The sequence below is a fragment of the Achromobacter sp. JD-1 genome, from assembly GCF_038594925.1.
In the GTDB taxonomy this organism is placed as follows: domain Bacteria; phylum Pseudomonadota; class Gammaproteobacteria; order Burkholderiales; family Burkholderiaceae_B; genus Achromobacter; species Achromobacter spanius_C.
In genome coordinates this window covers 113,901-169,538 of the sequence record NZ_JBCGCS010000013.1, presented here as the reverse complement: position 1 = coordinate 169,538, position 55,638 = coordinate 113,901, and the positions used below count along the sequence as shown (strand labels likewise).

Sequence of the window (55,638 nt, the reverse complement as noted above, 5' to 3'; positions counted from 1 at the left end):
CTTCGGCCCTTCCCCCTTTCTTCTTGTTGATAGGTGACTCCGTGCGACGTACCCTTTTGGCCTTGGCCCTTGCAACCCTGCCCGGCTTGGGCGCCGCCGCCGCGCTAAGCTCGGCCATCGGCGCGGTAACGGTGTATCAGGACCGCGCGGTGGTGACCCGTTCCGCCAGCAGCGAGCTTGCGGCCGGCGAACATGAACTGGTTCTTGAAAACCTGCCGGCGTCACTGCAGGAGAATTCCCTTCAGGTGTCGGCCAAGAGTACGGGCCAGGCCGCCTTGCTGGACGTCAAGGTGAGTGACGCCTTCAGAGCCGACGCCAGCAATGAGCGCGTCCGCGCCCTGCAGGAACAGATACGCAAACTGGAAGGCCAATTGGCTGGCCTGGACGACGAGGCCGCCGTGCTGGAGAACCAGCGCGAGCTGGTGCTGATGATGCAGCGCGGCGCCACCGAGCCGTCCAAGGACAGCGCCCGTCTGACGCTGGACGAACTGAAGGCCATCCAGACGCTTAGCGCCGACAGTTTGGGCAAGACTTTGGCGGGGTTGCGCCAGGTTGCCGAACGCAAAGAGGCGTTGGAACGTGAACTGTCCGCGTTGCAAAGCCAGTTGAACGTCGTGCGAACCCAGTTAAGCCGCCGCAGCAAGACCGTCACGTTACGGGTTAATCTGGCGCGCGCCGGCAAGGTGGATCTGGCGGTGTCGTATGCGGTGGGCGGCGCGCGTTGGACGCCGGCCTACGATGCGCGCCTGCGTCCCGCCGACCGCAGCGTCGAGCTGGGTTATTTCGGCGTGGTGCGGCAGAACACAGGCGAAGACTGGAACAACGTGAAGCTGACCTTGTCCACCGCGCGCCCCGCCCTGGGTGGCGGCGCGCCCGCCTTGACGCCGTGGATCATTGACGTGGCCGCGCCCCCGCCGCCGCCACGCCCCGCCGCGGCGCCGGCCCCCATCGCCAGCGAAATGGCAAGAAAGCGCGCGCCGCTGCTGGGCAACCAGGCCTACGCGGACGCCGCCATGGCCGAAGCGATGCCGGAACCCGTCGACGTGCAGACCGCGCAAGTGCAAAACGAAGCCACCAGCGCGTCGTTCCAGATCAAGACCCCCACCACGTTGGCGTCCGACAACACCTCGCAGCGCGTGGCCATCACCACGACCAAGCTGCCCGCCACCTTGCAGTACCAGTCCACGCCCGCGCTGCGCGAAGCGGTGTTCTTGACCGCCCAGGCCAACAACAACACCGAGTTTCCGTTCCTGGCCGGCGCGCTCAATACGTTCCTGGACGACGCCTTCGTGGCAAGCAGTTCGCTCAAGGCCGTAATGCCGGGCGAAAAGCTCGAGCTGGCGATGGGCGCCGACGACGGCATCTCGATCAAGCGCCAGTTGGTCAACCGCTTTACCGAAAGCACGGGGTTTTCCGGCAGCGGCAAGCGCGTGACCTACGAATACAAGATCACGGTGAAGAACAACAAAGCCACCAAGGAACAGGTGGTGTTCAAGGACAGGCTGCCGGTGTCTCGCAACGAGAAGATCGTGGTCAAGCTGCTGTCGCCCGCCGACCGCGACATCAAGCGCGAAGAAGACGGCAAGCTCGCCTGGGAATGGGAGCTGGAGCCGGGTAAGTCCCGCGAAACCGTGCTGAAGTTCTCGGTGGACTATCCGGGCGATATTGAGGTGTCGGGTATTTAAGGGGCTATTGGCAGGCAGCGCGGCTATTGCCAGGCGATGTCCGCCTTGCCAAGCCGCCGCCGCCCGATCAGTGGCGGCGGCGGAAGTCGATAAATGCGTCGGGCTCCAAGGGAATGGATAGGCCATAGCCTTGCGCCACGTCGCAACCCAATTCGCGCAGCAGTTGCAGGTCGCGCTCTTGCTCGACCCCTTCGGCCACCACGCGACGGCCCAGCACGCGGCCCATTTCAATGGCAGCGGCCACCACCGCGCGCGACGCGGCTTCGCGATGCATGTGCACGATGAAATCGCGGTCGATCTTCAATTCGGTAAACGGCATGGCAGAGAACAGCCGCATCGACGCGATACCGGCCCCGAAATCATCCATCGCCAATTCAAAGCCGCGCACCCGCAACAGGTTTAGTACCGAGGACAGCGCCAGCCAATCGTTGACCGGCTCGTCCTCGGTCAGTTCCACCTTCACCAGCCGGGCCGGCAACCCCGCCCGCGCAACCCGCTTCTCCAATACGGCGGGCAGGTCGCGCGAGCAGAGCGTCGAAGACGAGGCGTTGATGGCGATGGGCACGGCGATATCCTCGGCGTGCAGCGTTTGCAGCACTTCCAGCACACGATCCGTCACCCGCAGGAACAACATCCGATCCATGCCCAAACGATGCGCGGCGGGCACGAAATCAGCGGCGGAAATGGATCCCAGTTCGGGATGATCCCAACGGGACAAGGCCTCGGCGGCCACCACCTGCCCGGTGGACAGGCTCATCTGCGGTTGCAGCACGACGCTCATTCCCACGCCCGTGATCAGGGCGCGGCCCAGTTCGGCTTCGATCACTTCGCGGCGGATCGATTGCAGTTGGGGCGTCGCCACGTCCTCCGCCGCCAGGCCCGTCTTGACCGCCTGATGCATGGACGTGCGCGACACCGGCTTGGACAGCGCCTGTGCCGAGGGGCAGCCTGCCTGCAGCGCCAGGCGCACATGCGACTGCAGCAGTTCTTCGCTAAGGCTGCTGATCCAGATGATGGGCGGCATGCTTTTCAGGCGGCCCACGTCAACCAGACGCCGCAATTCATTGGGCAGATGCGTGCCGTCGCCGTCGCTCATGACGATGTCGCTGATCACCAGGTCGTAGAACTGGCGGCCCAGCGCGCTGACGGCTTCCGTGCTGCTGCCCACGCCGGCCACGCGCCGATAGCCCAACGCCAGCAGCATGTTCTGCAGGTAGGCGCGTTCGACCGGATGATCTTCGACCAGAAGAATCCGTCGCGCGGCGCCAACGTCTGTTTTGGGCATTACGGTTCCGTCCTGATGTATAGGGCGCTATTCATAGGGCGGGCCCTTGCGGGCAACCGCTGGTTTTCTGGGGGTTCATGCTACGGCATTCGCGCGCGATCTGTCGTCATGCAGAAAGGGCTACGGCAATTTCCCCGCCGATAGGCGTAGCTTTGAGAACACCTGCCCGCTCTTGCCCCGATCCGTTGTCGATCCGCAACGCCAACGGCTCAGCCAGACGGACGCAACCGCATGGCGGCGGGCCCGCCCCGCCAGTGCGATAATGGCGACCATTCACTCATCTAGCACCTTTTGCGCAACCCCGCGCATTGATGGCACGGAGCCTCCTTTGACCCGCATTGACGACCCCCAGCACGACCGCGAGGTCGGCACGGCCGACTCCACCCAAGACAACACCCGCACCGACGACACCCGCATCAGCGCCGTGCGTCCGTTGATTTCGCCTGCGTTGCTGCAAGACGAGCTACCCGTATCCCCTGCCATCCAGACCCTGGTGGAAAAAAGCCGCGCCGAGATCGCCGACGTGCTGCATGGCCGTGACGACCGCCTGCTGATCGTCGTTGGCCCCTGCTCCATCCACGACCACGGCCAGGCCATGGACTACGCGCGCCAGTTGCGCGCCGCGGTTGACCAGCACAAGCAAGACCTGCTGATCGTCATGCGCGTCTACTTCGAAAAGCCGCGCACCACCGTGGGCTGGAAGGGCTACATCAACGACCCCCGCCTTGACGGCAGCTTCCGCATCAACGAAGGCCTGCGCCGTGCCCGCGAACTGTTGCTGGACATCAGCGGCCTGGGCCTGCCCATCGCCACCGAATTCCTGGACCTGCTCAGCCCGCAATACATCGCCGACCTGATCGCCTGGGGCGCCATCGGCGCGCGCACCACCGAAAGCCCCAGCCACCGCCAACTAAGCTCTGGCCTGAGCTGCCCGCTGGGTTTCAAGAACGGCACCGACGGCGGCGTGCAGATTGCCGCCGACGCCATGGTGGCCGCCAGCGCCAAGCACGCCTTCATGGGCATGACCAAGATGGGCATGGCCGCCATTTTTGAAACGCGCGGCAACCAGGACACGCACGTGATCCTGCGTGGTGGCAAGCAAGGCCCGAACTATGACGCGGCCAGCGTCGACGCCTGTTGCGCCGCCCTGCGCGCCGCCGGCCAGCGTGAGCAGGTCATGATCGACTGCTCGCACGCCAACTCCAACAAGTCGCACCTGCGCCAGATCGATGTGGCCGAAGACATCGCCGCGCAGCTTTCGCGGGGCGACGCCCGCATTACCGGCGTCATGATCGAAAGCCATCTGGAAGAAGGCCGCCAGGACCTGAAGCCCGGGCAGCCCTTGCGCCATGGCGTGTCGATTACCGACGCCTGCCTGGGCTGGACCCAGACGGAACCGGTGCTGGACACGCTGGCGCAAGCGGTGCGTCAGCGCCGCGCAGTTGCCGCCGGCCGCGCCTGAGTCGCCCTTGCCTGAGTCCGCCCCCGCTGTGCAAGCCGCTCAGCGATGCAGCAGGCTTAGCGGCGCAAGGCATACGGCGCCGGATCCATGTCCGGCGCCTGGCCCGTGATCAGGCTGGCCAGCAGCTTTCCGGTCACGGGGCCTAGCGTGAAGCCATGATGCGCGTGGCCAAACGCCATCCATAAGCCGGCGTGGCGTGGCGCGGGTCCGATCACCGGACGCATATCGGGCATGCAGGGGCGGCATCCCATCCAGGGGTCCTTTTCGACCGCCGCGCCTAACGGCAACAGTTGGCTGGCGAGCGCCCGCGTGCGCTGAATCTGAATTGGCGATGGCGGCGCATCGCGCGGCGCGAATTCCGCGCCGGTGGTCAGTCGCACACCCAACGTCATTGGGGTCACGACGAAACCGCTGTCGATGTCCGCCACCGGGTGCGTCAACGTGGCGCCGTCTTCCAGCGCGAAGTGCTGGTGATAGCCGCGCTTGACCGCCATGGGAATGCGGTAACCCAAGGGCCGCAACACATCCGGTGACCAAGGCCCCATCGCCACGACCACGTCGCGGGCGTCGATGCGGCCGTCATCACTCTGCACCTGCCACGCTTGGACGCCGACCGACTTGAGGCTGCGCGCGTCGCCTCGCAGCAGTTGCCCGCCGCGCTGCTGGAACAGCGCCGCATACCCCCGCGTCACCGCGCCAGGATCCGACACGTTGACGGGGTCGAGCCAGTGCACGGCGCCCACCATGCGCTCGGACAGCGACGGCTCAAGCGCCGTCAGCGCCTGCCGATCCAGCACCCGGTAGTTCAGGCCATAGGGCGCCAGCGCCTCGGCTTCCGCCACCGCGCGCGCCAGCCCCGCCTCGGACCGCACGCCATCGATCCAACCGGTGCGGCGAAACAAGGACGAAATGTTCGCGTCTTCTTTCAGCGCGTCGTGCTCGGCCACGCTGCGTTCGATCAGCGGCAGCATCGCTTGGGCCGCGCGCGCCAGCCGCGTGGGTGAAGAATGCCACCAATAGCGCAGCAGCCAGGGCGCAACACGGGGCAAAAAGCGCACGTGATAGCTCACATCCGGCGTGTTGTTGCGTGCGTAGCGCCACAGGCTGCCCCAGTCTCGGGGAAAGGCATAGGGAATGACGCTGGCTCGTTCGATCAGGCCCGCGTTGCCATAGCTGGTTTCCTCGCCGGGGCCACGGCGGTCCAGCAGCACCACGGAACGTCCGCGCGCCAATAAATGCAGCGCCGTGCTGACGCCGACGATGCCCGCACCCAGAACCACAACGTCTGTTTTCATGCGCCGCATTCTGCGCCTGCCCCCCGTGTTCGGCAAGGGCGCGCCAGCGTAGAATCGCCGCTCCCGCGCCTTGCTTGCCCACCCTTGCCCGCCCTCTGGACGACGCCATGCCCATACCGCCCCTGCACCCCGTCACGCTCCATGGCGACATCGTGCGCCTGGAACCCTTGGCCGCGCACCATGCCGATGCGCTGGCGCTGGTGGGCTTACATCCCGAACTCTGGCACTTGCAGCCGGCACCCATCGCAACGGTTGACGACATGCGGCGCTACGTGGCGCACGCGCTTGAAGACGCCAAGGCGGGCGCCTGCCTGCCCTTTGTCATCGTGCAGCAAAGCACCGGGCAGATCATCGGCACCACGCGCTATATGGATATTGCGCTGGCGCACAAGCGGGTGGAAATTGGCGCCACCTGGCTGACGCCCGCCAGCCAACGATCCGGCGCCAACACCGAAGCCAAGTTTCTATTACTTCGGCACGCTTTTGAAACAATTGGTATCATACGCATCGTTTTCAAAACGGAACTGAGCAATACCCAGTCGCGTGCGGCTATTTCGCGCCTTGGCGCGGTCGAGGAAGGCGTGTTTCGCAAGCATCTGATTTCACAATCGGGACGCACGCGGGACATGATTTATTTCGCGATCCTCGACGAGGACTGGCCATCGGTCAAATCACGCTTGCTGGCGCGATTGGCGTGGCCGCGCTAGGGTTTGCGCCGGGTTCCTTGTTCATCGCCGGACAGTGTTGTCCGGGACGCCATTTTCAAGTCAGGTATGGATAGCTCTCCCCTCATTCCCGCCGCTGCCGCCGCTGCACGCCATAGCATTTTCATCTACACCGAAGAACAGCGGGGCAACCAGTTGGTTGAGTCCCCCGTCATCGGCATGCTTTCCGATATTTCGGGCTCGGACAAACTCATCGTGGCGCAAGATCCGCACAGCGGCTTGAAGTTCATCTATCGGGTGGACCACGAAAGCAGCAACCTGGATGCCGCCGCCATCACCGAGCAGGAGCCGGCCACGTTCGACGGCAAGACCCAGGTCCAGATCAACGCCATGGCGTACCGTCTGGGCAGCGCCGAGAGTGCGATGAAATTGCTGCGCGGCAAAAAACAATGGATCCAGGACAAAGGCTCCGTGCTGTCGGTGTTGTTGCAGAACGCGGCCGCTCGCAAGACGCGTTTCGCCTCGGCGCGCATCGAACGCGATCGCATGCGCAAGGTGCCGGCGGGCGTGCCCGTCGAATATCTGCCTACATAAATCGGATGGAGCCAGACGCGTGGGCCTTATCCACAATTTCTGTGGATAAGGCCCACGCCGATGCGCGTCATGCGGCCCTTCCGAGGACGCGGGACGGCCTGCGCAATGTTTGATCAGGCACAAATTGCCGCCGGCCTGGATGGCATCCGGACGGCGTGCTGCACCGCCGCGACATCGATAGTGATATTCTCCGCAGGCATCAACGATACGAAACATTTCTCTCCGTTCCAACGTCTGGCCTGTGCCCGCGCAAGCGAAGGCTTATCTCAAAACCGAACCCGTAGCATGTCAGGAGCGAAAATCGTGGTTGCCCTTGAATCGCGTCGTGAGCAACCGCGGGCGGAGACTGCGTCGTGACGATCATCGTTGTCGATGATCACGGCGACTGGCGCGACACAATCGTCGAGTACATCCAGGACCTGGGCTTGGACAAAGCCATCCTGACGGCCGGCTCGCTGGCCGAACTGGATCAACTGATGCTGTCCGTGACGCCGGGCATCCTGGTGCTGGATGCCATGCTGCCAGATGGCGACGCCCTGACCCGTATCTCGCAGTTGCGCACCCGTTATCCATCGATGGGGATCGTGATGCTGACCGGCCGCCTGCTCAGCGAAGACAAAGTGTCGGGCCTGAGCCTTGGCGCGGACCATTACCTGACCAAGCCCGTCAATCTGGCCGAACTGGGCGCCACCCTGGTGTCGCTGTCCAGGCGCCTGCGCGTCGTGCCGGCAGAGGCCGACGATGCCGGTGGCCACACCTGGCGCTTCGACCCCGCGCGGCGCACGCTGGTGTCGCCCGGGCAGGTGTGCGTGGACATCACCGATACCGAAAGCCGGCTGATCGGCGCGCTGATCCAGGCGGCGCCGCTGCCCTTGTCGCGCGGCCGCCTGGTCGAGGCCCTGGGCGCCAGCGTGGACGCTTACGACACGCATCGGCTGGACGCGCACATGCATCGCCTGCGACGCAAGCTGCGTGCGCAGGCTGCCGGTGATTTGGGCATTCGCACCGTGTATGGTGTTGGCTACGTATGCACCACGCCTGTCCAGGTCGTCAGCAGCGGCAAACCCTGATTTTCTTTCCCCGCCTCTCGTTCCCCCCTTTTTTCCATGCCTCCTGCCATCCGTCCTCGCCGCTCCGTTCTGTACATGCCAGGCGCCAACGCGCGCGCGTTGGACAAGGCCCGCGGGCTGGATGCCGACGCGCTGATCCTGGACCTGGAAGACGCGGTCGCTCCCGACGCCAAGGCGCAGGCTCGCGCGCAAGTCGCCGCGGCCTTGAAGCAAGGCGGCTACGGACACCGCGAGTGCATCGTGCGCATCAATGCGCTGGACACCCCCTGGGGCCAGGACGACGTTGCCGCCATTGCGCAAGCCGGCGGCGATGCCGTGTTGCTGCCCAAGGTGCAATCCGCCGCCCAACTGGACGCGCTGGCCCGCGCGCTGGACGACGCTGGCGCGCCGCCTGACCTGCCGTTGTGGGCCATGGCGGAAACGCCGCTGGGTTTCTTGCGCCTGGACGCCATTGCCGGCGGCCACCCGCGCCTTGCCGTCATCGTGGTGGGCACGTCCGACCTGGTCAAAGACCTGCACGCGCGCCATACGCCCGGCCGTGAAGAAACCCTGCTGGCACGCTCGCTGGCCGTCATGGCCGCGCGCGCCTACGGCCTGGCGGTGCTGGACGGCGTACACCTGGACTTGAACGACGACGCGGGCCATGCCGCCGCCTGCCAACAAGGGCGCGACCAGGGCTTTGACGGCAAGACGCTGATCCATCCCAAGCAGATCGCCGCCGCCAATTCCGCGTTTGCGCCCACCGACAGCGAACTGGCCCTGGCTCGCAAGCGTCTGGACGCCTGGCGCCAGGCACAGGCCGCCGGCCAGGGCGTGGCCGTGGTGGATGGCGCGCTGGTTGAAAACCTGCATGCGCAAGAGGCCGAACGCGTACTGGCCCTGGCCGCCGCCATCTCGGCCGGCACGAGCACTGAATAGGGGCTCGCCCCACCCGAAAAACCGCCTTCGCCTGCGCCAATGCGCGCGGCCCGGTACAATACCGCCCACGATTGGACGACGCCCCTTGCCTGGAGCGTGTCTCTTCACCTTTTCGCGCCGATGTCCGCCTGCTGTGTCATGGCTGAGCGCGCGAACCATCCGGTTCCCTTTTTTGCGCCGCGCCTTGTGGCGGGAGCCTCGCCGCGCGCCTGCCGCGCCACCCCCTGCCCCAAGATTCATGATCCGCTTCCAACAAGTTTCACTCATGCGTGGCGTCAAGCCCTTGCTCGACAAGGTCGACCTGCTCTTGAACCCCGGCGACAAGATCGGCCTGATCGGCGCCAATGGCGCCGGCAAGTCCAGCCTGTTCGGCCTATTGCGCGGCACGCTGCACGCCGACCAGGGCGACCTTGACTACCCGTCAAGCTGGCGCATGGCCTACGTGGCGCAGGAAACCCCCGCGCTGGACCGCCCCGCCATCGAATACGCGATTGACGGCGACGTCACCTTGCGCAAGCTGGAAGCGGAACTGGCGGCGTTGGAAGCCGAACCCGAAAGCGCCGAAAACGGCTTGCGCATGGGCGACATCTACGCCGCGCTGGCCGATGCCGACGCCTACACCGTGCATTCGCGCGCCGAACAATTGCTGACCGGCCTGGGCTTTACGCAAGAGCAGATGCATCTGCCGCTGACCAGCTTTTCCGGCGGCTGGCGCATGCGCCTGAACCTGGCGCAAGCGCTGATGTGCCCGTCCGACCTGCTGCTGCTGGACGAGCCCACCAACCACTTGGACCTGGACGCCATCATCTGGCTGGAAGACTGGCTCAAGCGCTATCCGGGCACGCTCATCGTCATCTCGCACGATCGCGATTTCCTGGACGGCGTGGTCAACGTCATCGTCCATATCGACGAACGCAAGCTCAAGCGCTACTCGGGCAACTACTCCTCGTTCGAACGCCAGCGCGCCGCCCAGTTGGAACTGGCGCAAGGCATGATGGAAAAGCAGATGCGACAGCGTTCGCACCTGCAATCGTTCATTGACCGCTTCAAGGCCCAGGCCAGCAAGGCGCGCCAGGCGCAAAGCCGCATCAAGGCGCTGGCCCGCATGGAAGAAGTGGCGCCGCTGCGCGCCGCCGCCGAGTTCTCGTTTGAATTCCGCGAACCGCTGCGCGCGCCCAACCCCCTGCTGACCATGGACAAGGTCAGCGCCGGTTACCGCGTGGAAGACGAAGACACGCAGGCCGTGTCCGACAAGATCATCGTGTCGGGCATCAATTTTTCGTTGCAAGCCGGCCAGCGCATCGGCCTCCTGGGCATCAACGGCGCGGGCAAGTCCACGTTCATCAAGACCATCGCGGGCGACCTGGCCACGCTGGGCGGCGACACGCAGTTCAACAAGGGCCTGTCCATCGGCTACTTTGCCCAGCACCAGGTGGAAATGCTGCGTCACGACGAATCGCCGTTGTGGCACATGATGAAGCTTGCGCCCACCGTGCGCGAGCAAGAGCTGCGCAACTTCCTGGGCAGCTTCAACTTCAACGGCAACATGGCCACCAGTTCCATCGCGCCTTTCTCCGGCGGCGAAAAAGCGCGCCTGGCGTTGGCGCTGATTGTCTGGCAGCGCCCCAACCTGCTGTTGCTGGATGAACCCACCAACCACCTGGATCTGGAAACGCGCGAGGCGCTGACCACGGCGTTGGCGCAATTCGAAGGCACCTTGATGCTGGTCTCGCACGACCGCCACTTGCTGCGCGCCACCACCGACGAGTTCATCATCGTGGCCGACGGCGTCGTCAAACCGTTCGACGGCGACCTGGACGACTACAAAGACTGGCTCTACAAAACCAAATTGGCCGCCAAAGCCGCCTGACCGCGTTACAATCCCGCGAATTGCAGGCAGGCGCCCTCGGTGCGTCGCTTGCACGGCAACCTTCAACCCCGTCCCGCTGTACGCGGGACGAGTTTTTTCAGCGCTCGTAGATGACGATCAAAGACCAACTATTTCTCGCCAGCCAGTATCTTGCGCCGCATCACCTGGTGTCGCGCTTCTTCGGACACGCCTCCGACTGCCGGGAACCCGCGGTCAAGAATTGGATGATTTCGCGCTTTGTCCGTAAATACGGCGTGGACATGCGCGAAGCCGTGCAAGAAGACCCGTTGGCCTATGACTGCTTCAACGACTTTTTCACCCGCGCACTGAAAGACGACGCGCGCCCGCTGGACGACGAACCCGGTTCGGTGCTCTGTCCGGCCGACGGCGCTATCAGCCAATTGGGCGCCATCGAGCAAGGGCGCATCTTCCAGGCCAAGGGCCACAGCTACGGCCTGGTTGATCTGCTGGGCGGCGACGTGGAACGCGCCAAGCCGTTCCAGGGTGGTGAATTCGCCACCGTCTACCTGTCGCCCAAGGACTACCACCGCGTGCATATGCCGGTGGCCGGCACGCTGCGCGAAATGGTGCACGTGCCGGGCCGTTTGTTTTCGGTGAACCCGCTGACCGCCCGCAATGTGCCGCGCCTGTTCGCGCGCAACGAGCGCGTGGTCTGCATTTTCGACACCGAACTCGGACCCATGGCGGTGGTGCTGGTGGGCGCGATGATCGTCGCGTCGATTGAAACGGTCTGGGCGGGCCTGGTCACACCGTACAAGCGCCGCGTGAAATCGGTACGCTATGACGCCGCGGCGCGCGCGCCTATCCATCTGGAAAAAGGCGCGGAAATGGGCCGCTTCAAGCTGGGCTCGACAGCCATTGTGTTGTTTGGTCCGGACAAGATCCGTTGGGCGGATACGCCGTCTGTGCTGGGTCCCGTTCGCATGGGCGAACTGCTGGCCTTGCCTGTAGCTCAGCCTTGACCCGCGTCTGATGGTGCTTGCACGACGCAAACATCATGCTTCCAAAAAGCGAATAAGCATTTCGCAATCTATTCGCTTTCTTCGATAAAAAAGGGTTGTTAGATTACGGGCTTTTACCGGCCCGCCATGACTTCCAACGCCCTGCCCGCCCCCACGCCTGCCAGCACGCCGACCACCCGCGCCGCCGCCCCCGTGCCGCGCGCGCTTGCCCGCCTGCTTTGTCTGGATGACTTCGAAGCCGCCGCGCGCAAACGCTTGCCCCGGCCGATCTTCGGCTACGTGGCGGGCGCCGCGGAAGACAACCAGTCGCTGCACGACAACCGCCGCGCCTTCGCCCAATACGGCTTTACACCTCGCGTGCTGGTCGACGTGTCACGCCGCACGCAACGCACGGAAATTTTCGGGCAAAGCTACGCCTCGCCGTTCGGTATTGCGCCCATGGGCATCAGCGCCTTGTCGGCGTACCGGGGCGACGTGGTGCTGGCCCGCGCCGCGCGTGAACAAGGCATTCCCGCCATCCTCAGCGGCACATCCTTGATCCCGTTGGAAGACGTTATCCGCGAAGCGCCGGGCACCTGGTTCCAGGCCTATCTGCCGGGCGATCCCGCAAAAATCGACGCCCTGGTTGAGCGTGCTCGACGTGCCGGCTATGAAACCTTGGTGTTGACGGTGGACATCCCCGTGTCCGCCAATCGCGAAAACAATGTGCGCACCGGCTTTTCAACGCCGCTCAAGCCCAGCCTGCGCCTGGCTTGGGACGGCCTGACGCGGCCGCGCTGGCTGGCGGGCACCTTCCTGCGGACCTTGCTGGCCCAGGGCATGCCGCACTTTGAAAATTCGTTCGCCACGCGCGGCGCGCCCATCGTGTCCGCGTCCGTGCTGCGCGACTTCACCGCGCGCGACCACCTTAATTGGGAACACGTGGCGCGCATCCGCCGCCAATGGCCGGGCACCTTGATCATCAAGGGCATCCTGCATCCGCAAGACGCGGCGCTGGCGCGCCAGCACGGCGCCGATGGCGTCATTGTGTCCAACCACGGCGGGCGCCAACTGGATGGCGCTATCTCGCCGCTGCGTGCGCTGCCTGGCGTGGTCGACGCGGCGGGCAGCATGACGGTAATGATGGACAGCGGCGTGCGGCGCGGTGGCGACGTGCTGAAGGCGCTGGCGCTGGGCGCGCGCTTTGTGTTCGTGGGCCGGCCATTCAACTATGCGGCAGCGCTTGGCGGGCAGGCAGGCGTGGCCCACGCCATCAACCTGCTGCGCGCGGAAGTCGACCGCAACATGGCAATGCTGGGCATCAACAACGTGCGAGAAATGAACGCTGGCTTGCTATGGCGTGACGGGCCGGTCGGCCACTGACCGGCCTGTTGCTCAAGCGGACGCGGTCAGGCACGGTGGCGCGGCATAGAATGGCGGTTCCCTTGCCCGGCCTACGTGCCCACTACCCGCCGTGTCCCTACGCCAATCTTCGTTTTTCCTGCGCTTTTTGACACTGGGCGCGCTGGCCCACGTCTATGTCGGCGCGCGCTTGATCCCGGACGCGCAGTTGCCCGCCGCCGGCGCGGCCGCCGCCATCATTGCCCTGCTGCTGTCGTGCATCCTGATTCCAATGGGGATGCTGGCCCGTTCCTCGGTGAACCCGCCCTGGGGCGACCGTATCGCGTGGGTGGGCCTGATCGCGATGGGGCTGTTTTCGTCCCTGTTCGTCTTGACCGTGATCCGAGATGCCGCGCTGCTCGTGACGTGGCTGGTCACGCTGCTGGCCAGCGCCAACCTGCCTTGGCTAGACCTGCGGCGCTACAGCGCGTGGGCGGTTGCCGCGCTGGCATTGGCGGGCACGCTGGTCGGCTTCTACAACGCGCGCAGCCGGGCGCGGGTGGTGGACGTGGACGTGCCTGTTGCGGGCTTGCCGCAAGACCTGGACGGCTTCACCATCGTGCAGATCAGCGACGTCCACGTCGGCCCGACCATCAAGAAGCAATACGTACAGGCCATTGTCGATGCCGTGAATGAACTGCTGCCCGACGTCATCGCCATCACCGGCGACGTGGTCGACGGCAGCGTCGAACACCTGGCCGAGCAAGCCAGCCCGTTGGGGTCACTGCGCGCGCCTTACGGCGTGTACCTGGTGACGGGCAACCATGAATACTATTCAGGCGCCACGCCCTGGATCGCCGAATTCCGCAGGATGGGCCTGCGCGTGCTATTGAACGAGCATGCGGTCATCCACCCGTCGGGCTTGCCGATGGTGGTGGCGGGCGTCACGGATTTCGGCGCCGGCGCGTTTGATCCCCAGCACCGCAGCAACCCCAAGGCCGCGCTGGCGGGCGCGCCGGCCGACGCCTGCGCCAAGATCCTGTTGGCGCATCAACCACGCAGCGCAGCCGCGGCCGCGCCCCTGGGCTACCACCTGCAGTTATCGGGCCATACCCATGGCGGGCAGTTTTTTCCGTGGGGGTTCTTCGTGCGCTTTCAGCAACCCTTCACGGCGGGCCTGCATCGGCTGGGCAAGATGTGGGTCTATACGAGCCGGGGTACCGGGTATTGGGGGCCGCCCAAACGGCTGGGAGCGCCGTCTGAAATCACGCGTCTGCGCCTGCGCACGGCGGCATCGGGGCATCTCTGATGGCACCTTGATGCCACGCTCAATCCGCCTGCTGCGCGGTGTCTGGCAAGGGGCCCCGCTCCAGGTAGCTGGTCAGCGCGATGTCGCTGGTGGTGTTGGTGATGCCGTCAATCTGGTGGATGCGGGCCAGCAGCAGTTCCAGCGCCTGCGTGTCGCGCACCCGCACTTTCAGCAGCATGGCGCTTTTGCCGGTAATGGTGTGGATCTCTTCCACTTCGGTCAGCTCGGCCAGGCCCAGCACCTGTTGCGTGATGGTCCAGTTGGCGGTGTCCACATGCACGAACGCCAGCAAGGGCCGGCCGATGCGCGCGCCATCCAGTCGGGCGGCGATGCCTTTGATCAAGCCATCGCGCTTCAAGCGCTTGACCCGTTCATGCACCGCCGGGGCCGACAGGTTCAGTAATTTACCCAGTTCGGCGTAGCTGGGCGTGGCGTCGTCCGCCAGCAACGTTAATAGTTTTCGGTCGCGATCGTCTAGGTCTGGCATCGGAATCAAGTTCTGCCTTACGGCATTCGGACTTTGATGGAATAAGGAAATATCGGCGTAATCCCTTATTTTATTCCAATAAAATTCGCGGCATGCAGAACCGTAGCAAGCCTATTTCCCGCCCTGCCTCGTCCGTGCCCGCCTTGATGTTTGCCGTCAGCGTCGTCGGGTCCAACGGCTTGGCGCTCAGCCCCATCCTGACCGACGTGGCGCGCTCGTTTTCAACGTCGGCACTGACCATCAGCACCGCCATTTCGGCCTACGGCGCGGCCACTGCCGCAAGCGCCTTCTTCCTGGCCGGGCGCATCGACCGCATTGGCATCCGCCGTTCGCTCTTGGGCGCCATGCTGGTGCTGATCACGGCGCTGGTCCTGTCCGCCACCGCGCCACACTGGATCGTGCTGACCTTGGCGCAGGCCTTGGCGGGCGCCGCGGCGGGCGTCATCCTGCCCGCGGCTTACGGGTCAGCATCGTTGGTAGCCCCTGCTGGGCAAGAGACGCGCACACTGGGGCGCGTGATTGCCGGATGGTCGGTGTCGCTGGTGGCGGGCGTACCCTTGTCCGCGCTGATCTCGGACGCCATCGGCTGGCGCGCCACCTACGGCACGCTGGCCCTGTGCGCCTCGATTGCGCTGCTGGGCCTGCGCAAGCTGCCCGAACGCCGCGCAACGCATCCCGCGCCGCTGCGCCTGTCGCGCTTGCTTGCGCCGCTTTCCTATCGCGACGTGCCCGTGCTGCTGCTGGCATGCCTGGCGTTCTCGGCCGCGTTCTACGGCGTCTACGCCTTCCTGGCCGACCACGTTCGCACGTTGTTGGCGCTAAGCGCCGGCAAGGTGGGCTTTATTGCCTTCGCCTATGGCGCGGGCTTCATGCTGGCGGGGTTTGCCGGCGCCCCCTTGATCGAACGCCTGGGGCCGCGCCGTGCCTTGCCACTGGCCCTGGCGACCATCGCCACGGTGTATCTGGTGTTGCTGCCCGCTGCCCACGCCTTGGCGGCGGTGCTGGCCATTGCCGTGCTGTGGGGCGCCGCGTCGCAGATCAGCCTGAACCTGCTGGTCTTGCTGTTGTCGCGCGCACGGCCCGACGAGCGTGGCGCGGTGCTGGGCTTGAACACCTGCACGACGTATCTGGGCGCCAGCGTGGGCACGGCGGTTGCCGGCACGCTCTACACGCATGCGGGTTTTGAAGCGCTGGGAGTGTGCGCGTCTGCTGTGGTGGGCCTGGCCGCGCTGGGCCTGCATTGGCGCTTGAATGGCCGCCGCGCCGAACGGCGCGAAGCGGCGGTGTAAAGCTTGCTGGCCTACCAGGGGAACGAGATCAGGTCGCCGTACAAACGCTTCAAGGTGGCTTTGACCTCGGGCGAATTCTGGTAAATGGCAATGAACTTCAGCAAGCGCGGATCTTGCGCCTTGTCGGGCGTGGTCACCCAGCGGATGGCGTAGCGGCGGATGCTGGCGGGGTCGGTATTGTCGAACGCCAGCCCGTCTTTCTCGTTCAGGCCGGCCTGCTTGGCAAACGTTGTGTACGTTACCGACGCCGTCACGTCATCAAACGTGCGCGCGGACTGCGAGCCCTCGATCTGCACTAACTTCAATTGCTTGGGGTTGGCCACCACGTCTTCCAAGGTGGCCTGGTGCGCCACGCCGGGCTTGAGCTTGATCAGCCCGATTGATTCCAGCAGCAGCAAGGCGCGGCCCGTATTGACCGGGTCGTTGGGCAGGGCAATGGTGGCGCCCTCCGGCACGGTATCGCTTTTCTTCAGCTTCTTGGAAAACAACCCGATGGTGGTGGAATAGCCATAGGCGATGGGGGTCAGGTTTACGCCCCGGCGCTGGTTGAATAGCTGCAGAAACGGTTCGTGCTGGAAGAAATTGGCGTCGACCGAACCATCCGCCACGGCGATGTTGGGCAGCACCCAATCATTGAATTCCACCAACTGCACATTCAGGCCCTCTTTCTTGGCTTGGGCAATGGCTTGTTCGGTGGCTTCGTTGGCCACGCTGGCAATCACGCCAATGCGCAAGGGTTTGTCTTGCGCCGTGGCCGTGGCGCAGGCCGCCACGCTCAGGGCCAGCACGGCCGCGCCGCGCGTCAGGGTGGAAAACAACGAATGCAAGGGCATGAAAACCATCCAAAGGGAATGAAAGCCGATGCGCGCAAACGATAGGCGATCAGGGCAAACAGAGGGGCATCGGCGCGCAGCCGCTATTGTGCAGCAGCCGCGTCGTGTGTCCGGCAATAGCCATTGCCGCGCAATGGCGATGATAGACCCATCACGCAAGCGAACGGCCAGGGTACTATCCGCCCAATGACGAACCCCACCGGAGCCCGCCGCGTGCAGAACCCTGTTGCCTTGCCTACCCAAATCTCCCTGATCGGCGCGCCCACGGATATTGGCGCGGGCGCGCGCGGCGCGTCAATGGGCCCGGAAGCCTTGCGCGTGGCGGATCTGGGCCCCGTCATCGAAGCCCAAGGGTTCGACGTGGTCGACCGCGGCAACCTCTACGGCCCCGCCAACCCATGGCTGCCGCCCCACAACGGCTACCGGCATCTGGCCGAAGTGGCCGCCTGGAATCAAGCCGTGCACGACGCCGTCTACGCCGAACTCGCCCTGGGCCGTTTGCCCATTCTGCTGGGCGGCGACCACTGCCTGGGTATTGGCTCCATCAGCGCCGTGGCGCGCCATTGCCGCGAAGCCGGCAAGAAGCTGCGCGTGCTGTGGCTGGACGCGCATGCCGACTTCAACACCCATGCGCTGACCCCCACCGGCAACATCCACGGCATGCCCGTGGCCTGTCTTTGTGGCTACGGCCCTGCTGAAATCACCGGCATGTCTGGCCAGACGCCCGACATCGAGCCTGGCTGGGTGCGCCAGATTGGCATCCGTAGCGTGGATCAGGGTGAAAAGCAGTTGGTGCACCAGGCCGGCCTGGAAGTGTTCGACATGCGCTATCTGGATGAAATGGGCATGCGCGCCACGATGGACGCCGCGCTGGCGGGCCTGGACGCGAATACGCACCTGCATGTGAGCTTTGACGTCGACTTCCTGGACCCCGACATTGCGCCCGGCGTGGGCACCACCGTACCCGGTGGCCCCACCTACCGCGAAGCGCAGTTGTGCATGGAAATGATTGCCGACACCGGCTTGATGCGATCGCTGGACGTGGTGGAACTGAACCCCGCGCTGGACGTGCGCAACAAGACGGCGGAAGTGGCCGTGGACCTGATCGAAAGCCTGTTCGGCAAATCCACACTGATGCGCCGAGGCAGTTGAGCGCAACGGCGTTTTCACCTTTGCGCGTTCGCCCCTTGAAGATTGACTACCCCTCGCGGGTGTGGCGGATGGCTTGCGCCGCGTTCCGCAGATGCGCCAGATTCTGTTCCCGTGCTTCCCACACGCGCGGCGTCGGCCCGGCCATGCATAGCGCATACCACTCCCCGCCCAAATCCAGCGCAACGGCCAGGCCCGTCAAGTCCGCCACGCTTTCGCCCACGTTCGCCGCCCACCCCTGCGCGGCCACGCGCGCCACCTCTTCCAGCAAGGCCTCACGCGTGCTCAGCGTGCGCTCCGTATAGCGCGCGTAGTCGGCGTGCGCCAGGACGCCATCCCGTTCCGCGGCCGGCAAGCGCGCCAGCACCGCCTTGGCCACCGCACTGGTGTGCAGGGGCCGCCGCTCGCCGGGTCGCGCCGCGTAGTGCACGGGTTGGGTCGACTCCACCACGTCAAGAAACACCACGGCGCCGTCCTGGATCTTGCCCAGCATGACGGTTTCATTGGCCGCGTCGCGCAAGGCCAGCAAATGCGGGCGAACCTGTTCCAGCCAGGGGTCGCCGGATTGGATCAGCGCGCTTAGCGCGTGCAGGCGCGCAGTGGGGTAATAGCCGCCGCGCCGCCGCACTTCATACAGATAGCCACGCGCGACCAACGTGCGCACCAGCGCCAGACAACTGGACATGGGGGCGCCCAAGCCCTGGGCCAGTTCGGTCAGCGGCATTGGCCGCCGGGCCTGCGCAAACAGTTCGATCAGGTCCAGCGTGCGGGCAACAAGTTTCACTTCCATGGTGGCGATCCCAGCGCGGGTTTACCTGAGCAAAAAGGACGAATCTGCTAGGTAATCCACTATGTTGACTTTCCATAGGCGGAAATCTAAATTCTTGCACAAGAATTTAATTTCACATACAAGAATTCCATTTCAGCTGGCTGGAGATCCGGCTGCCCCCTCAGCGTTGCCACGTCATCACCAAGAACTCAAACAATCGGCCCCTGACCGGGCCGGGGAGACAGACAGATGCGTATCAAACCCCTGTTGGCGGCCATGGCCGCCACGATGGCCGCCTGCGCGGCTCAAGCCCAATCTGACGTGGTGCGCCTGGGCGTATCCAATGACCGCTCGGGCATTTATTCGGACCTGGGCGGACAAGGTTCCGAGATGGCCGTACGCATGGCCGTCGAGGACTTCGGCGGCAAGGTCGCCGGCAAGACCGTGGAAGTAGTGGGCGCGGACAATCAGAACAAGGCGGACGTGGCCTCGGCGCTGGTGCGCCGCTGGTTCGACACCCAGGGCCTGGTTGCCGTGGTGGACGGCGGCGCCAGTTCGGCCGGGCTGGCCGCGCAAGGCGTTGCCCGGGAAAAAGGCGGCACCGCCTTGATCAGCGGCGGCTTTGCCGGCGACTTCAGCGGCAAGCAATGCAGCACGCTCAGCACGCAATGGGCGCCCGACACCTACGCCCTGTCGAACGCGGTCGTGAAAAGCGTGGTGGAAGCCGGCGGCAAGTCCTGGTACTTCATCACCACCGATTACGTGTTTGGAAAATCGCTGGAAAGCAATGCCACCCGTTTCGTGCAGGAAGCCGGCGGCAAGGTGCTGGGTAGCACGCGCCATCCGCTGGGCGCGCTGGACTTCGCCTCGTTCCTGCTGCAGGCGCAGGCCTCAAAGGCCAACGTGGTGGGCTTGGCGAGCGCGGGTGGCGACCTCGTCAACCTGATCAAGCAAGCGCAGGAATTCGGGCTGACCGGTGGCAACCAGCGTTTGCTGACCTTCCTGACCTTCATTAACGACGTGCAAGCCATGGGCCTGCCCGTGGCGCAGGGCCTGACCTTTCCCACCGGGTTCTACTGGGACGCCGACGAAGACACCCGCGCCTGGACCAAACGCTGGCAAGAGAAAATGGGCGTGACGCGCCCGCCATCCATCGTGCAGGCGCTGAGCTACGTGGCCACCACGCACTACCTGCAAGCGGCGCAGGCGGCCGGCACCTTCGAGGGCGAAGCGGTCAATAAGAAGATGCGTGAATTGCCCATCACCACCAAGCTCATCAAGAATGCCCGCATTCGCCCCGAAGACGGCCGCGTCATCATGGACCTGTATCTGGTTGAAGTGAAAAAGCCCGCTGAATCCAAGTACCCGGGCGACTTCTACCGCATCTTGTCCACGGTACCGGGCGACAAGGTATTCGTGTCCTTGGCCGACAGCGAATGCCCCCTGGTCAAAAAGTGAATATCTTCACGCCGCGCCCGGGTGTAGGCTGCTGGCTATAAAACCCCAAACGGAGACATCCCCATGAAGTGCTATTGCGTCGTCAACTTCCGCGAGCCCTTGCAGGAAATGGAGCAGCCCACGCCTACCCCCCAAGGGACGCAAGTGCTGTTGAAAGTGCGCGCGGCGGGCGTCTGCCACAGCGATATCCACTTGTGGGAAGGCGGCTACGACCTGGGCCAGGGCCGCACCCTGGCGCTCAAAGACCGCGGCGTGTCGCTGCCGCTGACGATGGGCCACGAAACGGTAGGCAGCGTGGCGTCGGCCGGGCCGGACGCGCAAGGCTTGTCCAGCGACAAGAACTACCTGGTGTATCCGTGGATCGGCTGCGGCAAATGCCCGCCCTGCCTGGCCGGCATGGAAAACCATTGCAGCGCGCCGGCCTGCCTGGGCGTGCATCGCGCGGGCGGCTACGCCGACCACATCCTGGTGCCGCATCCCAAATACCTGATCGACATCGGCGACCTGGACCCCGCGCAGATCGCGCCTTACGCCTGCTCGGGTCTGACCACGTATTCCGCGTTGAAGAAGATTGGCGCGGACATCTACCGCGAACATCCCGTGGTGATCTTTGGCGCGGGCGGCCTGGGGTTGATGAGCCTGACGCTGATCAAGGCGTTGGGTGGCGCGGGCGCCATCGTTGTCGACATCGATCCCGCCAAGCGCGCAGCCGCGTTGGAGGCCGGTGCGCTGGCCGCCATCGACGGCGCCGCGCCGGACGCCGCGCAGCAGATCATCAAGGCGGCGGGCGGCAAACCGGTTCAGGCCGCTATCGACCTGGTCGGCGCGCCCGCCACCACCTCGCTGGCGTTCGACTTCCTGACCAAGGGCGGCAAGCTCATCATCGTGGGCCTGTTCGGCGGGGCCTCATCGTGGCCGATCGCGTTGATCCCCATGAAGGCCATGTCCATCATTGGCAGCTACGTCGGCAACCTGGCGGAACTGCAGGAATTGATGGAACTGGTGCGCGCGGGCAAGGTGCCGCCCATGCCGGTACACCGCCACGCGCTGGCCGAAGCCGACAGCGTATTGGCGGCGCTGCGGGCGGGCAAGGTGGTGGGACGCGCGGTACTAACTGCTGCTTGACGCCTAGGCAGGCTGCGAAAAGGGGAGCCTTGTCGGGCTCCCCTTTTTTGTTCATGCGGCTTTCAAACGCGGGTCATACACAAACCGTTCGCGTCGTACCACCACGATATGTTCTGCATCCGGATGCGCCGGATTGATCAGCAGGTTGCAGTCGGGTACGCCGCGATAAGGCACGATGGCGCTGGGCAATTCAAGCAGCGCCGACACCCCGGATTCCACCCAGTTGTCGCCCACGGCCTGCGAGGCTTCGGCAAACGGCACCGCCTCCCAGAACGGGAAATCCCGCTGCAACTGGTTCACCGTCAGCACCTGGCGGGCATCATGGATGGCGCGCGGCACGGCCACCTCGATCAGATAGCGATTGGCCTGTTCCGAGGCCCGCACGGCAAAGTGCACCACGGTTTCCAGCACCGCCAGCGCCACGCTGGACGAGGTATACACCACCGCCGTGCCCGGGCTGTTGTAGCGCCCGCCCACCGCCGCCGCCCCCGCCCCGCTCAGGTCATCCGCGCGGTACGTGCCGGCCGTGGTGCCGATGCGCCACAGGGAAATGAAATCGCTCATGCGTACACGCCAGCCGCCGCCCGGGCCAGGGTGTCTTCCACGATGCGGCTGCTGGCGTCTGACGTCAGCAAAGACAAGGGCTTGACGTTGCCCAGCGCGGGCACGGGCGTGTTCAACCACAGCACGGCCTCGTCATCGCTGCCCAGCACCTGACGCGCCACGCGGGCAACCCTGGCCACGCGCGCCAGCCGGTCGGATTCGCCCAACGGCAGCATCTGCCCTTCCCGCGTCCAGCGCGACAAGGACGCTGCCTTGACCTCGGTGATGGCCATGATTTCAGACTTGGGCACCTGCAGGAAATCGGCCGCGTCGTCCACCATCTGCGCGGGCAGGCCCCGGCGCACGTCGCGCGCCATGTCGCTCAGCGGGCTGTCCACCAGTTCCTGGAACAACTGCTTGGCGCGCGTCGCCGCGCGGCGTGGCGGACGGGTAGCGGCAGCGCCGCGCTTGTCTGCCGACTTTCCGGGTATGGCGATGGTCATCATGCGCTCCTGAGATCTTGTTCCAAACAGAATTTATAATATGCCATTTGGAAATTTCTCTGCAAGCCGCAACGCCCGGACTGTTCGCTCCGGCGTGCACCGAAATTGGGCATATCATAGGCGGCGTTACACACGATCACTTTCAAGGACTGGCAATGACGGACCGGCAGCTGACGATACTTGCAGCGTTGAATCTCATGGTGGCGGTGGGCGCGGGCGCTTTCGGCGCGCATGGGCTCAAGCGCATGCTGACGCCGGAACTGCTGTCCGTCTGGCAGACGGGCGTGCTGTATCACCTGATCCACGCGCTGGGCCTGTTCGTGATTGCGCTATTGGGCGCGCGCTTCGGTTCGCCCTTGCTGTCAGCCGCCGGCGTGGTGATGTTCGTCGGCATCGTGCTGTTTTCGGGCAGCTTGTACACGCTGTCGCTGACGGGCGTGCATTGGCTGGGCGCCGTCACTCCCTTGGGCGGAACCGCCTTCCTGGCCGCCTGGGCCATGGTTGCGCTGGCGGCCTACCGCGCCCAAGGCTGAGCTTCCCCTCGTTCGCACGCCCCTTTCCCCACGGCGGCAGGAACCGCCGCCCTTGCAGGTTTCCGATGTCTTCCTCCACTGTATTACCCGCCGCCCGCGACCCCTCCGCCTTCGCAGGTATCGCCTGTGTGGTGGGCGGCATCTTTTTCCTGACGCTTAGCGACGCCAACGCCAAATGGTTGGGCGCACACTACAACCCGCTTCAAATCCTGTTCCTGCGCGCACTGATCGCGCTGCCTTTCGTGACGGCCCTGGCCTTGTGGCTGGGCGGGCGGCGCGTGATGCGCACCACGCATCCCGGTCTGCATCTGGTGCGTGGCGCCATCAACGTGGTGTCGGCCTGTTGCTTTTATCTGGGCCTGCGCGCGCTGCCCTTGGCCGAAGCCACGGCCATCGCCTTCGCGGCGCCGCTGTTCGTGACGGCGCTGTCGGTGCTGATCCTGAAAGAGCGCGTGGACGGCAAGCGCTGGATCGCGGTGCTGGCGGGCTTTGCCGGCGTGCTGATCGTGGTGCGCCCGGGCTCGGCGGCATTTCAGGCGGCCACGCTGTATCCGCTGACCACCGCCCTGCTCTACGCGGTCATGATGATCACCGCGCGCGGCATCAGCCGGGGCGAAGGCATGTTGACGACCACGTTCTACATCGTGCTGGGCCAATTGCTGTGCAGCGCAGTGGGCTTGCCCTGGGTGTGGCAAACGCCCACCGTCGAGCATCTGCCCTACTTCGGCGGCATCGCGCTTTTCAGCACGCTGGGGTTGGCCTTGATCACACAGGGTTTTCGGATCGGCCCCGCGTCGGTCGTGGCGCCTTTCGACTACACCGGCCTGATCTGGGCCACGATACTGGGCTGGATTTTCTGGCGCGAAGCGCCGGACGCCTACGCCTATCTGGGTGCGCTGTTTATCGCGGGCAGCGGCGTGTACATCGCGGTGCGCGAGGCCCGCGCGAAGAGCAAGCGCCGCGGCAAGGCCTAAGGCCACGCGGCCCGGGCTTTGCGCGCATCCGAAAACGTTATTCGGTCGGCGCGGGAAAATTGCGGGCCAAGACCCGCGCCACATTCGGTTCCTGCGCCGCCTGGCTGGCCACCGCCGCCAAGGCCGGGCATTCCGCCTGGAACCACGCCTGCCCCGGACGCCAATGCGTCATGACCGTCACGTACAGGTCCAGCGCGGAAAATCGCCGGCCCAACATATGGGGCGACCCGGCCTGCTGCTCGAGTTCCTTCCACAGTTCGGCGCGCCGGGTATGCACGCGCTCGCGCAGCAAGTCCGCCGCCGGCCCCTCGCCCGCCCATTGCGACGGAATATCCCCGTACGTGAACGTCGGGTACACCGCCCCGACCAGGCGCATCAGCACGTTCAGAAAGTACGCCCGTTCAGGCTTGTCGGCTGATGGCGCCAGGCCAGCTTGGGGCGCCACGTCGTGCAGGTGCAGGATCATCGCTGCGCTTTCCGTCATCACCTCGCCTTCCGGGGTGATCAGCGTCGGCACCTGCCCCAAGGGGTTCAGTTGCAGCAGGCGGTCGCGCTCGGGGCCGGGTTTCAGATAGGGCACGTCCGTCAGCGTGTGCGGCACGTTGGCCAGCACCAGCGCCATCTCGACAATGGCCGACCCGCACCCGGGCGATCCGATCAACTCGTAGCTCTTCATCGCTTACCCTCCAGAATCGGCCGGCGCCAGCCGCAGCAATTGGCCGGGTGAGGCATCGGTCAGCACATACACATAGCCGTCCGGCCCTTGCCGCACGTCGCGTATCCGGCTCTTGCGGTCCACCAGCAGCCATTCCTGGCCCACGACGCGGTTGCCGTCCAGCGTCAGGCGGATCAGGTTCTGATTACCCAAGGCGCCGATGAACACCGAGTTCTTCCAAGCTGGAAAGCGGTCGGCATCGTAGAACGCCATGCCGCTGATGGCGGGCGACTTGGCCCACCAGAACAGCGGCGGTTCCGTGCCCGGCGCGGTGTCGCCCTTGGCCTCGGGAATGCGCAGGCCCGAATAATTGATGCCATGCGTAGCCAACGGCCAGCCATAGTTCTTGCCCGGCTGAACCAGGTTGATTTCGTCGCCGCCACGGGGGCCGTGCTCGTTTTCCCAAAGATCGCCGGACCACGGGTTGATCGCCATGCCCTGTGGGTTGCGATGGCCATAGGACCAGATCTCGGGCCGCGCGCCGGCCTTGCCCACGAAGGGGTTGTCTTCAGGCACCGAGCCATCCAGCTTCAGGCGCACGACCTTGCCTTGCAGCTTGTCCAGATCCTGCGCGGTGGGACGCTGGTTGTTCTCACCCAGCGCAATGAAAAGATGGCCTTTGCCATCGAACACCAGGCGCGAACCGAAATGCAGGCCGGATGACAGCTTCGGCATCTGCCGGAAAAGCACCTTGAAATCTTCCAGGCCACTGGCGTCATCCGACAGCCGGCCCCGGCCAACCGCCGTGCCGCTCTTGTCGCCATCGGATTCGGCATAAGACAGATACACGTACCGGTCTTTCGCAAAGTCGGGCGACAGCGCCACATCCAGCAAGCCGCCCTGCCCGCGCGCCGCCACCTTCGGCACCCCGGACAGCGGCTTGGACAAGCCGCCCGGCGTGCGCAACAGGCGTAGCGTGCCGGGCCGTTCCGTGATCAGCACCCCGCCGTCAGGCAAGAATGCCATGGCCCAGGGATGATCCAGCCCGCCCACCACTGGCGTCACGCGTGCCGCAACGGAAGGCGGCTCCTGGCTTGCATGTGCAGGTTTGGCGAACGCCATGGCGCCCGCCATGAGTAACGTTGAGACCGAAAAAAGTGAGAGCGCGCGCGTGCTGGCGGCGGTGCGTGACTGCATGGACATCTCCGGCGGCAAAGGGCTGAATGCGAGTGCGGGGGGCGATGACAGGCTGGCGCGTGGCGCCCAGCGGGTGGCGTACCATAGCGCCCAGGGACGGGAACCTTCCGTTCTTCCTTTCCGGAGACCCCATCGCATGAAACTGTACTACATGCCCGGCGCGTGCTCGCTCGCTTCCCACATTGTTCTTGAGTGGGTCGGCCAGCCCTACGAAACGCACCAGCTCAGCCGCGAAGCCCTCAAGGCCCCTGAATTTCTGAAGGTGAATCCGCTAGGCGCCGTGCCCGCCCTGACCGATGGCGACTGGACCCTGACGCAGAACGTCGCCATCCTGGAATACATTGCCGAACAGTCGCCGCAAAGCAAGCTGCTGGGCGACGGCAGCGCGCGTTCGCGGGCGGACGTGCGCCGCTGGTTGGGCTTCATCAACTCCGACATCCACAAGACGTTTTCGATGATCTTCGGCGCGTCCCGCTTCCTGGGCGACGAAGGCGCGCAGAAGGAATTGGCGGGCTCGGCCTCGAAGCTGCTGACCAAGTTGTTCTCGCAACTGGATGCGCAACTGGCGGGCAAACCGTACCTGGCGGGCGACGCGCCCTCCATCGCCGATGCGTATCTGTACGTGGTGCTGCGCTGGGCACGCGCCAAGGAAGTGGACCTGGCTGGCCAGGACAATCTGGCGGCGTTCGAAAAGCGCATGGAAGCCGACAAGGGCGTCCAGGCCGCGCTGAAGGCCGAAGGGCTGTAAAGCAGGAAAAACCAAGCGGGGGGAAGCCCGCTGGCGGACCAGCCCAGGCTCAGCCCGCCTCTGCTTCCCCTTCCAAGATTTTTTTCACCGCCGCCAGAAACCTGCGCGCCAACAACGGCGGCGCGCTCAGGTTCGAATACGTGGCCCACACCTCGACACTGGCTTCGGGCTCGATGGGCCGCAACACCATATGCGCCGACTGCTCGGTCGATACACACCACGCGTCCACCAAGGCCGGACCCAAGCCCTGCTGCACAAACGAGCACGCCGTCACCGGTGAATGCACTTCGATCGCCGCCGCGCACAGCGGGCCGCCGCCAAAGAACGTGGTCAGCGCCCGGCCCAGTGGAGTGTCGCGCGGATAGCCAATCCACGCGGCAGACGAGAAATCCTCGGGATGCACCACGTCATGGCTGGCCAGCGGATGGCTCACCGGCAGCACACAGACCACCGGCACCCGCGCCAGCCGGATTGATGTCAGGTTGGGATGGTCGGGCGGCTGCATCGAGATGCCGATATCCGCCTGGCCCGACAAAAAGTACGCCGCCAACTCGTCGAACGTGACGCTGCGATAGTCCACCCGCGCCCCTGCGTTGCGGCCCCGAAACCGCTCGAGCGCCATGGGAATCAGCCGCTGCCCATAACTGGCGCTGGCCACGATCTTCAACATGCCCGCGCCCGATTGCCCCAGGCTGGCCGCCAGATCGTTCACCCGCTGGATGCCGCCATACACCTGCTCCACCTCGGCATACAGCCGGCGCGCTTCGGCCGTGGGCGACAAGCGGCTCTTGACCCGCTCAAACAAGCGGTAGCCCAGGCGGCTTTCCGTCAACGCCAGCACCCGGCTGACGGCCGGCTGCGACACATGCAGCATGCGCCCCGCGCTGCTGATGGACCCCGACATCATGATGGCCCGAAAGACCTCGATCTGACGCAGGTTCAACGGCCGCCCGGCGCTGGGGCCGACCTCGTCGGCGTAGCCTTCTACATCCATTTTTCTTCCCCTTGATCGATAACGGCGGATTATAGGATTGCCACATTTTTCGATGATGCAGTGCCGCAATGCGGGTGTAATCTGCGCTCCTCAAGACCACAAAACAAGGGGAATACCACCATGCATCGCACCTTTTTCCGCAGCCTGTCCGCGCTGGCCATCAGCGCCGCCCTGATCGGCACCGCCTCGGCCGCCGGCGCCTATCCCGACAAGCCCATCACCTTCGTGGTGCCGTCTGCCGCGGGCGGTTCGCCCGACGTGTTGTCGCGCCTGATCACCACGCAAATCGCCAAGGACACCGGCGCCACGATGGTGATTGAAAACCGTCCCGGCGCGGCGGGCAACATCGGCATCTCGCTGATCAAGCGCGCCGCCGCCGATGGCTACACCGTGGGCTACGGCAACATCAACACGCTGGCCGTGAACCGCTCGCTGTTCAAGCGCCTGCCTTACGACGTGGACCAGGACCTGACCCCGGTCGCGCACATGTTCGACCTGTACAACGCCCTGATCGTGCCGGCAGGATCGCCCGTGAAAAGCGTGCAGGACCTGATCGACCGCGCCAAGAAGGAACCCGGCCGCCTGTCCTACGGCGCCTCGGGCGTGGGCACCACCGGCCACATGGGCGGTGAACTTTTCAAGAGCATGGCCAAGGTGGACGTCATGTTCATCCCGTACAACGGCGGCCCCGCCGCCATCCAGGACCTGCTGGGCGGCCGCCTGGACTACCTGTTCGTCAACACCTCGGAAGCCGCGCCGCTGGTCGCCAGCGGCAAGGTGCGCGCCATTGGCGTCAGCAGCCTGAAGCGCCTGGCGCTGATGCCCGACGTGCCCACGCTGGATGAATCCGGCCTGAAGGGTTATCAAACCGTGGCCTGGGGCGGTGTTGTCGCCCCCAAGGGCACGCCGCCGGAAGTGGTGATGACGCTGAACGCCGCCATCCAGAAAGCGCTGCAAGCGCCCGAAGTGCGTACCGGCCTGGCCACGCTGGGCGCCGAACCCGCCACCGGCTCGCCGCAGGAATTCAAGCAATTGATTGATCGCGAAACCGCCAAGTGGAAGAAGATCATCGACACCGCTGGCATCGAAAAGCTGGACTAAGCACCCATGACCTTGCCCACCTTGCAGGCGGACTTCATCGTGGCGGGCGCCACGCTTATCGACGGCTCGGGCGGCCCCGCCCAAGTGGGCGACCTGGCCGTGCTGGGTGATCGCATCGTGGCGGTGGGCAGCTTTGCCCACCCCGCGGGCGTGCCGGTGATCGACGGGCGTGGCCAGGTGCTGGCGCCCGGCTTCATTGATTCCCACACTCACGATGACGGCTACCTGCTGGCGCATCCCGACATGCTGCCCAAGGTGTCGCAGGGCATCACCACTGTCGTCACCGGCAACTGCGGCATCAGCCTCGCGCCACTTCAGCGCGACAACATTCCGCAGCCGCTGGACCTGCTCGGCCCCGCCGAGCTGTTCCGCTTCGACACATTCCAAGCGTGGATGGACGCGCTGCGCAACACGCCCGCCGCGGTCAACGTGATTCCGCTGGTGGGCCACACCACCTTGCGAGTGGCCGTGATGGACGACACGTCACGCGCCGCTAACGACACCGAACGCGCCGCCATGCGTGGCCTGCTGCAAGAAGCGCTGGACGCGGGCGCCTTCGGCGTATCCACCGGCACCTTCTATCCGCCGGCCAGCGCCGCGCCCACCGATGAAATCATCGACGTTTGCCTGCCCTTGAAGGTAGCCAAGCAAGCGGGCCGCCCCGGCCTGTACGCCACCCACCTGCGCGACGAGGCCGACCACATCGTGCCCGCCATGGAAGAGGCGCTGCTGATCGGCCGCGAACTCGATTGCCGCGTGGTGTTCTCGCACCACAAGCTGGCCGGCGAACGCAACCACGGCCGCACGCGCGAAACGCTGGACCTGATCAACCGCGCCGCCGCCAGCCAGCCCGTCTGCCTGGACTGCCACCCGTATCCCGCCACGTCCACCATGCTGCGACTGGACCGCGCGCGCCTGGCCAGCCGCACGATGATCACGTGGTCCAAGGGCTACCCCGAGGCCACCGGCCGCGATTTCGCCGAGGTCATGCAGGAACTGGGCCTGGACGACGAAGCCGCCGTGGCCCGTCTGGCGCCTGCCGGCGCCATCTACTTCCTGATGGCCCCCACCGACGTCCAGCGCATCTTCGCGCATCCGCTGACGATGGTCGGTTCCGACGGCCTGCCCTTCGACCCGCATCCGCACCCCCGCCAATGGGGCACGTTCACCAACGTGCTGCGCACGATGGTGCGCGAACAGCAACTGATGTCCCTGGAAGCCGCCATCCACAAAATGACCGGGCTGGCGGCTGACCAATATGGCATCGCCGGGCGCGGTCTGCTGCGCCAGGGTTATCATGCTGACCTGGTGCTGTTCGACCCCGCCACCGTGACGGATATGGCGACGTTTTCAGCTCCCATTCAGGCAAGCCAGGGCATCCATGCCGTGTGGGTCAATGGCAAGCAGGTCTGGGACGGAGAACAAACCAGCACGCAACGCCCGGGCCACGTATTGACGCCCGGTGAAGCATTAGTTCGGAGTGAGTAAAGTGAAGACGATTTCCCAGGGCTGCTACCTGGGTGTATTGGGCGGAATGGGGCCCATGGCCGGCGCGGCCTTTGCCCTACGCCTGGCGGCGCTGACGCCCGCCGCGATTGACCAGCAACACATCCCCACCTTGTTGCGCAACGACCCCCGCATTCCCGACCGCTCCAGCGCCTATATGGCCGGCGGTGAAAGTCCCCTGCCCCATATGATTCAAGGCGTGCGCTTTCTGGAGGAAGCCGGCGCGCAACTGATCGCCATCCCGTGCAACACCGCGCACCTTTGGTACGCCGACATCGCCGCCAGCACAGGCGTGCCGGTGCTGCACATCATTGAAGCGGTCATTGACGACCTGCGCCGCCTGGGCTTGCCGCGTGGCCGCATCGGCCTGATGGGCACGGCCGCCACGCTGAAACTGGGCTTGTACCAGCAGCACCTTCAGGCGCAAGGCTACGACTGCATCGTTCCCGACGACGACGAAGTCGAACGCTATTGCATGGGGTCCATACGCGCCGTCAAGGGCAACCGCCTGGAAGAGGCCTTCGCCCCCGCCGCCGAGTGCATCGCCCGCCTGAAAGCACGCGGCGCCGACGCCGTGGTGCTGGGCTGCACCGAACTGCCGCTGGCCGTGCCGCACGCGCTGCGCCCCAGCCTGGGCGTAACGCTCACGGACTCGATCGATGCGCTTGCCCGCGCGGCCATCGCGCATTACGAAGCGGACCTGGCCAGGCAACGCATCGCCGCCTGAACGGCGACGCCACACACTCGCGCGAAGGCGAAAAAAAAGCGCATCTTCCGATGCGCCCGAATTTCCCTTCGCGGGGAAGCCGTCAACGTGATGCTTATCCGCCCAGGTAGGCCTTGCGGACTTGATCGTTGACCAGCAAATTGGCGCCCGTGTCTTGCAGCACGACGCGGCCGTTTTCCAGCACATAACCGCGATCAGCCACGCCCAGCGCCTTGTTCGCGTTCTGTTCCACCAGGAACACCGTCACGCCCTGCTCGCGGATCTCGCGGATGATGTCGAAGATCTGCGCGATCACCAGCGGCGCCAGGCCCAAGGTGGGTTCGTCCAGCAACAACAAACGCGGCCGCGTCATCAGCGCGCGGCCGATGGCCAGCATCTGCTGTTCACCACCCGACATCAGCCCGGCGCGTTGCGCCGCGCGCTCTTTCAAGCGCGGGAACAAGCCATAGACGTGGTCCATGCCCGCCTCGATTTCCGAGCGCTTCGAAAAGAAGCCGCCCATCATCAGGTTTTCAGCCACCGTCAGGTCTTTGAATACCCGTCGGCCTTCAGGCGAAATGGCGATGCCACTGCGCATGATGTGGTGCGTGTCCTTCTGGGTGATGTCTTCGCCATCGAACGTGATCTTGCCTTCACGCGCGCGGGGGTTGCCGCACACCGTCATCAACAAGGTGGTCTTGCCGGCGCCGTTGGCCCCGATCAGCGTCACGATTTCGCCCTGGTTCACGTCCACCGACACGCCGTTCAAGGCCTGGATGGCGCCGTAGTAGGTGTGTATGTTTTCCAGCTTAAGCATCATTCCTCCCCCAGGTACGCTTTGATCACGCGCTCATCGTTGCGCACCTCATCGGGGGTGCCCGTCGTGATGGGCTTGCCGTGTTCCATGACGAGGATCCGGTCGGAAATGCCCATGATCAGGCTCATGTCGTGCTCGATCAGCAGCACGGCCACGCCGAATTCGCGCCGAAGCTGGTCGATAAGCGCTTGCAGATCGCGCTTTTCCTGCGGGTTCAGGCCGGCCGCCGGCTCGTCCAGCATCAACAGGCGCGGCTTGGTGATCATGCAGCGCGCGATCTCCAGGCGGCGCTGGTGCCCGTAGGCCAGGTTGCCCGCCTCGCGGTTGGCAAATTCACGCAGCCCCATGAAATCGAGCCATTGCGCCGCGCGCGCCAGCGCATCGGTCTCCGACTGCTGATAGCCCTTGAGCTTCAACAGGCCCGGCAACAGCCGCGATTCCACCTGAGTGTGCTGCGCCACCAGCAGGTTTTCCAGCACGGTCAACTGCTTGAACAGCCGCACGTTCTGGAACGTGCGGACCAGCCCGTGGCGCGCCACCTTGTGGCTGGGCAAACCGTTGATGGGCTTGCCGTCCATGATGATGTCGCCCGCGGTGGGCGCATAGAAGCCGCCCACGCAGTTGAACACGGTGGTCTTGCCGGCCCCGTTGGGGCCGATGATGGCGAACACCTCGTCGGATTTGACTTCGAACCCCACGCTGTCCACGGCCAAGAGGCCGCCGAACCGCATCGTGAGCCCGGATACTTTCAGCAATGCCTCGCTCATTTAGACAGCTCCACGTGGGGACGCTTCATGGGCAACAACCCCTGCGGACGCCACATCATCATCAACACCATCACCAAACCGAACATCAGCATTCGGTATTCGGCGAACTCGCGCGCCAGCTCGGGCAAGACGGTCAGCAAAATGGCCGCCAGAATCACGCCCACCTGCGACCCCATGCCGCCCAGCACCACAATGGCCAGGATCAGCGCCGATTCAATGAAGGTGAACGACTCCGGGTTCACCATGCCCTGGCGCGCCGCGAAGAACGCGCCGCCGAAACCGGCGAAGGTGGCGCCCAGCGTGAACGCCGAGAGCTTGATGCGCGTGGGGTTCAGCCCCAGCGAACGGCAGGCGATTTCATCTTCGCGCAAGGCTTCCCAGGCGCGGCCAACCGGCATGCGGATCAGGCGCGTGGACACGGCAAGCGTGATCAGCGCCAGCAGCAAGGCCATCAGGTACAGATAGATCACCATATGCTGGTTTTCAAACGTCAGCCCGAAGAAGTCATGGAACGTCGTGCCGCCTTCCGTGCTGGCGCGGCGCGTCATTTCCAGGCCGAACACCGTCGGCTTCGGAATACCGGAAATGCCGTCCGGGCCACCCGTCAGCGTGTTCAGGTTGATGAGCAGCAGGCGGATCATTTCGCCAAAGCCCAGGGTCACGATCGCCAGGTAGTCGCCGCGCAAGCGCAGCACCGGAAAGCCCAGCACGAACCCAAACAAGGCCGCCATTGCCCCGGAAAACGGCAACGCTTCCCAGAAGCTCCAGCCGCCCCAGTGGTACAGCAAGGCGTAGGTGTACGCGCCCACCGCGTAGAAGCCGACAAAGCCCAGGTCCAGCAGGCCGGCGAAACCCACCACGATGTTCAGGCCCAGGCCCAGCATCACGTAGATCAACACCAGCGTGGCGATGTCAACCGAGCTGCGTCCCGCGAAGAACGGCCACACCACCGCTATCGCCAGCAGCAACAGCATCAGCCCTTTGTGGGTCTTGGCGGGCGCCGCCGGCAAGGTCGGCAACGACGTCTTCAGCTTGCGGAACGGCGCGGCGATCCAGGGCCGCAGCATCTGGAAGGCGAACACCACGGCCGCGGCAAGCGCCACCAGCCCCCAGTTCGATTCCATCGACGTGCGCGCGCCCTGACGAATCAGTTGCAGGCCAAACACCGGCGTAACGATCACCGCCGTCAACACGGCGGCCATCGTGGCGTTTTTAAGATTGTTTTTCGACATCAGACTTTTTCCACCTCAGGTTTGCCCAGCAGCCCGGTGGGACGGAACAGCAGAATCAGGACCAGCAGCGAGAACGCCACGATGTCCTTGTACTGTGACGAGATATACGCGGCCGCGAAGGTTTCGGCCAAGCCCAGCAGCACGCCGCCCAGCATGGCGCCGGGGATGCTGCCAATGCCACCCAGCACCGCCGCCGTAAAGGCCTTGATGCCGGCCAGGAAGCCGATGAACGGATTCAGCTTGCCGATGGTGATGGCGATCAGCACGCCGCCCACCGCCGCCAGGATCGCGCCCATCACGAACGTGAACGAGATCACGCGGTTGGTGTCAATGCCCAGCAGATTGGCCATGTGCATGTCTTGCGAGCAGGCGCGCGAGGCGCGGCCCATGCGGGAATACTTGATGAACAGCGTCAGGGCGATCATCAGCACCACCGTCACCACGATGATCATGATGCGCGAATACGGCACCGTCACGTCGAAGTCGGTTCCCATGTGGAACTGCACGGCGCCGGATATCAGCGACGGCACGGCCATGTCGCGCGCGCCCTGGCCCAGGGCCACCCAGTTCTGCAGGAAGATCGACATGCCGATCGCCGAGATCAGCGCCACCAGGCGGGGGCTGCCTCGTACCGGCCGATACGCAACGCGCTCGACCGAAAAGCCATATACGCCGGTCACGGCAATGGCCACGAGCAACATGGACGCAATGATGAATGGCATCGGCAAACCGCTGTTGGTGCCGATGGCCGTCAAGGTGACCAGGCCGACATAGGCGCCGATCATATAGATTTCGCCGTGGGCGAAGTTGATCATCCCGATGATGCCGTAGACCATTGTGTAGCCGATGGCGATCAACGCGTAGATCGCGCCCAGGGACAATCCGTTGAAGAATTGCTGGGTAAGTTGGGGTATGAGGTCTGACATTATCTAATGCTCCAAATGGTTCCGGCCCCGGTGGAGAGACCCGGAGCCGGAAACCTGGGCGTATTTTCTAAGGGCCTGTGATCACCGCCTGCCGGCCGCACAGCGCTTTTGGCGCATCGCTACGCGGATTACGGCACAACGAAGACAACAGGCCCTACACGCCGGCACCGCGCCGGCGAGATCGCGAGTTTACAGCTGGGTCTTCTTACCGGACTTGTCCCACTTGTAGACGGCGAATTCGAAGTTCTTCAAATCGCCCTTGGCGTCGTATTCAACCTTGCCGATGCCGGTGTTGAACGCGGTCTTGTGCATGTAGTCCGCAACCTTGGCGGGGTCTTCACCCACGGCATTGATGCTGTCGGCCAGGATCTGCACGGCGGCATAAGCAGGCATCTGGAAGGCGCCGTCCGGATCGCGCTTGGCGTCCTTGAAGGCCTTCACGATGCCTTCGTTGCCAGGCAGCTTGGTGAAGTCAGCCGGCAGCGTCACCAGCAGGCCTTCGATGGCCGGGCCGGCGATGGCCACCAGGTCCTGGTTGGCGGTGCCTTCCGGACCCATGAACTGAACGTTCAGGCCCTGTTCGCGCGATTGGCGCAGCAGCAGGCCGAGTTCGGGGTGGTAGCCGCCGAAGTAGACCAGGTCCACGCCTTCGGACTTCAGCTTGGTGATGATGGCCGAGTAGTCGCTGTCGCCAACGTTGATGCCTTCAAACATCGACACATTGACGTTCTGCTTGGCCAGCGCGTCCTTGACCTGGGTGGCCACACCCGAGCCGTAGGTCTGCTTGTCGTGCAGGATGGCGACCTTCTTGGGCTTGAGCGTCTTGGCGATGTAGTTGGCGGCGTACGGGCCTTGCTGGTCGTCGCGGCCAATCGTGCGGAAGAAGAAATGCGGCTTGATGGTGTCGGTGACCAGCGGCGACGTGGCGCCCGGGGTGATGCCGACAATGCCCTCTTCTTCGTACACCTTCACGGCGGCCACGGTAACGCCCGAGCAAGCATGGGCCACGGCGAACTTGGCGCCGGAGTTGACCACACGGTTGGCGGCCGGCACGGCCTGCTTGGGTTCGCAGCCGTCGTCGATCAGGATCGGCTCAAGCTTCTTGCCCTTCACGCCACCCTTGGCGTTGATGGTTTCGATAGCGGTCAAGGCGCCGGCCTGGATCTGGTCGCCATATTGGGTGTTGGGGCCGGTCATGGGCTGGGGAATGCCAATCTTGATGGTGTCGGCGGCGTGTGCGGCGCCCGCCAAGGCAAGTGCCCCAAGCGCCATGGCTACCGGGGTAAGGCGATTCAGAAACTTCATGCGGAGTTCTCCAGCGAGGTTTTGAGCGGCTCTGATTGAAACGGCTTGTCGGGTGGATACCCCGCCATCCGTATCTCGCGTCGCCGGCTTCTTGGGCAAAAACACGGTGTGGGCGGTATTCTGGGAGTTAGCCGACATACTGTCACTGCGTGTAATCCCCAATATTTCCCGGCAAACCTTTAATCGTGACGCATCAGCTTTGCAAGCCCATGAAAATACGGGAAATTTGCTGAATTTGCCTTCGGTTCCGACTGGCGCACTTGATGTATTTGTGGGCAGCCCGATATATGAAAAATCATTAATACACTGTTCGAATACGCATTTAAATACAGTGCTTACGCCGGACTTACGATTAATGATTATTGGGTTAATGAATTCCGCATAATCCACTGCCAAAAAAAAAGCGCGCATCGGGCGACCACGTCGCCACGATGCGCGTCCTTTTTGATGCCCGGCGTCAGGCGTTGACCGGCTTGGCCAGGTTCCACATCAGCGCCCGGAACGGCGCCAGCATGCTGATGTTGACCACCAGCTTGACGGCCAGATCGCCCAGCATCCACGTCGTCCATGGCAAGCCGGTCGCCGCGAAGGCCACGCTGAAGAACACCGCGGTGTCCAGCACGGCGCCCACCACGCCCGATACCAGCGGCGCGCGCCACCAACGCTGGTCGCGCAAACGGTCAAAGACCTGAATGTCCACCAGTTGCGCGCAGATATAGGCCAGGCCCGAGGCCAGCGCAATACGCGGCGACGCCACCCAGAGCGACACCACCAACGCCGCCGCAAAGCCGAACCAGACCACCCGGCGCGCGGCCGACGGGCCAAAGCGCCGGTTCAACACATCGGTAACCAGGAAGGCGACGGGGTACGACAGACCGCCCCACGTCAACCAATCGTTAAGCGGTACCTGCACCAGAATGTTCGAGCCCACCACCACCAGCAGCATGCTCAGCACGGCAATGCCGAACTGCGCACGGCTCATCGGCGGAAAGAGCCGGCTTGCCGTGGTCATTGCCCGAATTCCTCGGCCAGCTCGCGCGAACGGCGCGCCGCGGCGGCCATGGCGTCTTCCACGATGCCGGCAAACCCGGCGGCGTCAAACGCAGCCAGCGCGGCGGCCGTGGTGCCGCCCTTGGACGTGACCCGTTCGCGCAGCACTGACAAGGGGTCTGACGATTCGGCCGCAAGCCGGGTCGCGCCAGCCAGCGTGCCCAAGGCCAGTTGCTTGGCCTGCGCCTCGGTCAAGCCGACCTTCACGCCGCCCGCCACCAAGGCTTCCAGGAACAGGAATACATACGCCGGGCCACTGCCGGACAAGGCCGTCACGCCATCCAGCGCAGCGTCGTCCGCCACCCACACCACCTGCCCCACGCTTTCCAAGAGGCTTGCGGCCAAGGCGCGATCGGCTTCGCTGACGCCATCCAGCGCCGCCAGGCCCGTCACGCCCGCGCCCACCAGGGCGGGCGTATTGGGCATGCAACGCACCAGGCGCTTGAAAGGCGCGTCCGGGGATCCCAGCCAGCCCGCCAGGGTGTCCGCGCGGATTCCGGCCGCCACGCTGACCACCAAGGTGTCGTCTTGCAGCCACTGACGCGCGGATGCCACAACATCTTTCATGTTCTGCGGCTTGACCGCGAACACCCAAACGCGGCACCGGGCCAGGGCTTCGTCCGGGGCCACTGCCGTGGTCATGCCACGCGCCTGCCAAGCCGCGTGGCTATCCTTATTAATGTCAATGACATGGATGCTGCTGGCGGGGCATACTTTGCCGGCCAGTCCGGAGGCCAAAGCGGCCGCCATATTGCCGCCGCCAATGAACGCAATCGAAAGTTCGTTTTTCATAGGACGGCATTGTAGTCGGTCGGCTTCGCGGGGAAAAAAAAGAAAATGTTCGTTCGCGCCTGAAACGCACAATTTGACAGGCGTTTGCGGTGATGTGAAAGTCACGGTTTTGTCACAAACAATTCATAAGGTGTCGTGTTTTCCGTGTCTGGACACCCCGGTCACAACACGCCCATCAGGAGCAACCTCATCATGCGATCCCACCGTATTGCTTTAACCTTCGCCGCCGTGATGGCCGCGTTCGCGGGCGCGTCCGCGCATGCCGCCACCGAGATTCAGTTCTGGCATTCGATGGAAGGCGCCCTGGGCGACCGCGTCAATGGTCTGGTCGAAGAGTTCAACAAGAAGAACCCCGACTACCAGGTCAAGGCGATCTACAAGGGCAACTACGGCGAATCCATGAATGCCGGCATCGCCGCGTTCCGCGCTGGCAACGCCCCGGACATCCTGCAAGTGTTCGAAGTGGGCACCGCCACCATGATGTACGCCAAGGGCGCCATCAAGCCGGTGCAGCAGATGTCGGAAGAAGCCGGCAACCCGATCGATCCGAAGGCATTCATCGGCGCCGTGGCCGGCTACTACTCGTCGGCCGACGGCAAGCTGGTGTCGATGCCCTTCAACAGCTCGACCGTGGTGTTCTATTACAACAAGGACGCCTTCAAGAAGGCTGGCCTGGACGCCGACAATCCCCCCAAGACCTGGGAAGAGCTGGCCGCCGCCGGTCAGAAGCTGAAGGCTGCTGGCCAGGAATGTGGCTATACCACGTCGTGGCCGTCGTGGACCCAGCTGGAAACGTTCTCGGCCTGGCATAACGTGCCCTACGCCACCAAGGACAACGGTTTCGGTGGCCTGGACGCCCGCATCGCCATCAACACCCCGCTGCACGTGCGCCACCTGGAAAACCTGGCCAAGCTGGGCAAGGAAGGCATCTTCATGTACGGCGGCCGCGGCGACGAGCCGAACTCGCTGTTCATCAGCGGCAAGTGCGCCATGATCACCGGCTCGTCCGGCCTGCGCGCCAACATCGCCAAGAACGCCAAGTTCGAATTCGGCACCTCGACCCTGCCTTACTACGCCGACGTGAAGGGCGCGCCGCAGAACACCATCATCGGCGGCGCATCGCTGTGGGTCTTCGCCAACAAGAAGCCGGAAGTCTACAAGGGCGTGACCGCCTTCTTCCAATTCCTGGCCTCGCCTGAAATCGCCGCGCGCTGGCACCAGCAGACGGGCTACGTGCCGGTCACCAAGGCGGCTTACGAGCTGACCAAGAAAGAAGGCTTCTACGACAAGAACCCGGGCACCGAAGTCGGCGTCAAGCAATTGAACGTGGAAACCACCGCGCAATCGCGTGGCCTGCGCCTGGGCTTCCTGCCGCAGATCCGTGAAATCGAAGACGCTGAAATCGAACGCATCGTGTCCGGCAAGGTTACGGCCAAGGACGGCACCGAGAACATCGTCAAGCGTGGCAACGAGTTGCTGGAAAAGTTTGAGAAGAGTGTAAAGTAGCGCCCTTTCCGGGATTCGGTCGGGTGATTGCTTCACGGCATTTCTCAAGCGTGACAATGACTTAACGGCCAATCCGGATACGAGCGCAAGGCTTGAAGCCCTGGTGATAAAGGGGCTTCAAGCCTGTCGTATTTTTATGAAGCGGTTTCAAGCGGCGGTTACTCCAACCGCCGCTTTTCTGTACCTTGGGTACCCCCTATGGAAAAACGCGTTGTCTTTGGGCATAAGACCCTGCCCTATCTGCTGCTGTTGCCGCAGCTGATCATTACCGTGGTCTTCTTTTTCCTGCCCGCCGGACAAGCCATGTGGCAGTCCATGCGGCTTGAAGATGCCTTCGGCCTGTCGTCCGAGTTCGTCGGGCTCGACAACTTCATGGAACTGTTCTCGCAACAGGCTTACCTCGATTCCTTCCGCGTCACCGCCGTCTTTTCGATACTGGTGGCTGCCGTGGGTCTGGGCGTGTCCTTGCTGCTGGCCGTCATGGCCGACCGCGTGATTCGCGGCGCGGGACTCTACAAGACCCTTCTGATCTGGCCTTACGCTGTGGCGCCCGCTGTGGTCGGCGTACTGTGGCTGTTCATGTTTTCGCCTTCCGTGGGCATTCTGGCCGTGGCGCTGCGCAACTCCGGCGTCGACTGGAACCCGCGCCTGGACGGCAACCAGGCCATGATGCTGGTGCTGGCGGCCGCCGTCTGGAAGCAGATCTCGTACAACTTCCTGTTCTTCCTGGCCGGCCTGCAATCGATTCCGCGTTCGCTCATCGAAGCCGCCGCCATCGATGGCGCCAGCCCGGCGCGCCGCTTCTGGACCATTGTGTTCCCGCTGCTGTCGCCCACTTCGTTCTTCCTGCTGGTCGTCAACATCATCTATGCCTTCTTCGACACCTTCGCCATTGTGGACACCACAACGCAAGGCGGTCCGGGCACGGCGACTTCCATCCTGGTCTACAAGGTGTATAGCGACGGTTTCCGTGGCCTGGATCTGGGTTCGTCCGCGGCCCAGTCGGTCATTCTGATGTTCATTGTGGTTGCCTTGACGGTCGTACAGTTCCGCTACGTCGACCGCAAAGTGCAGTATTGATTTTGTTCGAGGCTGATAACAATGGTTGAACGCCGTCCCTGGCTGGATATTCTGGCCCACGTCATTCTGCTTTGCGGCGTGGCGATGGTGGCATTTCCGCTCTACATCACTTTCGTCGCGTCTACCCAGACCGCTCAGGAAGTGGCGCAGGCGCCGATGTCGCTGATTCCCGGTCCCCACTTTGTCGACAACTACATGCAGGCGCTGTTTGGCGGTTCGTCCGGCGGTTCGTCGGGCGCCCCCGTCGGCCGCATGATGTACGTCAGCCTGATCATGGCGCTGTCGATTTCCATCGGCAAGATCGCGATCTCGCTGCTGTCGGCTTTCGCGGTGGTGTATTTCCGCTTCCCCGGCCGCATGTTCTTTTTCTGGATGATCTTCGTCACGCTCATGCTGCCCGTCGAAGTCCGGATCGCGCCCACCTACAAGGTCGTAGCCGACCTGGGCATGCTGAATAGCTACGCCGGCCTGACCTTGCCGCTGATCGCTTCGGCCACCGCCACCTTCCTGTTCCGCCAGTTCTTCCTGACGGTACCGGACGAGCTCATCGAGGCCGCGCGCATCGACGGCGCGGGCCCGGTGCGCTTCTTCTTCGACGTGCTGCTGCCTTTGTCCAAGACCAGCATCGCGGCCCTGTTCGTGATCCAGTTCATCTATGGCTGGAACCAATACCTGTGGCCCCTGCTCATCACCACGCAAGAAGACATGTACCCCGTCGTCATCGGCATCAAGCGGATGATCAGCGGCGGCGACAGCGTGACCGAATGGAACATCACCATGGCCACCGCCATGCTGGCCATGATTCCCCCGGCGCTGGTCGTCATCCTGATGCAGAAATGGTTCGTCAAGGGTCTGGTCGACACTGAAAAGTGACGCTTGCCCGCCCTCGCCCACCCGAACACGACTCCGAACCCGAATAAACATGGCTACTCTCAGCTTCCGTAACGTCAAGAAAACCTACGCCGGCAACGTCCCGGTCATCCATGGCATCGACATGGAGGTGAAAGACGGTGAATTCATCGTCATCGTCGGCCCGTCCGGCTGCGGCAAGTCCACGCTGATGCGCATGGTCGCCGGCCTGGAATCCGTGACCAGCGGCGACATCGTCATCGACGACAAGGTCGTCAACAACCTGGAACCCGCCGAACGCGACATCGCGATGGTGTTCCAGAACTACGCGCTCTACCCGCACATGACCGTGTTTGAAAACATGGCCTATGGCTTGAAGATCCGCAAGTTCTCCAAGGACGAGATCAAAAAGCGCGTGGACATCGCCGCGCAGATCCTGGAACTGGGCCACCTGCTGGACCGCCGCCCGCGCGCGCTGTCCGGCGGCCAGCGCCAGCGTGTGGCCATGGGCCGCGCCATCGTGCGCGAACCCAAGGTGTTCCTGTTCGACGAACCGCTCTCGAACCTGGACGCCAAGCTGCGCGTGGCGATGCGCCTTGAAATCATGAAGCTGCATCGCCGCCTGGGCACCACCAGCCTGTACGTGACGCACGACCAGGTTGAAGCCATGACGCTGGCGCATCGCATGATCGTGATGTATCAGGGCGTGCCCGAGCAGATCGGCACCCCCATGGAAGTCTTTGAAAAGCCCGCCTCGACCTTCGTGGCCGGCTTTATCGGCTCGCCCCCGATGAACCTGATGGAAGTGCAGGTGGCCGGCGACGGCACCGTGCAGACCACCGACGGCATGGCGCTGGAAATCTCGCCGCTGCAAGTGCCGTCCCAGGTGCGCGGCCGCAAGATCATCATGGGCATGCGCCCCGAGCACATGCTGCTGAACACGCAAGGCGTGCCGGCCGAAGTTGAAATGGTCGAAACGCTGGGTTCGGAACAACTGGTGCATTGCCGCTGCGGCAAGACCACGCTGGTGGTGCGCTGCACGACGCGCCAGTTGTCGGAAGCGTCGGCCAAGGTGGGCGATCGCGTCAATGTCGGCCCGGACGGCCGCCATCCGCTGCATTGGTTCGACGTCGAAACGGGTCGCCGCGTGCAGGGTCTGTAAACCCTAAGCCATCAGCCGCCACGGCGATCGCCTGGCGCGGCTGCCAGGCAAAAGAATCGGGCCGCAAGCCATGTCATTGGCTTGCGGCCCGATTCACATGCAGCGCCGGCGGCGCGCTAGTGCGCCACCAGGTCACTGCATCACTGTCACCGCCTTACTTATAGACGGTCTTGGAGCCGTCCTTGTGCCAGGTGAACACGTCGAACTTGAAGTTCGTCAGGTCGCCCTGCTTGTTCCACGACACCTTGCCGATCGGCGTGTCGAAGGAATTGGCATGCAGGTACTTGGCAACCTTGGTCGGGTCATCGCTGCCCGCGCCCTTGATGCCGTCCGCAATGACCTGAGTGGCCGCGTAGGCCGTCATCTGGAAGGCGCCGCTGGGGTTGCGCTTCTTGGCTTCAAAGGCCTTGACGATGTCGGCGTTGGCGGCGTTCTGGGTAAAGTCGGCCGGCAGGGTCAGCAACATGCCTTCCACGGCGTCGCCGGCGATGGCGTTGATGTCGGGGTTGCCCGTGCCTTCCGGACCCATCCACTTCGCCTTCACACCCTGCTCAGCCGCCTGGCGCAGCAACAAGCCCATTTCGGGGTGGTAGCCGCCGTAATAGACGAAGTCCACGCCTTGCGCCTTCAGCTTGGTGATGACGGCCGAGTAGTCGCTGTCGCCGGCGTTCACGCCTTCGAAGATCGCGACGGGCACGCCGCCCTTTTCCAGGTCATTCTTGACTGCGGTGGCAATGCCTTGGCCATACGACTGCTTGTCGTGCAGCACGGCAGCCTTCTTCGGCTTGATCTTTTCCAGGATGAACTGCGCGGCAGCGGGGCCTTGCTGGTCGTCGCGGCCGATCGTGCGGAAGATGAACTCGTAGTTCTTGCCGTCCGTGACGGCCGGCGCCGTGGCCGACGGGGTCACCATCACCACGCCTTCATTGTTGTAGATGTCCGCGGCGGCGATGGTGGCGCCCGAGCACACATGGCCCACCACAAAACCGATCTTGCTGTTGACGACACGGTTGGCCGCAACCGGGCCTTGCTTGGGTTCGCAGCCGTCGTCGATCACCACCGCTTCAAGCTTCTTGCCGTTGACGCCGCCCGCGGCATTGATGCGTTCAATGGCGGTATCCACGCCTTCGCGGACCATGTCGCCATACTGGGTAACCGCGCCCGTGGTGGGGCCGACCACGCCGATCTTGATGGTTTGCGCATGCGCGCCCGCGGCAAACGTCAGGCCGGCGGCAACGCCGAGTGCCGCAACGACCGGGGTCAGACGAAAGGTTAGCTTCATGAGTGGACTCCTCTGATTGCTTGTAATCGTTGGTTTTCGCAGCGGGCGGACGCCGGAAGTACGTATGATCACGCCCCACTGCGGTGCTTTTGCTCGGCAAGCATACACCGAAAGAACCGGGCTTTTGGAGTCCATCCGCCCCGACTTCCGGCACATCGGCGCGCGGCAGGTGCCGCAACGCCGAACGCCTCGCGTTATATCCCTTGAGACATATGCAATCGACGATTTATTCGTTTGAGTTACTAAAGGCGCGCGTCATCATGGCCGCCATGAGACTCCAACCGATCATCGTCCCCGGATGGAAAAACTCCGGACCAGACCACTGGCAATCGCGCTGGGCAAGCGTGCTGCCTCATGCGGTGCGCGTCGAACAACGCGACTGGGAAAACCCGGAACCCGCCCAATGGGTATCCACCTTGGCGGGCGAGGTCGACCGGGCGCGCTGCCCGGTGCTGATCGTGGCGCATAGCCTGGGCTGCCTGATCACCGCGAGCCTACCCGTCCCCCTGCGCGCCAAGGTCGCCGGCGCGCTGCTGGTGGCGCCTGCCGACGTCGAACGCCCCGATGCACCGGCTTGCCTGCACGGCTTTGCGCCAATCTCCCGCCAGTCGCTACCGTTTCAAAGCGTGGTGGTGGCCAGCGACGACGATCCTTATTGCGCCCTGGAACGCGCCCGCGCGTTCGCCGAAGATTGGGGCAGCCGCTTCGTGTTGCTTTCCAGCGCCGGGCACATCAATGCCGAAAGTGGTTTGGGCGATTGGCAAGAAGGCTTGAAAATATTCGGCGCCTTGCGACGCCGTGCTGCATGGCGTATCCCCGCCCCGGCCAAACGTATCCCGCCGGTTCCTGCTTGCGGGATGTTCTAGATAACTGCACTGATCGCCAGTGCGCATCGCAAATAAACAATGGCCGCCCTGAAGCAGCCATTGTTTCAAATCATGACGTTCGGTTGTCTCCGTCTAAAGGAAAACCCCGAAGTCGCAATACGAATGGCAGGGCCAACCAGGCTCCTGCTCGCTTACGTCATTGCAACAAGCTACGCAGCATCCACGCATTCTTTTCGTGCACATCGAGGCGCTGCGTCAACAGGTCAGCCGTGGGCTGGTCGTTAGCGGCGTCGGCCTTCTCAAAGGCGGAACGGGCGGTCTTGGCGACGGATTCGTTTCCGCTGACCAGCAGGCGCACCATCTCCAGCGCTTCCGGCACGGACTCCGGTTCGGCAATGGACGACAGCTTGGCGTATTCACGATACGTGCCCGGGGCGTAGTGGCCCAGCGCGCGGATGCGTTCGGCGATGCTGTCCAGCGCGGTCCATTCTTCCGTGTACTGCGTCATGAACATCTGGTGCAGCGTGTTGAACATGGGCCCCGTGACGTTCCAGTGGAAGTTGTGCGTCATCAGGTACAGCGTGTACGAATCGGCAAGCAGCTTGGACAATTCGCCGGCGACAGCGGCGCGGTCCTTGTCCGAAATGCCGATGTTGATGCGCGGGGCGCTGCTCGGGGTCTTCTTGGGGGACTTGGCCATTGCTAGCTCCTATTAGGAAAAGTACGAAGGAAGGATACCACTGCAAACATGAGGAATTAACGTGAATCCCGCACAAAACCGCGGTGGCAAGACACGGCGTTGATAAGGCGCAAATGAGTCGCGCGGGTTGCGTTGCTAGTCCTGTACCGCCGCAACCTCATCGGCCAGCATCTTCACGCCCGGCAGTTCGCATTCGTAGACCGCCTGGGCCAGGGCTTCAATGGCGGCCAGGCGCGGAAAGCTGCGGCGCCACGCCAGGACGACGCGGCGTTCGGGCACGTGCCCGTCAAACGGCAGGTAGCGCAGCAGGCTGTTGCTGGGCGGGTGTTCGGGCACGGCGGTGATAGGCAGAACGGTTACGCCGATGCCGGCAGCGACCATGTGCCGGATGGTTTCCAGCGAAGACCCTTCAAAGGTGCGCTGGATGCCGTCGCTGGCCGCCGAAAACCGTGACAGTTCAGGACAGACTTCCAACACCTGATCACGAAAGCAATGGCCGCTGCCCAACAGCAGCATGGTCTGCTGCTTCAGGTCCTGAGCGTCAATGGATTTTCGTTGGGCGAGTTCGTGGTCATTGGGCACGGCGACGATGAAGGGTTCATCGTACAGCGGCTGCATGACCAGGCCCGCTTCGGGCAGGGGCAGCGCCATGATGGCGCAGTCGATTTCGCCCTGGCGCAGCAGTTCCACCAGCCGCACGGTGAAGTTCTCTTGCAGCAGCAGCGGCATTTGCGGGGTGCGGCCGATCTGCACCGGAACCAGCTTGGGCAGCAGATAGGGCCCGATGGTGTGGATGACGCCCACGCGCAAAGGGCCGGCCAGCGGGTCATGGCCTTGTCGCGCAATTTCTTTGATGCTGGCGCTTTCTTCCAACACTTTCTGCGCCTGGGCAACGATGCGTTGGCCGATGGGGGTAACGCCCACCTCGGCGCCGCCGCGTTCGAACAGCGTCACGCCCAGTTCGTCTTCCAGCTTGCGTATCGCGACCGACAGCGTGGGCTGGCTGACAAAACAGGCTTCGGCGGCGCGCCCGAAGTGGCGTTCGCGCGCGACGGCGACGATGTATTTCAATTCGGTGAGAGTCATGGTGGACTACGCCCCCGGGGGTTGCGCGCGGGCTTTGGGGCCTGCGCTGTAGTGATTCAGATTAAGAGCGGGCCGCATCGGCATCAGGTCCGCAGGAAGTCTTCTCGGCCACGCATCCAGCGCGCCAGATGCGCCTCGACCGCGGCGGGGTGTTCAGCCCGCAGCCACACCGCCGCATCGCGCGCGTCTTCCGCAATGGCGGCATCGGTTTCCAGGTCGGCAAAACGCAGCAGCGCCATGCCTGATTGCCGTGTGCCCAGAAATTCACCAGGGCCGCGCTGTTCCAGGTCGCGTCGGGCAATCTCGAAGCCGTCCGACGTTTCGAACATGGCGCGCAGGCGTTCGCGCGCCACTTGCGACAGCGGCGTCTGGTAAAGCAGCACACAGACCGATTCGGCGGTGCCGCGCCCTACCCGTCCGCGCAACTGATGCAGTTGCGCCAGACCGAAACGCTCGGCGTGTTCGATGACCATCAGGGATGCATTGGGCACGTCCACGCCCACCTCGATGACGGTGGTGGCGACCAGCAGGTCAACCTCGCCTTCGCGGAACGCCTGCATGACGGCGGCTTTCTCCGCTTGAGGCAGGCGGCCATGGACCAGGCCGATGCGCAGGTCCGGCAGGTCAACCCGCATGCCATCGTAGGTGTCCACCGCCGTTTGCAGTTCCAGTGCTTCGCTTTCTTCAACCAGCGGACAGACCCAATACACCTGCTGTCCGCCACGAGCCGCCTGGGCGACATGGGCGATGACTTCCTCACGCCGGGCGTCCGAGACCAGCTTGGTCAGCACGGGGGTGCGGCCGGGCGGCAGTTCGTCGATGACAGAGACGTCCAGGTCCGCGAAGAAGGTCATGGCCAAGGTGCGGGGAATGGGCGTGGCGCTCATGTTCAGTTGGTGCGGGACGATGCGTCCACGCACGGTTTCGCCCTTTTTGGTCAGGGCCAGGCGCTGGCCGACGCCAAAGCGGTGCTGTTCATCAACAATGGACAGCCCCAGGCGATGAAATTCAACGTGGTCCTGGATCAGCGCCTGCGTGCCCACCACCAGTTGCACGCTGCCATCGGCGGCGGCAGCCGCGGCTTCACGGCGGGCCTTGGCCGTAAGGCTGCCGCTTAGCCAGGCGACGTTCACGCCCAAGGGCTGCAACCATGACACGAGCTTGCGGAAGTGTTGTTCGGCCAGGATTTCGGTGGGCGCCATCAAGGCCACTTGCGCGCCGCCCGCAATGGCCTGGGCCGCGGCAATGGCGGCGACCACGGTTTTGCCGCTGCCCACGTCGCCCTGCAGCAGGCGGTGCATGGGATAGGGCTTGGCCAGGTCGGCGGAAATTTCCTGCACCACGCGCTCTTGGGCGGCGGTCAGTTTGAACGGCAGATTGGCGTACAACTTGTCCACCAGGCCGCCCGGCTCGTTACGCACCGGCAGCGATTCCGCTTCCTTGATACGGCGGGCGGCCCGTGCAGCGGCCAGCGACAGTTGTTGAGCCAGCAGTTCATCGAACTTGATGCGACGCCAGGCGGGATGCACGCGGTCCAGCAGCGCTTGTTCGGACTCGCCCTGCGCGGGGGTGTGCAAGGCGCGAATTGCGGGTTCAAAAGGCGGCAAGTCGTAGCGTTGCAGGGCTTCTGGCGGGAGGGTGTCAGACAGGTCGGCACGGTCCAGCGCCTGGGCGATGGCGCGGCGCAACGTCAATTGCGGCAGGCCATCGGTAGTGGGGTAGACGGGGGTCAGCGCGGTAGGCAATGGCGCATCGGCATTGGTCATGCGCGGGTGCACCATTTGACGGCCGAACAGATTGCTGCGGACTTCGCCGCGCGCCCGCAGACGCTTGCCCACGCTGATCTGCTTTTGCTGGCTGGGATAGAAATTCAACCAGCGCAGCTGGATTTCGCCGGTGTCATCAGCCAGCGTGGCAGTCAGTTGGCGACGGGGCCGGTACTGTACTTCGGACTTGGTGATTTCGCCTTCAACCTGCCCGGGGTAGCCGGGCCGCAAGGCGCTGATCGGAATGACGCGGGTTTCGTCCTCGTAGCGCAGCGGCAGATGCAGCACGAAGTCCTCGGGCAGCACCAAACCCAGGTTACGGAGCTTGCGCTCTGTATCTGTCATGGGTTTGCCGGCGCCATTTTTATCGGCGCCGGGTCGCTTGGAAGCCACGGCCGCGGCCGGCATGGTGGAACGAACCCCTGAAATGCTGCGAGCGGGTACGCCTTACAGAACCATGATGGCTTCGACTTCGAACTGCGCACCCTTGGGCAGGCTGGCCACGCCGATGGTCGAGCGCGCCGGGAACGGCTGCGGAATGAGTTCGGCCATGATGGAGTTGGCGGCGGTGAATTTGCCCAGATCGGTCAGGAACAAGGTCAGCTTGACCACGTTGTCCAGCGTGCCACCGGCCTCGGTGATCACGGCTTGCATGTTGGCGAAGGCCTGACGCACTTGTGCATCGAAATTCTCGGAGACCAGATCGCCCGTGCCCGGCTCCAGGCCGATCTGGCCCGACAGGTAGACAGTCTTGGTGCCGGTAACGGCAACCGCTTGCGAGTAAGGGCCAACGGCAGCGGGTGCGGCGTCGGTATGGATGATTTGCTTGCTCATGGGCGGAATCCTTCAGGTGACGGATAGAAGCTACAACTATTGAAGTTTATCCAGCAATAGACGTTTGCGAAAGTGGCCGGATGACGCAGGGAGGATCGAATCCCTGTTTCATGACTCTGCCTGATGACCGGCGCCGCCGATATCACCCCGGTGGGCGATCAACAGGTCAGCCAGCGCCTGCGCGGCCACCGACAAGCTGCGGCCTTTGCGCTGCACCAGATAAAGCGGCCGGGTCAGCGCGCGTCCGGCCAAAGGCACCACGCGCAAGTCGTTGCTGGCGAAATGAAAAAGCGTCATGGCGGGCACAACCGACACCCCCAACCCGGCGCGCACCAGCCCGGTCACGGTGGCCAGATGCTCCACCTCAAACACCGGCAAAGGCGCATCGGCGCCGAAAGCCTCGTCCAGATGCTTGCGCACACTGCTGCCGCGCGCTAGCTGGATGACGGGGTAGCGGGTGATGTCCCGCAGGCGCACCTTGGCCTGCTTCGCCAAAGGATGATCTGCGCGGCACACCAGGAAATAACGGTCGGCGTGCAGGAATTCGCTGTCCAGATCCGTCATGTCCGGGCGGCGCGAGGCCACGGCGAAGTCCACTTGTCCGCTTTGCACCATGTCCAGGCACGGGTCCAGCAAGGCGTCGCGCAGATCCACCACAATGCCGGGATGCGCCTGGCCAAAGCGAGCCAGCAAGCCAGGCAACCAGCCCGCCGCCAACGAAGGCAGCGCGGCCAGCGCCACACGTCCACGGCGGCGGGCAGCGTGGTCGCGCATGTCTTCCATGACCAGGTCCATGTCCGCCAGCAGGCGGCGCGCGGACGCATCCAATACCCTGCCCTCGGCCGTCAGCTCGACGTGCCGGGTGTTGCGATCAAACAGCTTTAGTCCCGCGCTGTCTTCCAGTTGACGGATAAGTGCGCTGAACGCGGGCTGGGTCAGATGGCAACGCTGGGCCGCCCGCGTGAAATGGCGTTCGTCGGCAAGCGCGACAAAAGCGCGCAGTTGCCTGGCGGATAGATTCATGGCTTTTCTCTATCAATTAATCCGATCTTTCTATTTTACGGATGATCCGCGTATGCCTATAGTGGCCTGAAACCGCAAGGCCGACTGGACCTCTCATGCCTCAATCTCCCCTGCTTATCGGCTGCGCCTCTGGCTTTTCTGGCGACCGAAGCGACGGCGCCGCCGCCGTGGTGCGCACGTTGGCCGCCCAGGGCGGCGGCACGCTTATCTTCGAAACGCTTGCCGAACGCACGCTGGCGCTGGCGCAATTGGCGCGCAACGACGACCCCAATCGCGGCTATGAACCGCTGCTGGACGAGCTGGTGTCGCCGGTGCTGGCGGACTGCCTGCGTCACGGCATCAACATCGTCAGCAACTTTGGCGCGGCCAACCCGCTGGCCGCCGCCCGGCGCATTGCCGCCATCGCGCGTGAACAAGGCTTGCCCGTGCCACGCATTGCCGTCATTCATGGCGATGCCCTGAACACACCCGAACAACGCGCCCTGCTGCAAGAACGCCTGGGCGACGCGCTGACCGGACACGATGTGGTCAGCGCCACCGCCTATCTGGGCGCCACGGAAATCGCGCAGGCCTTGGCGGCCGGCGCGCAGGTGGTGGTGGCAGGCCGCGTGGCCGACCCTTCGCTCACGTTGGGTCCGGCAATGGCTCATTTTGGCTGGGACGCGGAAGACTGGCACCGCCTGGGCCGCGCCACCATGGCCGGCCACATGCTGGAATGCGGCTTGCAGGTGACCGGGGGCTATTTCTGCGTACCGGGATTGAAAGAGGTGCCTGACGTGCATGCGGCGGGTTTTCCCATTGCGCAGATTGATGCCGACGGCGAATTCATCATCAGCAAGGCCGATGCCACCGGCGGCGCGGTGGACGCCCGCACGGTGAAGGAACAGCTTCTGTATGAAGTCCACGACCCCGCGCGTTATCTCACGCCCGATGTGGTGGCTGACTTGAGCCAGGCGCGCGTCGTGGAACTGGGTGGCAACCGCGTTGCGGTACACGGCATCACCGGCCACGCGCGGCCGTCCGAATTGAAGGTCAACGTCTGCTATCGCGGCGGCTGGCTGGCCGAAGCCGAGATCTCTTACGCCGGCGTACAAGCCGAAGCGCGTGCCCGCCTGGCCGCGGACATCGTGCAGAAGCGGCTGGGATCCGAATTCACTTTGCGCGCCGATCTGATCGGCGCCATCAGCATCCTGGGCGACGACGCCGGCGAATTGCGCCGCGCGCTGCCCGATTCCCATGCGCGCGACGTACGCCTGCGCCTGGCGGGCGAACACGCCGACCGTGCCCAGGCCGAGCGCATCCTGCGCGAAGTGACAGCGCTTTACACCTGCGGCCCCGCGGGCGGCGGCGGCGTACGCACGGCGCTGCGCCCCCGGCTGAACATGGTGTCATGCACCATCCCCCGCGACGCTGTACACAGCGGCTGGAGTTTCCTGGAGGCCATCGCGCCATGACCCACTCGTCAAACCCGCAGGCCGTGCCGCTATACCGCCTGGCCCACAGCCGTTCCGGCGACAAAGGCAATATTTCCAACTTGAGCCTGATTGCCTGGGACCCCGAATGCTACGAGGTACTGGTGGCGCAAGTGACCGAGGCGCGCGTGGCCGACTGGTTCGCGTACCGCCATCCCGCGCGCGTCACGCGTTATTTGATCCCCACTCTACATGCCATGAACTTTGTGCTGGACGGCGTGCTGGACGGCGGCGTGAATGACGCGCTGAACCTCGACACGCACGGCAAAAGCCTGTCTTTCAGATTGCTGGACCTGACGGTGGAGGTCAGTGCTGAACTGGCGCGCCGGCTGCCAGATGTACCCGGCGACCGTCCCGCGGCCGCCTGATTTTTTTCACCCCCTATAAAAAAACACCACAGGAGACACAACATGCGTATTTCGTCCAAGGGCCGCCTGGCCCTGTTGCTGGCCGCGGCCCTGCCCTTGACCGCCCTGGCTCAATCGTTCCCCACCAAGCCCATTACCTTCATCGTGCCGTTTGCAGCCGGCAGCGCTACCGACCAGATCGGCCGCGCTATCGGCCAGGGCGTCACCGAGCAAACCGGCCAGGCCGTGGTCATTGAAAACAAGCCGGGCGCCAGCGCGATGATCGGCGCCGCCGCCGGTGCGCGGGCCACACCGGATGGCTATACGGTGTTGATCACCACCAACACTACCCACGCCGCGAATGAGCACCTGTACAAATCGCTGACTTATCACCCGGTGAAGGACTTTGCGCCGATCACGCTGCTAGGCAAAGGCGGCCAGATCATGGTGGTGAACCCCAGTTCGCCTGCCAAGACCGTGGGGGAATTCCTGGCGCAAGCCAAGAAACAGCCGGGCAAGCTGAGCTTTGGCAGCGGCAGTTCCAGCAGCCGCATCGCGGGTGAACTCTTGCAGCAGATGGCCGGCGTGCAACTGCTGCACGTGCCGTACAAGAGCAATCCGCTGGCAGTCACTGATCTGCTGGGCGGCCAGATCGACATGATGATTACCGACACGGCCACCGGCCTGCCGCAAGTCAAATCCGGCAAGCTGCGCGCCCTGGGCGTGACGGGCACGGCGCGCTCGCCGTTGGCCCCGGACGTGCCGACGATTGCCGAAGCAGGAGTACCCGGCTATGAAATGGGCTACTGGTTCGCGGCCTACGCGCCGGCCGGCACACCGCCTGACGTGGTCAAGCGCCTGAACGAACTGCTGGTCAACGCCACCAAGGCCAAGCCGGCCCAGCAGTTCTATGCCCAGACCGGCACCGACGCCGCCAGCTCCACGCCGGACGAATTGGCCAAGTTCCAGCAAGCCGAATCAAAGAAGTGGGGCGAAATCATCAAGAAGGCGGGTATCAAGCCCGAATGATGGCGGCGCATTTTGACCGCCATGGCCCATGACTTGCCACACAGCAAAAAACCCATCGCATGCGATGGGTTTTTTGCTTCAAGATGTTGGCGGCGTATTTATCGATTATTTATCAACAAACGCGCGCTCAACCACGTAGTCGCCCGGCTGACCTACGCCCGGCGACACGGTGAAGCCGCGCTTGTCGAGCATGGCGCTGATGTCGGCCAGCATATGCGGGCTGCCGCAGATCATGGCGCGGTCGGTTTCCGGGTTGATTTGCGGAATGCCGATGTCGTCGCACAGCTTGCCGTTTTCCATCAGTTCGGTGATGCGGCCCTGGTTGCGGAACGGCTCACGCGTAACGGTGGGGTAGTACACAAGCTTGTCGCGAACGACGTCACCGAAGAACTCATTGTTCGGCAGTTCTTTCTCGATGAAGTCGGCGTAGGCCAATTCGCTGACCCAACGCACGCCATGCACCAGAATGACCTTGTCGAAACGTTCGTAGATGTCCGGGTCTTTGATGATGCTCATGAAGGGCGCCAGGCCCGTGCCCGTACCGAACAGGAACAGATGCTTGCCGGGCTTCAGGTCATCAACGACCAAGGTGCCAACCGGCTTGCGGCTGACCAGAATGGTGTCGCCCTCTTTCAGGTGCTGCAGCCGCGACGTCAACGGGCCGTTCTGCACCTTGATGCTGAGGAATTCGAGGTTTTCTTCGTAGTTGGCGCTGGCGATGCTGTAGGCCCGCAAGAGCGGTTTGCCTTCGACTTCCAGGCCGATCATGACGAAGTGGCCGTTGTGGAACCGCAAGGCCGCGTCACGAGTCGTGGTGAAGGAGAACAGGGTGTCGTTCCAGTGGTGCACGCTAAGTACGCGCTCTGTGTTGAAAGCAGCCATGTCAAATTCGCTTATTAGGGTTGTCCCTATTCTACAGGTCTTGTTGGGAACTTGTCTCATTATTCCGTAATACGCTTATGCCGTATTGATAGGGATCAAGGCTGGAACGGCCACCGCTTACGAAAAGTTGAACGCGTCTTTGCTTCCTGTTATCGTCGCGTTCTCAGTTGATAATCATTTTCGTTAGCAGACTGTTTTAAGCAGCGGAATGCCCGGTTTTTGCCCGGCGCTTCCCTTGCAGCCCTAGCCGGAGTTCCCGACATGACCAAGCGTCCCCAATTGAATTCGCTGCTGCGCGCCCTCGCGCTGGCAGGCGCCGCCGCGTTCACCGTTTCGGCCAATGCCGCCGAAGAAGTCAGCCTGTACACCACTCGGGAACCCAAGCTGATCCAGCCGTTGCTGGACGCCTTCACGAAAGAAAGCGGTATCAAGGTCAACACTGTTTTCGTCAAGGACGGCCTGCTGGAGCGCGTCAAGGCCGAAGGCGCCAAGTCGCCCGCCGACGTGCTGATGACCGTGGACATCGGTAACCTGCTGGACCTGGTTGACGGCGGCGTGACGCAATCGATCAAGTCGCAGACCCTGGAATCGGTGATTCCCGCCAACCTGCGCGGCGCTGACGGCAAGTGGTACGCCCTGTCGCTGCGCGACCGCGTGCTGTATGTGGAAAAGGACCTGAAGCTGGAATCCTTCCGCTACGAAGACCTGGCCGACCCGAAGTGGAAAGGCAAGGTCTGCATCCGTTCCGGCCAGCACCCCTACAACACCGCCATGATCGCGTCCATGATTGCGCATGACGGCGCGGAAGCCACCGAGAAATGGCTGCGCGGCGTGAAGGCCAACCTGGCGCGCAAGGCCGCGGGCGGTGACCGCGACGTGGCGCGCGACATCCTGGGCGGCATTTGCGACATCGGCCTGGCCAACGCCTACTACGTGGGCCACATGAAGAACGCCCAACCCGGCACCGACGCACGTAAATGGGGCGATGCCATCAAAGTCATCCGCCCGACGTTCGCCAACGAGAAAAGTGGTGGTACGCACGTGAACGTCAGCGGCGCAGCCGTCGCCGCGCACGCGCCGCACAAGGAAAACGCCATCAAGCTGCTGGACTTCCTGGTGTCGGAACCCGCCCAGGCGCTGTATGCCCAGGCCAACTACGAATACCCCGTGCGCAAGGGCGTGAAGCTGGACCCGGTTATTGCCAGCTTTGGTGAATTGAAGGTTGATCCGCTGCCCCTGACCGAAATCGCCAAGCATCGCAAACAAGCCAGCGAACTGGTTGACAAGGTCGGCTTCGACAACTGATCCCCGATAGCCGCATGGCGCTTATGGCGTGATGCGGCCGTCTGACAGTATTGGGCCTGTTCCCTTTTTTGAAGGGAACAGGCCTTGCCATTGATGCCATCAACTTTGAAGTATGCACACTGAATCTTTGCCCCGGCCTTTGCCCCGGCCAATGCGCCTGCGCTGGACAGAACGCGGCGCAGGCTGGCTGGCGGGCGCCGGGCTGATCGCCCTGGCCGTGCTGGCCCCCGTGCTGACGCTGGGCTGGTGGGCGTTGGGGGGTGACCTGGCGCATTGGCAGCACCTGGCCAGCTACGTGCTGCCGCAAGCGCTTGCCAACACCGCGATGCTGCTGGCAGGCGTGGGCGTGGTCGTCACACTGCTGGGCACGGGCGCCGCCTGGCTGGTGACCGCTTACGACTTTCCCACGCGCCGCATCCTGACCTGGGCGCTGCTGCTGCCGCTGGCCGTACCCACGTACATCATCGCCTTTGCCTACCTGGACCTGCTGCACCCCATCGGCCCCATCCAGACGGCCATCCGCACCCTGCTGGGCTACGACAGCCCGCGCCAGTTCCGCTTGCCGGACCTGCG

54 protein-coding genes (1 of these 54 cut by a window edge) are annotated in these 55,638 nt (G+C 64.0%); 30 read left to right on the top strand and 24 right to left on the bottom strand.

Translation table 11 applies throughout. The features are described from left to right. Positions 1–41: 41 nt before the first annotated feature. Entirely contained in the window at positions 42–1,685 is a 1,644-nt protein-coding gene (locus tag WBR68_RS20340) for a mucoidy inhibitor MuiA family protein (protein ID WP_230695077.1), read from the top strand. A 67-nt stretch (positions 1,686–1,752) separates the two neighbouring features. Here WBR68_RS20340 and WBR68_RS20335 read toward each other — a convergent pair whose 3' ends face one another. Next, a complete protein-coding gene (locus WBR68_RS20335) occupies positions 1,753–2,970 on the bottom strand; it encodes an EAL domain-containing response regulator (protein ID WP_050444706.1) in 1,218 nt (405 codons plus the stop codon). 328 nt (positions 2,971–3,298) lie between these two features. On the opposite strand from WBR68_RS20335, the gene WBR68_RS20330 reads away from it, so the two are divergent. After that, a complete protein-coding gene (locus WBR68_RS20330) occupies positions 3,299–4,432 on the top strand; it encodes a 3-deoxy-7-phosphoheptulonate synthase (protein WP_127184648.1) in 1,134 nt (377 codons plus the stop codon). A gap of 56 nt (positions 4,433–4,488) precedes the next feature. On the opposite strand, the gene WBR68_RS20325 is transcribed toward WBR68_RS20330, so the two are convergent. Beyond that, positions 4,489–5,727: an NAD(P)/FAD-dependent oxidoreductase gene (locus WBR68_RS20325; RefSeq protein ID WP_127184649.1), complete on the bottom strand. Its 1,239-nt coding sequence runs from the start codon at positions 5,725–5,727 to the stop codon at positions 4,489–4,491. Between the two features lie 107 nt (positions 5,728–5,834). Here WBR68_RS20325 and WBR68_RS20320 point away from each other — a divergent pair, with 107 nt between their 5' ends. The 8 genes from WBR68_RS20320 (at position 5,835) to WBR68_RS20285 (ending at position 14,456) form a co-directional block, all read left to right on the top strand. Then, positions 5,835–6,434: a GNAT family N-acetyltransferase gene (locus WBR68_RS20320; RefSeq protein WP_230695076.1), complete on the top strand. Its 600-nt coding sequence runs from the start codon at positions 5,835–5,837 to the stop codon at positions 6,432–6,434. Between the two features lie 66 nt (positions 6,435–6,500). Then, positions 6,501–6,986: a hypothetical protein gene (locus WBR68_RS20315; RefSeq protein ID WP_050444703.1), complete on the top strand. Its 486-nt coding sequence runs from the start codon at positions 6,501–6,503 to the stop codon at positions 6,984–6,986. A gap of 353 nt (positions 6,987–7,339) precedes the next feature. Next, a complete protein-coding gene (locus tag WBR68_RS20310) occupies positions 7,340–8,056 on the top strand; it encodes a response regulator transcription factor (protein WP_050444702.1) in 717 nt (238 codons plus the stop codon). Positions 8,057–8,092: 36 nt separating this feature from the next. After that, positions 8,093–8,974, top strand: coding sequence for an HpcH/HpaI aldolase/citrate lyase family protein (locus WBR68_RS20305; RefSeq protein ID WP_230695075.1), 882 nt, complete (start codon positions 8,093–8,095; stop codon positions 8,972–8,974). Positions 8,975–9,212: 238 nt separating this feature from the next. Next, entirely contained in the window at positions 9,213–10,844 is a 1,632-nt protein-coding gene (locus tag WBR68_RS20300) for an ATP-binding cassette domain-containing protein (protein WP_083447187.1), read from the top strand. Positions 10,845–10,954: 110 nt separating this feature from the next. Beyond that, on the top strand, positions 10,955–11,827 hold the full coding sequence (gene asd, locus WBR68_RS20295) for an archaetidylserine decarboxylase (RefSeq protein ID WP_230695074.1): 873 nt from the start codon (positions 10,955–10,957) through the stop codon (positions 11,825–11,827). A 126-nt stretch (positions 11,828–11,953) separates the two neighbouring features. Further along, positions 11,954–13,189 carry an alpha-hydroxy acid oxidase gene (locus WBR68_RS20290; protein ID WP_230695073.1) on the top strand — a complete coding sequence of 412 codons (1,236 nt, stop codon included), beginning with the start codon at positions 11,954–11,956 and terminating at the stop codon, positions 13,187–13,189. Between the two features lie 91 nt (positions 13,190–13,280). Beyond that, complete coding sequence (locus WBR68_RS20285) at positions 13,281–14,456, top strand: metallophosphoesterase (protein WP_230695072.1); 1,176 nt, start codon at positions 13,281–13,283, stop codon at positions 14,454–14,456. Between the two features lie 19 nt (positions 14,457–14,475). Here WBR68_RS20285 and WBR68_RS20280 read toward each other — a convergent pair whose 3' ends face one another. Continuing rightward, entirely contained in the window at positions 14,476–14,943 is a 468-nt protein-coding gene (locus WBR68_RS20280; RefSeq protein WP_230695071.1) for an Lrp/AsnC family transcriptional regulator, read from the bottom strand. Between the two features lie 92 nt (positions 14,944–15,035). Between WBR68_RS20280 and WBR68_RS20275 the strand changes: the two genes are divergently transcribed. Beyond that, entirely contained in the window at positions 15,036–16,232 is a 1,197-nt protein-coding gene (locus WBR68_RS20275) for an MFS transporter (RefSeq protein WP_230695070.1), read from the top strand. Between the two features lie 11 nt (positions 16,233–16,243). On the opposite strand, the gene WBR68_RS20270 is transcribed toward WBR68_RS20275, so the two are convergent. Continuing rightward, the gene (locus tag WBR68_RS20270; RefSeq protein WP_230695069.1) at positions 16,244–17,065 is read right to left on the bottom strand and encodes a MetQ/NlpA family ABC transporter substrate-binding protein; all 822 of its coding nucleotides are present in this window, start codon (positions 17,063–17,065) and stop codon (positions 16,244–16,246) included. A gap of 186 nt (positions 17,066–17,251) precedes the next feature. Between WBR68_RS20270 and rocF the strand changes: the two genes are divergently transcribed. Further along, positions 17,252–18,217, top strand: coding sequence for an arginase (gene rocF, locus WBR68_RS20265; protein ID WP_127184654.1), 966 nt, complete (start codon positions 17,252–17,254; stop codon positions 18,215–18,217). A gap of 46 nt (positions 18,218–18,263) precedes the next feature. Here rocF and WBR68_RS20260 read toward each other — a convergent pair whose 3' ends face one another. Beyond that, positions 18,264–19,004: an IclR family transcriptional regulator gene (locus WBR68_RS20260; protein ID WP_230695068.1), complete on the bottom strand. Its 741-nt coding sequence runs from the start codon at positions 19,002–19,004 to the stop codon at positions 18,264–18,266. Between the two features lie 228 nt (positions 19,005–19,232). On the opposite strand from WBR68_RS20260, the gene WBR68_RS20255 reads away from it, so the two are divergent. Both WBR68_RS20255 and WBR68_RS20250 read left to right on the top strand, forming a co-directional pair. Further along, entirely contained in the window at positions 19,233–20,441 is a 1,209-nt protein-coding gene (locus WBR68_RS20255; RefSeq protein ID WP_050444692.1) for an ABC transporter substrate-binding protein, read from the top strand. Between the two features lie 63 nt (positions 20,442–20,504). After that, positions 20,505–21,566, top strand: coding sequence for an alcohol dehydrogenase (locus WBR68_RS20250; RefSeq protein ID WP_230695067.1), 1,062 nt, complete (start codon positions 20,505–20,507; stop codon positions 21,564–21,566). A 51-nt stretch (positions 21,567–21,617) separates the two neighbouring features. Here WBR68_RS20250 and WBR68_RS20245 read toward each other — a convergent pair whose 3' ends face one another. After that, positions 21,618–22,130, bottom strand: coding sequence for an RES family NAD+ phosphorylase (locus WBR68_RS20245; RefSeq protein WP_050444690.1), 513 nt, complete (start codon positions 22,128–22,130; stop codon positions 21,618–21,620). Then, positions 22,127–22,612 (bottom strand): type II RES/Xre toxin-antitoxin system antitoxin, encoded by a 486-nt coding sequence (gene parS, locus WBR68_RS20240; protein WP_127186357.1) that lies wholly within the window; start codon positions 22,610–22,612, stop codon positions 22,127–22,129. The genes WBR68_RS20245 and parS overlap by 4 nt, the downstream gene beginning before the upstream one ends. Positions 22,613–22,767: 155 nt before the next feature. Here parS and WBR68_RS20235 point away from each other — a divergent pair, with 155 nt between their 5' ends. Continuing rightward, entirely contained in the window at positions 22,768–23,145 is a 378-nt protein-coding gene (locus WBR68_RS20235; protein ID WP_050444688.1) for a DUF423 domain-containing protein, read from the top strand. A 65-nt stretch (positions 23,146–23,210) separates the two neighbouring features. After that, entirely contained in the window at positions 23,211–24,119 is a 909-nt protein-coding gene (locus WBR68_RS20230) for a DMT family transporter (RefSeq protein ID WP_050444687.1), read from the top strand. A 37-nt stretch (positions 24,120–24,156) separates the two neighbouring features. Here the strand turns inward: WBR68_RS20230 and WBR68_RS20225 are convergent, their stop codons facing one another. Together WBR68_RS20225 and WBR68_RS20220 are read right to left on the bottom strand one after the other, a co-directional pair. Then, a complete protein-coding gene (locus WBR68_RS20225; protein ID WP_127184655.1) occupies positions 24,157–24,795 on the bottom strand; it encodes a glutathione S-transferase family protein in 639 nt (212 codons plus the stop codon). A gap of 3 nt (positions 24,796–24,798) precedes the next feature. After that, a complete protein-coding gene (locus WBR68_RS20220; RefSeq protein ID WP_230695065.1) occupies positions 24,799–25,971 on the bottom strand; it encodes a PQQ-dependent sugar dehydrogenase in 1,173 nt (390 codons plus the stop codon). Positions 25,972–26,107: 136 nt separating this feature from the next. Between WBR68_RS20220 and WBR68_RS20215 the strand changes: the two genes are divergently transcribed. Further along, on the top strand, positions 26,108–26,719 hold the full coding sequence (locus tag WBR68_RS20215; RefSeq protein ID WP_050444685.1) for a glutathione S-transferase family protein: 612 nt from the start codon (positions 26,108–26,110) through the stop codon (positions 26,717–26,719). Between the two features lie 49 nt (positions 26,720–26,768). On the opposite strand, the gene WBR68_RS20210 is transcribed toward WBR68_RS20215, so the two are convergent. Beyond that, positions 26,769–27,713, bottom strand: a complete 945-nt coding sequence (locus WBR68_RS20210; RefSeq protein WP_050444684.1) for a LysR family transcriptional regulator — start codon at positions 27,711–27,713, stop codon at positions 26,769–26,771. A gap of 120 nt (positions 27,714–27,833) precedes the next feature. Here WBR68_RS20210 and WBR68_RS20205 point away from each other — a divergent pair, with 120 nt between their 5' ends. The 3 genes from WBR68_RS20205 to WBR68_RS20195 are packed head-to-tail and all read left to right on the top strand — an operon-like array spanning position 27,834 to position 31,047. After that, positions 27,834–28,814, top strand: coding sequence for a Bug family tripartite tricarboxylate transporter substrate binding protein (locus WBR68_RS20205; protein ID WP_050444683.1), 981 nt, complete (start codon positions 27,834–27,836; stop codon positions 28,812–28,814). Between the two features lie 6 nt (positions 28,815–28,820). Next, on the top strand, positions 28,821–30,302 hold the full coding sequence (locus WBR68_RS20200) for an N-acyl-D-amino-acid deacylase family protein (protein ID WP_230695064.1): 1,482 nt from the start codon (positions 28,821–28,823) through the stop codon (positions 30,300–30,302). 1 nt (position 30,303) lies between these two features. Then, complete coding sequence (locus tag WBR68_RS20195; RefSeq protein ID WP_050444681.1) at positions 30,304–31,047, top strand: aspartate/glutamate racemase family protein; 744 nt, start codon at positions 30,304–30,306, stop codon at positions 31,045–31,047. A 94-nt stretch (positions 31,048–31,141) separates the two neighbouring features. On the opposite strand, the gene WBR68_RS20190 is transcribed toward WBR68_RS20195, so the two are convergent. The 7 genes from WBR68_RS20190 to proC form a co-directional block, all read right to left on the bottom strand. Then, on the bottom strand, positions 31,142–31,843 hold the full coding sequence (locus tag WBR68_RS20190; protein WP_230695085.1) for an ABC transporter ATP-binding protein: 702 nt from the start codon (positions 31,841–31,843) through the stop codon (positions 31,142–31,144). Further along, on the bottom strand, positions 31,843–32,610 hold the full coding sequence (gene livG / locus WBR68_RS20185; RefSeq protein WP_050444680.1) for a high-affinity branched-chain amino acid ABC transporter ATP-binding protein LivG: 768 nt from the start codon (positions 32,608–32,610) through the stop codon (positions 31,843–31,845). Before livG ends, WBR68_RS20190 begins: the two co-directional genes overlap by 1 nt. Next, positions 32,607–33,842, bottom strand: a complete 1,236-nt coding sequence (locus WBR68_RS20180; RefSeq protein ID WP_050444679.1) for a high-affinity branched-chain amino acid ABC transporter permease LivM — start codon at positions 33,840–33,842, stop codon at positions 32,607–32,609. Before WBR68_RS20180 ends, livG begins: the two co-directional genes overlap by 4 nt. Next, positions 33,842–34,768 carry a high-affinity branched-chain amino acid ABC transporter permease LivH gene (gene livH, locus WBR68_RS20175; RefSeq protein WP_050444678.1) on the bottom strand — a complete coding sequence of 309 codons (927 nt, stop codon included), beginning with the start codon at positions 34,766–34,768 and terminating at the stop codon, positions 33,842–33,844. Before livH ends, WBR68_RS20180 begins: the two co-directional genes overlap by 1 nt. A gap of 189 nt (positions 34,769–34,957) precedes the next feature. Next, the gene (locus WBR68_RS20170) at positions 34,958–36,073 is read right to left on the bottom strand and encodes a high-affinity branched-chain amino acid ABC transporter substrate-binding protein (RefSeq protein ID WP_050444677.1); all 1,116 of its coding nucleotides are present in this window, start codon (positions 36,071–36,073) and stop codon (positions 34,958–34,960) included. Positions 36,074–36,530: 457 nt separating this feature from the next. Then, positions 36,531–37,085, bottom strand: coding sequence for a queuosine precursor transporter (locus WBR68_RS20165; protein ID WP_127184661.1), 555 nt, complete (start codon positions 37,083–37,085; stop codon positions 36,531–36,533). Beyond that, positions 37,082–37,915, bottom strand: coding sequence for a pyrroline-5-carboxylate reductase (gene proC, locus WBR68_RS20160; RefSeq protein WP_050444675.1), 834 nt, complete (start codon positions 37,913–37,915; stop codon positions 37,082–37,084). Before proC ends, WBR68_RS20165 begins: the two co-directional genes overlap by 4 nt. Positions 37,916–38,107: 192 nt before the next feature. On the opposite strand from proC, the gene ugpB reads away from it, so the two are divergent. The 4 genes from ugpB (at position 38,108) to WBR68_RS20140 (ending at position 42,512) form a co-directional block, all read left to right on the top strand. Beyond that, positions 38,108–39,421 (top strand): sn-glycerol-3-phosphate ABC transporter substrate-binding protein UgpB, encoded by a 1,314-nt coding sequence (gene ugpB / locus WBR68_RS20155; RefSeq protein WP_050444674.1) that lies wholly within the window; start codon positions 38,108–38,110, stop codon positions 39,419–39,421. A 198-nt stretch (positions 39,422–39,619) separates the two neighbouring features. After that, positions 39,620–40,501, top strand: a complete 882-nt coding sequence (gene ugpA, locus WBR68_RS20150; protein WP_050444673.1) for a sn-glycerol-3-phosphate ABC transporter permease UgpA — start codon at positions 39,620–39,622, stop codon at positions 40,499–40,501. 21 nt (positions 40,502–40,522) lie between these two features. After that, positions 40,523–41,374 carry a sn-glycerol-3-phosphate ABC transporter permease UgpE gene (ugpE, locus tag WBR68_RS20145; protein WP_050444672.1) on the top strand — a complete coding sequence of 284 codons (852 nt, stop codon included), beginning with the start codon at positions 40,523–40,525 and terminating at the stop codon, positions 41,372–41,374. Between the two features lie 49 nt (positions 41,375–41,423). Next, positions 41,424–42,512, top strand: coding sequence for a sn-glycerol-3-phosphate import ATP-binding protein UgpC (locus WBR68_RS20140; RefSeq protein WP_050444671.1), 1,089 nt, complete (start codon positions 41,424–41,426; stop codon positions 42,510–42,512). A 154-nt stretch (positions 42,513–42,666) separates the two neighbouring features. Here the strand turns inward: WBR68_RS20140 and WBR68_RS20135 are convergent, their stop codons facing one another. Further along, positions 42,667–43,794 (bottom strand): branched-chain amino acid ABC transporter substrate-binding protein, encoded by a 1,128-nt coding sequence (locus tag WBR68_RS20135; protein ID WP_050444670.1) that lies wholly within the window; start codon positions 43,792–43,794, stop codon positions 42,667–42,669. 269 nt (positions 43,795–44,063) lie between these two features. On the opposite strand from WBR68_RS20135, the gene WBR68_RS20130 reads away from it, so the two are divergent. Next, a complete protein-coding gene (locus WBR68_RS20130; protein WP_230695084.1) occupies positions 44,064–44,660 on the top strand; it encodes an RBBP9/YdeN family alpha/beta hydrolase in 597 nt (198 codons plus the stop codon). A gap of 157 nt (positions 44,661–44,817) precedes the next feature. Here the strand turns inward: WBR68_RS20130 and WBR68_RS20125 are convergent, their stop codons facing one another. The 5 genes from WBR68_RS20125 to WBR68_RS20105 all read right to left on the bottom strand — a co-directional run bounded on the left by WBR68_RS20125 (position 44,818) and on the right by WBR68_RS20105 (position 50,030). Next, positions 44,818–45,321, bottom strand: a complete 504-nt coding sequence (locus tag WBR68_RS20125; RefSeq protein ID WP_050444669.1) for a Dps family protein — start codon at positions 45,319–45,321, stop codon at positions 44,818–44,820. A gap of 135 nt (positions 45,322–45,456) precedes the next feature. After that, positions 45,457–46,407, bottom strand: coding sequence for a LysR substrate-binding domain-containing protein (locus WBR68_RS20120; RefSeq protein WP_050444668.1), 951 nt, complete (start codon positions 46,405–46,407; stop codon positions 45,457–45,459). Positions 46,408–46,490: 83 nt separating this feature from the next. Then, complete coding sequence (recG, locus tag WBR68_RS20115) at positions 46,491–48,581, bottom strand: ATP-dependent DNA helicase RecG (RefSeq protein WP_230695063.1); 2,091 nt, start codon at positions 48,579–48,581, stop codon at positions 46,491–46,493. Positions 48,582–48,620: 39 nt separating this feature from the next. Then, positions 48,621–49,007: a Rid family detoxifying hydrolase gene (locus tag WBR68_RS20110; protein WP_050444666.1), complete on the bottom strand. Its 387-nt coding sequence runs from the start codon at positions 49,005–49,007 to the stop codon at positions 48,621–48,623. A 108-nt stretch (positions 49,008–49,115) separates the two neighbouring features. Then, positions 49,116–50,030 carry a LysR family transcriptional regulator gene (locus tag WBR68_RS20105; protein ID WP_050444665.1) on the bottom strand — a complete coding sequence of 305 codons (915 nt, stop codon included), beginning with the start codon at positions 50,028–50,030 and terminating at the stop codon, positions 49,116–49,118. A 95-nt stretch (positions 50,031–50,125) separates the two neighbouring features. Between WBR68_RS20105 and WBR68_RS20100 the strand changes: the two genes are divergently transcribed. From WBR68_RS20100 to WBR68_RS20090, 3 genes are read left to right on the top strand one after another with little or no spacing between them, the layout of a single operon-like run. Continuing rightward, positions 50,126–51,484, top strand: coding sequence for an acyclic terpene utilization AtuA family protein (locus WBR68_RS20100; RefSeq protein ID WP_230695062.1), 1,359 nt, complete (start codon positions 50,126–50,128; stop codon positions 51,482–51,484). Continuing rightward, positions 51,481–51,870, top strand: coding sequence for an AtuA-related protein (locus WBR68_RS20095; protein ID WP_050444663.1), 390 nt, complete (start codon positions 51,481–51,483; stop codon positions 51,868–51,870). Before WBR68_RS20100 ends, WBR68_RS20095 begins: the two co-directional genes overlap by 4 nt. Before the next feature lie 42 nt (positions 51,871–51,912). Further along, a complete protein-coding gene (locus WBR68_RS20090) occupies positions 51,913–52,878 on the top strand; it encodes a Bug family tripartite tricarboxylate transporter substrate binding protein (protein WP_050444662.1) in 966 nt (321 codons plus the stop codon). A 105-nt stretch (positions 52,879–52,983) separates the two neighbouring features. Here the strand turns inward: WBR68_RS20090 and WBR68_RS20085 are convergent, their stop codons facing one another. Then, positions 52,984–53,760 carry a ferredoxin--NADP reductase gene (locus WBR68_RS20085; protein WP_050446870.1) on the bottom strand — a complete coding sequence of 259 codons (777 nt, stop codon included), beginning with the start codon at positions 53,758–53,760 and terminating at the stop codon, positions 52,984–52,986. A 261-nt stretch (positions 53,761–54,021) separates the two neighbouring features. On the opposite strand from WBR68_RS20085, the gene WBR68_RS20080 reads away from it, so the two are divergent. Then, complete coding sequence (locus tag WBR68_RS20080) at positions 54,022–55,065, top strand: Fe(3+) ABC transporter substrate-binding protein (RefSeq protein ID WP_050446871.1); 1,044 nt, start codon at positions 54,022–54,024, stop codon at positions 55,063–55,065. A 112-nt stretch (positions 55,066–55,177) separates the two neighbouring features. Beyond that, a protein-coding gene (locus WBR68_RS20075; RefSeq protein ID WP_230695061.1) for an ABC transporter permease crosses the window boundary here: on the top strand, positions 55,178–55,638 show its start. Its footprint extends 1,222 nt past the window's final position; 461 of the gene's 1,683 nt are visible here — the first part of the coding sequence; its start codon is at positions 55,178–55,180; the stop codon falls past the right edge of the window.

Excerpts from the sequence above, each read along its gene's own strand:
- WBR68_RS20125 (WP_050444669.1), bottom strand. The coding sequence starts at position 45,321 with ATGGCCAAGTCCCCCAAGAAGACCCCGAGCAGCGCCCCGCGCATCAAC.
- WBR68_RS20235 (WP_050444688.1), top strand. The coding sequence starts at position 22,768 with ATGACGGACCGGCAGCTGACGATACTTGCAGCGTTGAATCTCATGGTG.
- livH (WP_050444678.1), bottom strand. The coding sequence starts at position 34,768 with ATGTCAGACCTCATACCCCAACTTACCCAGCAATTCTTCAACGGATTG.
- WBR68_RS20280 (WP_230695071.1), bottom strand. The coding sequence starts at position 14,943 with ATGCCAGACCTAGACGATCGCGACCGAAAACTATTAACGTTGCTGGCG.
- WBR68_RS20085 (WP_050446870.1), bottom strand. The coding sequence starts at position 53,760 with ATGGCTGCTTTCAACACAGAGCGCGTACTTAGCGTGCACCACTGGAAC.
- WBR68_RS20290 (WP_230695073.1), top strand. The coding sequence starts at position 11,954 with ATGACTTCCAACGCCCTGCCCGCCCCCACGCCTGCCAGCACGCCGACC.
- WBR68_RS20140 (WP_050444671.1), top strand. The coding sequence starts at position 41,424 with ATGGCTACTCTCAGCTTCCGTAACGTCAAGAAAACCTACGCCGGCAAC.
- WBR68_RS20215 (WP_050444685.1), top strand. The coding sequence starts at position 26,108 with ATGAAACTGTACTACATGCCCGGCGCGTGCTCGCTCGCTTCCCACATT.
- WBR68_RS20320 (WP_230695076.1), top strand. The coding sequence starts at position 5,835 with ATGCCCATACCGCCCCTGCACCCCGTCACGCTCCATGGCGACATCGTG.
- recG (WP_230695063.1), bottom strand. The coding sequence starts at position 48,581 with ATGCCGGCCGCGGCCGTGGCTTCCAAGCGACCCGGCGCCGATAAAAAT.
- WBR68_RS20260 (WP_230695068.1), bottom strand. The coding sequence starts at position 19,004 with ATGGAAGTGAAACTTGTTGCCCGCACGCTGGACCTGATCGAACTGTTT.
- WBR68_RS20230 (WP_050444687.1), top strand. The coding sequence starts at position 23,211 with ATGTCTTCCTCCACTGTATTACCCGCCGCCCGCGACCCCTCCGCCTTC.
- WBR68_RS20105 (WP_050444665.1), bottom strand. The coding sequence starts at position 50,030 with ATGAATCTATCCGCCAGGCAACTGCGCGCTTTTGTCGCGCTTGCCGAC.
- WBR68_RS20245 (WP_050444690.1), bottom strand. The coding sequence starts at position 22,130 with ATGAGCGATTTCATTTCCCTGTGGCGCATCGGCACCACGGCCGGCACG.
- WBR68_RS20190 (WP_230695085.1), bottom strand. The coding sequence starts at position 31,843 with ATGCTTAAGCTGGAAAACATACACACCTACTACGGCGCCATCCAGGCC.
- WBR68_RS20335 (WP_050444706.1), bottom strand. The coding sequence starts at position 2,970 with ATGCCCAAAACAGACGTTGGCGCCGCGCGACGGATTCTTCTGGTCGAA.
- WBR68_RS20165 (WP_127184661.1), bottom strand. The coding sequence starts at position 37,085 with ATGACCACGGCAAGCCGGCTCTTTCCGCCGATGAGCCGTGCGCAGTTC.
- ugpA (WP_050444673.1), top strand. The coding sequence starts at position 39,620 with ATGGAAAAACGCGTTGTCTTTGGGCATAAGACCCTGCCCTATCTGCTG.
- WBR68_RS20325 (WP_127184649.1), bottom strand. The coding sequence starts at position 5,727 with ATGAAAACAGACGTTGTGGTTCTGGGTGCGGGCATCGTCGGCGTCAGC.
- WBR68_RS20270 (WP_230695069.1), bottom strand. The coding sequence starts at position 17,065 with ATGCCCTTGCATTCGTTGTTTTCCACCCTGACGCGCGGCGCGGCCGTG.
- WBR68_RS20210 (WP_050444684.1), bottom strand. The coding sequence starts at position 27,713 with ATGGATGTAGAAGGCTACGCCGACGAGGTCGGCCCCAGCGCCGGGCGG.
- WBR68_RS20080 (WP_050446871.1), top strand. The coding sequence starts at position 54,022 with ATGACCAAGCGTCCCCAATTGAATTCGCTGCTGCGCGCCCTCGCGCTG.
- WBR68_RS20100 (WP_230695062.1), top strand. The coding sequence starts at position 50,126 with ATGCCTCAATCTCCCCTGCTTATCGGCTGCGCCTCTGGCTTTTCTGGC.
- WBR68_RS20200 (WP_230695064.1), top strand. The coding sequence starts at position 28,821 with ATGACCTTGCCCACCTTGCAGGCGGACTTCATCGTGGCGGGCGCCACG.
- WBR68_RS20090 (WP_050444662.1), top strand. The coding sequence starts at position 51,913 with ATGCGTATTTCGTCCAAGGGCCGCCTGGCCCTGTTGCTGGCCGCGGCC.
- asd (WP_230695074.1), top strand. The coding sequence starts at position 10,955 with ATGACGATCAAAGACCAACTATTTCTCGCCAGCCAGTATCTTGCGCCG.
- WBR68_RS20180 (WP_050444679.1), bottom strand. The coding sequence starts at position 33,842 with ATGTCGAAAAACAATCTTAAAAACGCCACGATGGCCGCCGTGTTGACG.
- ugpB (WP_050444674.1), top strand. The coding sequence starts at position 38,108 with ATGCGATCCCACCGTATTGCTTTAACCTTCGCCGCCGTGATGGCCGCG.
- WBR68_RS20300 (WP_083447187.1), top strand. The coding sequence starts at position 9,213 with ATGATCCGCTTCCAACAAGTTTCACTCATGCGTGGCGTCAAGCCCTTG.
- WBR68_RS20130 (WP_230695084.1), top strand. The coding sequence starts at position 44,064 with ATGAGACTCCAACCGATCATCGTCCCCGGATGGAAAAACTCCGGACCA.
- WBR68_RS20255 (WP_050444692.1), top strand. The coding sequence starts at position 19,233 with ATGCGTATCAAACCCCTGTTGGCGGCCATGGCCGCCACGATGGCCGCC.
- WBR68_RS20110 (WP_050444666.1), bottom strand. The coding sequence starts at position 49,007 with ATGAGCAAGCAAATCATCCATACCGACGCCGCACCCGCTGCCGTTGGC.
- WBR68_RS20275 (WP_230695070.1), top strand. The coding sequence starts at position 15,036 with ATGCAGAACCGTAGCAAGCCTATTTCCCGCCCTGCCTCGTCCGTGCCC.
- WBR68_RS20305 (WP_230695075.1), top strand. The coding sequence starts at position 8,093 with ATGCCTCCTGCCATCCGTCCTCGCCGCTCCGTTCTGTACATGCCAGGC.
- WBR68_RS20170 (WP_050444677.1), bottom strand. The coding sequence starts at position 36,073 with ATGAAGTTTCTGAATCGCCTTACCCCGGTAGCCATGGCGCTTGGGGCA.
- WBR68_RS20250 (WP_230695067.1), top strand. The coding sequence starts at position 20,505 with ATGAAGTGCTATTGCGTCGTCAACTTCCGCGAGCCCTTGCAGGAAATG.
- WBR68_RS20095 (WP_050444663.1), top strand. The coding sequence starts at position 51,481 with ATGACCCACTCGTCAAACCCGCAGGCCGTGCCGCTATACCGCCTGGCC.
- WBR68_RS20315 (WP_050444703.1), top strand. The coding sequence starts at position 6,501 with ATGGATAGCTCTCCCCTCATTCCCGCCGCTGCCGCCGCTGCACGCCAT.
- WBR68_RS20225 (WP_127184655.1), bottom strand. The coding sequence starts at position 24,795 with ATGAAGAGCTACGAGTTGATCGGATCGCCCGGGTGCGGGTCGGCCATT.
- ugpE (WP_050444672.1), top strand. The coding sequence starts at position 40,523 with ATGGTTGAACGCCGTCCCTGGCTGGATATTCTGGCCCACGTCATTCTG.
- WBR68_RS20135 (WP_050444670.1), bottom strand. The coding sequence starts at position 43,794 with ATGAAGCTAACCTTTCGTCTGACCCCGGTCGTTGCGGCACTCGGCGTT.
- rocF (WP_127184654.1), top strand. The coding sequence starts at position 17,252 with ATGACGAACCCCACCGGAGCCCGCCGCGTGCAGAACCCTGTTGCCTTG.
- livG (WP_050444680.1), bottom strand. The coding sequence starts at position 32,610 with ATGAGCGAGGCATTGCTGAAAGTATCCGGGCTCACGATGCGGTTCGGC.
- proC (WP_050444675.1), bottom strand. The coding sequence starts at position 37,915 with ATGAAAAACGAACTTTCGATTGCGTTCATTGGCGGCGGCAATATGGCG.
- parS (WP_127186357.1), bottom strand. The coding sequence starts at position 22,612 with ATGACCATCGCCATACCCGGAAAGTCGGCAGACAAGCGCGGCGCTGCC.
- WBR68_RS20205 (WP_050444683.1), top strand. The coding sequence starts at position 27,834 with ATGCATCGCACCTTTTTCCGCAGCCTGTCCGCGCTGGCCATCAGCGCC.
- WBR68_RS20120 (WP_050444668.1), bottom strand. The coding sequence starts at position 46,407 with ATGACTCTCACCGAATTGAAATACATCGTCGCCGTCGCGCGCGAACGC.
- WBR68_RS20220 (WP_230695065.1), bottom strand. The coding sequence starts at position 25,971 with ATGCAGTCACGCACCGCCGCCAGCACGCGCGCGCTCTCACTTTTTTCG.